Raw genomic sequence first — 53,844 nt, 5'->3', positions numbered from 1 at the left:
AATCATTGGTTAATCTGACAGGTTAACGTTTAATGAGTGAAACTTGAACTGTCAAAAATGGCGGTAAAAATGACAGTATTTCCTGACAATGATGCACCGAAAACAAGACACAGCTTTCACGCATCCTGATCTTGCAGGAACTCGCTCAGTTTTTGGTTATTTGTGAAAGCGTTGACTGTGAGCTGGTATTTTTCGACCAGTTCATCGTCAACTTGGTACAACTCACGCCAGACAGCCTCTTGGTCTCTTTCTAAACGCCAACCACACTTATCATTGAGTTCTTCAGCCAAAGCCAAGCCATCAGTATTTGGCTGGCCGTCTATCTCTTCTGGACATACAATTTTAAAAATAATTTCAATCCAGTCCATGTTTTCACTCCCGGTTTATTTCTTCCCGTATGGTTCCAGGTGATGCGCAAGAGCTGCGCATGCCAGAGCAGTACGCTTGTCGATTACGATAGCTTTGCCAGTCGTTCGACTAGTTCCCTTAAGCATGTCCTGATAAGTAGGCAAAGAGATACCTAGCGCCTCTGCCGCCTCTGCTTGGGTCTTGTAGCCAAGTTCCTTTTGCCATCGTTTTACATCACGCGGTGTCATTTGTTCTTTTTTTAATTGCTTCTTTTTTCGTCTGAGCGGTTTCTTCTTGGCCGGAGCCAGACGCACATTATACCGATACGTTTTTTTCATCAATGTCATTTTCCCCGTATGTAAACACATCAACTTGATGTATTATCTATTCGTAAATAGATCAATTTGATCTATTTAGAATAACATCAGATAGAGGCCAAATGGAAACAGCGCACTCTTTTTGATGCTCGCTGGAACCATTTTTTTATTTACATAAAGGAAAGAACCATGAAAAAACTTTTATTTTCAGCGCTGGCCCTGGGCATCGCTGCCCAAGCATTCGCAGCACTCCCGCTTAAAAGGTCTGACGCCTCGGCAGTAAAAGCTTGGCCTCAAATTGGAGATTGTTCGACATGCAGGCAGGTATTGATTGATATAGAGCCGCGCTACATCGAAAAGTGTGGACGTGAAATCAGTGATGCAGAAACACCAGGCTTACTGGCTCAGCCATGGGTCAGAAAAATGCAAGACATCCGCAATTTGGACAGGCTTTTGAAATTAAAAGACCTGACCTTAAACGACAACGAAAAACATAGGTACATGAGCTACCTATACCGATTTAATTGCGTAAGCAAGGAAGCAGAGGCTACTTCAGATACTCCTCCAAAGCCAGTTGAATGATGTCTGTTTCTGTTACATGCCGTCCCTGCTTGCGCGATTCCTCAATCGCTCTTGATTTGACATCAAGCAACAAGGGAACAGGCAAGTCAACAAACTTGCCTCGTCGTTGGATTTCCGGCTCTGTTTTGGAATCATTTTTTCTTATCATATTTTTCACTTTAAATATCTAAAGGTTACTAACTTTTTCACATATTTTTATATATTTATATGTCAATTAGATAATTGTCGATATTATCTTAATCACAATAATAAATATACATTTTGCAGTTAAATCAAAGGAAAAATCGTTATGAAAAGTAACAATTCTAAGTTCATCGAACACATACCAGTCGTTTATGACTGGCAAAAACTGATCACACCTGGTCATGTTTGGCTGGCACGTATCAACGCCTATATTCCCAAACGTGCCTGGATATGGGCATGCATTTTTTTGGCGCTGTTCAATCACGACATATTTTCATCATCAGCCATATTGCAGTCACGGCTACAGGAATATAAAAAGGAACCGGCTGGATGGTTCGCCAAGTTGATCATGTCGCCGTTCAATTATCTTCATAGTGCAGTGGTGGACAGCCCTGAAGATGTGGCACGCAAAAATCCCGCTCCTGAACTTGATTTGAGCCACTTGCAAGAGGTTTTTCAAGCGGCACTGAAACCTTACATAGACGCGCAACGCGGCGACCCTATGGCGCTGCAAACGACGATTGCCGGTATGCGTGCTGAAGGTGGCCGCAATGAGGTCAGCTGGCGGCAGTTGGTCATGGCCGAAATTAACGCCATGGACAAAGACGGCAAGGTTGACAGCAACATTCCTCTTGTCGCCCTGGGTAAAATTAATCAGCCCTGGTATACCGACCTAGCCACATCTGAAAAGTGATGGTGAGCATCAATGATCACCCTGCCATCAGGGAAGCGTTCAGTGGGTTGCACATGATGGGCCTGGACATCAAATACAGCGTGTCAAACACCCACGGCCAGCCGGAAACAAGCAAGGAACTAGTCATAATGAACTGGGAGCCGAGTATTTTGGACAGCTTGTTCTAAGGGAAACGTTAAAACTTTGCCAAATTGCATATTTAACGGTAGTGATTCAGAATACTGATTATTCATACAGTATTCTGACATCATGGAAATCTACCTCGTTAAAGTAATGCGGCTAGGCGTCGAATTAAAGAAAAGCATGTGGTTTGATCGGTATAACCGCCCACCATTTGGAAAGCTAGAAATAGGCGACTCTAGCGACCAAGGAATGCATCGGAACTCGATCCGCGCATATTTCATTCCCGACAAACAAATGGTCAGCAGTCAATACTTGCTTGATTGCCACATTCTGTGGATGCATCAGAAGCGCTTTATGCTGACAGGCTTCGAAATGGTGCAAACAATTGATGGGCCAGCCAGGTACGCTCAATCGTGGCTGTGTATGCAAGAGGAACCACCCCCTTTGCCAGAGGGGCGTTAGATTATCCCAACAGGTCAGGCTGGGGGTCTTCTACGTCTTTGGTTTTCTTAGGCCGAGGCGCTGGAGTCGAGCGCATCAATTCCGCAGGGAATAGGTTCAAAAATGTACGGGCGAACTCTGGATTTTTGCAAGATAGCCAGTCGTCCCAGTCTTCGGGCCGCAGGATCACAAGAGAGCGTTTTTCGTCAGGAGGCTTGTGGAACCGCTTCATGAGCGGGTGTTCGTCGGCGTTGATGGTGATCTGGGTGAATGAATAGCTGATCTGCCCATTGTCCTCAGGCCACTCCTTGTACAAGCCAGCGACGGCAAACTCAGCAACGTCTCGCAAGCCAATGCGCCAGTCAACGGCCTTGCCTGACTCATAACAAGGTTCAAAGAAGTCTTCCATTGGAACCAGGCAAAGCTTGCCTTCCTTCCATGGCTTTGAATAAGACCTGCGTTCGCCGATGGTTTCCGCTCTGGCGTTGACGGTCGAGTAATGTTTAACGCCTGGTGGGATTTTCGCTTTTGGCACCATGCCATAGTTTCCTAGGACAGCCTCTCTTGTGCCATTCACTCCATGCCGGATGATGGGAGCCTTATAGTCTGGCCATGCTTCGCGGTGCCATTCTTCGAGGTCTTTGCCTGTGGCTTCCAGGTAGGCAAGTTTGTCACTGCGGGTGGGGGTGTAATGTGTGCACATACATTCTCCGTCGAGCCAAGGGAGAATATATCTTAATACTTTTTGAGACGGTAGGAAGCGTTAAGGGCGACAATTAACGCGTGAGACAATGCCTACTTGCAAGGACAAACAAAACGCAAACGGGGGACAAAATCGCCGCGCCCTTACACTTTTGCGATCTATACGAGATTGATTCGAACAGATTTACGTTGATGATATTGGGTTACACAGCGGTTACTGTGGGGGAGTGATAGTTTTGTCCCTGGGCGAGCCAGTCCAGAAAATAAAGGAAACCCAGTAACGGCGGGGCTTTCAGCCGAAAACAGCGACAAAAAAACCGCTTACATAGTTTGACCAAAAATAGCCATAAACGGTACATTTTTGCGGGTTTATTGTCGCCAGACTGATCAGGAATAGTCGGGCTTTGATCAGCTAATGCATACGTGGGGTCGTTGGCTGCATCAGGCTGGTTGGGGGCAATGATTCCGACATGAATAGTCATTACTGGAGGTGGGCCTGTCTTGCGCGCAGCCTTTGCCAGCAAGCCTTTCAAGGCATTTACATCATTATCATCCCCATCAAACAGCATGCACCCTCAAGTAGATCAGAGGTCTGCAATATTATCCTAATAACTATTATTTCACTTGAATTTCCGCAACAATTAGTTACAAAGTGCCTTTTTGTTACTTCACAGTTCGCTTATCTAAAGTGAGACGTAACTGTGAAATATGAAAAAAATAAAATACTCTTATAAATCAATGAGTTGAAAAAATTAACGCATTCCAAGTGCGAACCTAAGTGATACGGCATAAGGAACCACTTAGCCAGTCACTAAATGAAGTAATTCCTTCACATCACCTTCGCTAGCCTTTTTCTCTAGGTACTTATAGAGGAAAGTCACAATCTCAGCTTTGCGATCAGGATCATCAATCACCAGGTTGTTCTCAGTCAGGTATTCATCCAGTGCGCGAATGGCCGAGGCCAGACGTGCAGTATTGACCTGTTCGCCGTCTGCTATAGCACCAACTACATTATGTGGTTCTTGCCTAGAGGGCGCTCCTGAGGCTTGATCCGCCTTCTTCTCGGTCAAATAGTGTCCAGGTACTTCATACAGTTTCCTAGTTCCACCAAGGCCCACTTTCGTTGTGTAAGGCCATCCTTCCGACTTTGCTCTTGCATGAATGTTCGCAATCGTAGTTGGCAGGCCTGGCAAATGCATTGCCAATATTTCAGAGGCTGAATAGGCATTTGCCTTGTCAATAGACTTATTCATGATTAAGTCTATTGAAAATAAGAAAATCAATAGAGTTTATTTTCACGGCAAATAACCTTATAAATCAATAACTTAAAAAAACTCTTCCAATGAAAGAGAAAAATTAAAGCATATCGTTAAAAAGTCTATTGACAATAGACTTCGATATACTTAACATGCATCCATTGACCCAACCCAAAGAGGAAAACAATGGATGCATCAAACGCCCCAAAAAAATCCGCGCAAGCCGATTGGCATCGTGCGGATATCGTCGCCGCGCTTCATAAAAAAGGTTGGTCGCTGCGCCAACTCTCAGTGCAAAGCGGCCTGGCTGAAAGAACTATCAACTCAGCCTTAGACCGCCCCTACCCAAAAGCAGAAAGCATTATTGCTGCTGCCATCGGAGTCGCTCCAGAGGAAATCTGGCCTTTGCGCTACGAGAGGCGGAATTTTACGCCAGTTTTAACGCTTCCTACCAAGTCACTTCGCACTTTGCAGTGCGCTGTTGCTTGAAATGAATCATAGGCCGTCACTGGACTTAACACCATCTTTACGTTTCGCGGAGTTGTGAAAATGTCGTTGCGAAAAAGACGCTGGAAATCAGTTAGAGCTACAAGCCTGAGCGAGGCTATGGACTTGTGCGTGGAATATGCCGGTTCTGAACAGCGCCGACCCATCAAAGTCCTGGCCGACCTCATGGGTGTTGAGGTCAAGACCCTATATCGCTGGCTGGGTGAAACCTCCATGCCACTGAACCGCATACGCCAGTTTGAAGCCTTCTGCGGCACAACCTTTGTGAGTGATTACCTGTGCCTTGCGCATGGCGACAAAGTTGTCGTAGCCATCGCCGCCGGAAAAACAGCCAAGGTTACCGACCTGGTCGAAGTTCAAGCCTGCTTTTCTGAAGCCATGGCCCTGCTATCCCGCTTTTATCAAAACGGCGAAGCCATAGAGCAAACCTTGGCCGCGCTGACTACAACTCTGGGGCAACTGGCCTACCAGCGCAGCAATGTTACCAAAGCTGCCGAGCCAGAACTTGAACTGTTTAACTATTGCGATTGAAAGTAGAACATGAAAACTTTACAAGTCACCTTGACCGAAACACGCCTTAACAAACCGCTGGTAGTCATTGACGAAATGCCAGGGCCACACGTTGAAATGAGTCCTGAAGCAGTACGCGCCTTTGCCAAAGCTTTGCTGCAAGCAGCAAAGGACTGCGAAGCCCGCGACCTGACCAAGAAACATCTCAATTCTGTCAAAAAAGCATATGCAATTGGTGTGCCTGCATGAATCAGGTCACTGTAAAAGCTAAGTATACGGCAGCAGAATTGGCTGGAATGAAGCTTCCGGGACTGCCTGGGACAGTTGCTAACGTCATATTGTTGGCAGCCAGAGACTCTTGGAAGTTTGTTGAGTTATCTGGCCGTGGCGGCATCCGTCGCGAATACACTCCTCCTGCAGATGTCATGGAAACCATCCGTCAGGTGGCAACAAAACAGCTAGCAGCGACAATTCCAGCGCAAACACTGCCAGCGGTCAAGCCACAGACGACCATCGCGCACACCGAAGCTCAAAGTTTAACGGGTGACGCACGTAAAGGTGTTCTGGATGCGTTAAACGCAATTATGCAGCGCACTGGGTACCCGTTAAAACGCGCTGCCAAGCACTTGATCAGTCTGGCGCAAAAAGAAGAGGCAAGCCCGCAACTGATTGCCATGCTCAAATTGGCCAGGGATGGTCGTGGACGTTCCAGCCCAGATGGCATGCCATCTGACCGGAGCCTGACCCGCTTTGTCGCTTATCAAAAAAGCGGCGAGCTAGTCCCAAAGAAACGTGAAAAAGACATGAATGTCCCCGCTTGGGCAGAATCATTCCTGGGCCACTACCAAAAACCAGAAAAACCAACGGTGGAACACGCCTACCGCCAATTTGCAAAAATGTACCAGGACGACCTGCCAAGCGTTCACCAGGTGCGCCGATTTCTGGACAAGGTAGGCAACGTTTCCCGGCAAATCGGACGCATGGGTGACCGCGAACTCAAGACAATCAAGAAATTCGTGCGCCGTGACTTCAGCAAGTTATTGCCCTCAGACATTTACAGCGCCGACGGCCACACCTTTGACGCGGAGGTGCAGCATCCGATGCATGGCCGACCATTCAGGCCAGAGATTACATCCGTTATCGATATCGGGACGCGTCGCCTGATTGGTTGGTCTGTTGACTTAGCCGAGAGTGCGCTAGCCGTGCTGGATGCCCTGCGCGTAGCGGCGTTAACGGGTGCCCGTGGCAACCCTGCAGTAATCGATTACGACCATCAAACCCTATGGAAAGAAAAGAACGGCCAGCCAGCGCCCGCTGCAGGATGGTTCAAGACGCTTGAGTGGCGCGAGGGAGTCGGCCTGTTTGCCATAGACGTGGAATGGACGCCTGCAGCGGCCCTGGCCATCGAGACCAGCGAGTACAGGTTTATCAGTCCCGTAATTAATTTTGATGCAAATACGGGTCGCATTACCAAGCTGACGATGGCAGCGCTGACCAATTATGCAGGTATAGACGGGATGCAACAGGCCAGGCTGGCTGCTCTGTCACCCAGCTCTGGGCAGTGATTCTGGCAGTCTATGACGCCGACCCCGTTAACACAGGTGAAGGTGCCAGGCGATTAGCTGGGCCATTGATTGCATCGCTGTTAAGGGCTGTCAGCGGTTGGAAGCCAGACGACACCGTTAAACCGCTGGTGCGCGGCAGGCCGGTTCCACCACATTACGCAAATGGGTACGGTTACTACCCTTTTGTTTTTAAAGCAGAGTTTGTTTTTAATTCCTAACGGAGGATTTATGAGTAATCAAAACGTCGTGGTTCGTCTCAAAAAGCCGCACACACATGCAGGCGTTAAATATGAGGCAGGTGCAGAAATCACAGTGTCGCCCATGGACGCTGAATGGCTGGCTGCAGTCGGCGTGGGTGAGCTGGTCAACCCGGAAAAGGAACCAGACGGCAAGAGCAACAAAGACGCCAAGAAGTAAAACGATTTGACCACAATACAAAGGAGTCCATAACATGACTTACCAACCACAATACTATCTGGGCCAGGGTAAAACATTCTTTGGCTTGCGTGACGCCAACGGCAATCCAAAGTCATTGCGCTGGCTCGGCGACGTTGACGAAGCAAAAATCACTTTTAAAACAACCAAGGTCGAACGTAAAGAGTCCTGGTCTGGCGAGCGTGGCAAATCCATGAGCCTGGTGCTTGATAAGGAAGCCAATCTGGATTTGACACTGATGGACTTCAGCCCTGAAAACGTCAGCCAGGTGATCTTCGGTAAGAACAGCCTGATTGCGAACGGGACAGTAACAGGCGAGGTTTTACCAAGCGGTTTGCTCAGCGGTGACCGAATAGCGCTGAAATACCCTCAAGTTTCAGCCGTGACAATCACCGATTCTTCTGCTACACCCGTGACACTGAATTCAAGCAAGTATGATGTAGAAGCAGTCTATGGAGCGATAACAATCAAGGATGCCACAGGCTTAACCGAGCCGCTTAAAGTAGCCTATACACATGGCGGAGTGAACTCAATATCGATATTCAGCAAGATTCCTGATGATGTTTACTTCCGCTATGAAGGCATTAATCTGGCACAGGGCGGCACACCCATCATAGTAGAGCTGTACAGGTTGAAAACTGAACCATTGAAAGAACTGGCTCTGATCACTGAGAAGCAAGGCGATATGAAAATCAGCGCTGAAGTCCTGATTGACAGCACCAAGCCCGCCGATGGTGAAATGGGCCGATTCGGACGAATACTCCAGGTATCGACCGCTTAAAAAAAGCCGTCACTAGACGGCATGCATCCTACTGAAGCCCATCAACTGATGGGCTTTTTGTTTGCTCTCTACACTGGTTGCACTTACCCAAACAACCAGGAGCGAACATGTCAACAGCAGAAAACACACCACCACAAGATGACCTGAGCAAGGTCATTCCTACCGTTAAAACAATCATCATTGCGGGTGAATCATTGCCGATTCAGCCGTTTAAAGTTGGTCGCCTTCCTTTGGTCTTAACCGCCGTCCAGCCAATTGCTTACGTATTGATGGGAAATGCTCAAGGCTCAAAGCTTGACATGCTCAATCTGGTTATTGCGCACACTGACGACAGCTTAAACCTGCTATCTGTCCTGGCAAACAAGCCGCGTGACTGGGTCGATGGGCTGGACATTGACGACGCCGTGACTTTGCTAACAGCTTTGCTGGAGGTCAATATCGATTTTTTTATCCAGCGCGTTCTGCCACGCCTGTTGCAAACAATCGGAACGCTCAGTACAGCGGTAAAAGACAACGCACAGGCACTGAAAGCCATTGGGCAGACAGCATCCAATCCCTCATCGCCGCAGGCCACAGCCTGACAGACATCCTGGAATACACCTGGCCGCAGTTCAAGGCATTCGTCAGCAGCGTGGCCCGGTTCAAGAACCAGCGGGACAGTGAGCTATTCCACTTGATGCTGGTTGCGACCAGAGGTGACGAGGATAGCGTTAAAGCAGTGGTAAAGCATTTTGGAGAGCTGAAGTAATGTCAACAGTCCTGGAACTGAAAATTAAAGCCCTGGTCGAGGGACTGAATGGAGTCTCGGCCTTAGCCAAGGAAATCACCGGGTTGGGCGAGTCTGCCAAGACGGCGGGTGCAAATGCGTCTGCAGGAAAACAAGGTTTTACTGAACTCAGCAGCCAGGCAGAAGCGTACAAGGCCATAGCCAAACCATTGTTTGCGCGTGGCCAGGTCAAACTGGCGCATACCTTGATAGGGAACCGAGCCAGTACAACGGCCAGCCATGCAGAAGCGATACATGTCGAGATCGGCAGGCTGACCAGCTTCGCATCGATGTCACCAGTGGCAAGGACGACGACCAGGACAAGCTGGCAAGAGGCACGGTCTGTGAAGACGGAAAGGCTGTCCGCATTCCAGTCTATGCAACCTGTTGCAAGGGCCAGCCGCTTATCGGGATGGGGAGATGCAAGGCGCAACCTGGTGCAGGCGCGGGACGGCTTCCAGGACGCTGACGCATTGCAGGTGACAGGTAGGTCAGGTTTTCAGAAGGCCAGGAAGCCGCCGCCAGGCAAAGCGGCAGAGGTACTGCCACCCGTTAAACCCCCTTGCTACGTGCCGCCACCTGGCAACGCTGTTGAGTTGCTGTTTGCTGCAGCCTGGTCGAATTCCACAAGCCTGGTGTTTTCTTGTGAGCGCACAGCGCCGCCAGTGAATACCATCGTCATACCCGTTAAAAGGACTTACATCATGCTTAACGACGTACAGTTAAGACGTGTCGAAGGCAATTACATCCTGCCCGCCACGACCCTGCAAATGCAGATTGATATGGATAGCTGGACATGGTCGTTTTCGACATCGATGCCAGCATCTGCATTGGCGCTGGTCGAGCCTGGCCACGCTGGCGATAAGGTGATCCTGGAGGCATCAGTCAACGGGCAAAAGTTTTCTTTGTTGGCAGAGGATATCCAGCGCGAAAAGGTGTTTGGCAAATCCACCATATCCATCAGTGGCCGTGGCCTGTCAGCCATGCTTGCAGACCCGTATAGCCCTATCCTGACGTTTAAGAACGACATCGAGCGCACAGCACAGCAATTGACGAATGACGCCCTGATGATTAATGGTGTGCCTATAGGCTGGTCTGTAGATTGGCGTATCGATGACTGGTTAGTCCCTGCAGGCGTCTGGAGTCACCAGGGCAGCTATATGTCTGCATTGACGACTATCGCCAATGCAGCAGGCGCATTTATACAGCCTGACCCTACAGCCTTGACACTGCGGATTTTGCCGCGTTACCCGGTTAAGCCCTGGGAGTGGGCCAGCGCCACGCCGGATATTGAATTACCGTCCGCAGCAGTCACAAGGGAGTCTATAAGCTGGACGGACAAGCCAGACTATAACGCCGTGTATGTGAGTGGCGCGACAGCAGGCGGCATCCTTGGTTACGTTAAACGCGCTGGTTCCGCTGGAGACAAGCTGGCTCCTATGGTTACCGATGCCCTGATCACCGATAGCGCACCCGCCCGGCAGCGTGGCATTTCTATCTTGGCTGATACAGGCCGCAATGCAAGCTACTCGTTGAGTCTGCCTGTATTGCAAGAGTCGGGAATTATCATGCCTGGCAAAATGACACGCTATGTGGACAGCGCCGAGGTGATGGGCATCGTCAAAGGTGTTTCAATCAGCGCTGAGCAGTCAAAGCTTCGCCAGACTATCGAGGTGCAAACCCATGGCTAATATTTATAAAGTTTTCAAAGACCTGATACCAGCGCCGCCACTACTCGTAGGTAAGGTGATTGCAATCCGGCCAGGTCACAACATCATAGAACTACCTGGAGGCGCGCAAGTAACGGCCAGAGGCCCGGCAACATTGAATACGAAAGTGTTTTTTAAGGATGGCGTGATAGAGGGGGAAGCCCCAGATTTAACGGTAGTGAATATCGACGTTTAGAACAGAGCGACCTGACCAGTGCGCGAACACTGATCAAGTCATCTGATTGCAGCATGCACTGCGCTCAAACCACGGCCCTGCCACCTGTACAGGTGGGGCGCATGTTATCACGGAGCGTTAAATGCAGGAAATACGATGTGGAAAGTGTAGTAAAAAACTAGGGGCTGGCGAATACACCAGGCTCAGTATTAAGTGTCCTAGATGTAAAGCATTAAATGAATTGAGCGCCACGAGTGCCATACCTGAACGCCCAGGAGCGTCACCAGGAGTAGCAGAGAATGACGAATCCAATCATCCCTTGGCTGGGTGGCAAACGTAGGCTGGCGGATAAATTGATACCGCTTTTCCCGAAACATGAGTGTTATGTCGAGGTGTTTTGTGGTGGCGCTGCATTGTATTTCTTGCGGCCAGTGCCAGCGCCGACCGAGGTCATCAACGACATCAATGGCGAACTGGTGAACCTGTATAGGGTCGTCCAGCACCACATGGAAGAGTTTGTAAGGCAGTTTAAGTGGGCAATTAGCAGCCGCCAAATATTCAAATGGCAAAAGGCAGCTATCCCGGAAACTTTAACGGATATCCAGCGTGCTGCCAGGTTTTACTACCTGCAGCAGCACGCATTTGGCGGTAAGGTGACTGGCCAGAACTTTGGCACGGCCACGACAGGATCACCGATTAACCTGTGCCGCATCGAGGAGGCCCTGAGCGCAGCCCATTTGCGCCTGGCTGGCACGTATGTGGAAAACCTGTCCTGGTTGGACTGCATGAAGCGATATGACCGGGCGCATACGTTTTTCTACTGCGACCCGCCATATTGGGAAACAGAGGGTTACGGCGTTGAATTTGGCTATGAAAACTATGTGCAAATGGCCGAATTCATGCGGACTTGCAAGGGTAAGGTAATGGTCAGTATCAACGATCATCCAGCCATCAGGGAAGCGTTTAACGGGTTGCACATGATGGGTCTGGATATTAAGTACAGCGTGTCAAACACCCATGGCCAGCCAGAGACAAGCAAGGAATTGGTGATAATGAACTGGCAAGAGGAACTACTTGGACAGTTGTTTTAATATTTTGTTGGTTACACGCGAATTCAGGTACTTGTACCTTGCAAAAAAAAAATTTGGACTTAGTATTTATCAAGCGTTAAATTCAAAAGGGAGGGCGCATGCGTGAATTAGTAAGATTTGCAGTTACATCCATATTTTTTTTCAATTTCCTACTTGTCTATTTGTTTGCTACTTTGTCAATCGCTAACGGTTATAGTGCATCAGTTGTGTATATTTCTAGCGCTTGCGTGATTGTTTGTAGTTGTTTAGTCCTGTCTGTCGCGTATTTGCAGCCAGAGTATCTACCATTAGCAGCATGGGGATTTGGCTTACTTTGGTGGACGGCAGTATGCCGGGTAATTGAGAGTCCAGAGCCATCTAGCGTGGCCGCCTTGGTTTTCGAGGACAATGCATTGATGCGTCTTGCAATAGAATTAGGAGGTTTTGTTTTTCTTGTGTTTTTGGCCTTGGCTTATTTTACCAAGGTGCGTAGGTCATAACCCACTTCAAGGCGCTTGAGGTGTGGGGGAGTACTTAATATTGAATATCCTGCATAGACCTGAAAACCCCGAAAAAGCCCGTGAATACTACGTTTCCACGTATTCCGGGCTTTTTCACGGTTTGCACATTTCCAATTAAAAATAGCAAACTAATGCTCATAGTTTGCAAATAACTTTGCACTTATTGGCTAAATAAGATCAGTAATTGCAAGGTCATACATTTTTTCCAGATCAGAGAATGGCGTGCCATCCAGTAAACCAAGCATGCTGGATGCCCCGATAGGTTGAACTTTCCTGTGAGTTTCCGTAATCACTTGGATCATGTAACGGCGCAATTCCTCCTTTTTCCTATGAAAATCCAGCCTCTCGGTGAATACGCTTTTCATAGTAGTTAAATACGCTTTAGCTATTGGAAACTCACTTGCAACTATCTGATCATACTTGCGCACGCCCATTGTCGTGTTTAACGCGCTCATGATTGCGGCTGGATGTTTCGGAAATCCACAGTCGCTCGATAATTTAACTATTTCGTCTCGTAACTTACGCAATTGCACCTTTTGCGCCGCATTGATTGCGTCTGTGTATGTCTCAGACTGAGCGTGTTTTAACGCATTGGTGGCCTGCGATTCGGTCATGCTGACAGCCAAATGACCAGGCGCGAGTTGGTTATTACCTCCGTGAATATTGATGTTGTTGATCACAGTCGCCGGAGGAGCAACTGCTGTAATTTCATTTGTACCTGTTGGCTTCAATTCGCCGATTTTTTCCTGTGTGGCCTTGAGAATCGCTAATAGTTTGTTCTCTTCGTTAGGAATGATTTTCTGTGGGAATTTCAGTACGTTTTTACTTTGTTTGTCGGGCATCTTCTAAATCTACCGTTAAATCGTCATGCCGCAAGCTTAGCGATCATGATTGCCGTTGTCTTATCAATTTCACCTGTTTGTTTCGATGCCTGGTACAGAGCATCCACTAAGGCCCTTCGTTGCTGATATGTAGCAACCTTCTTGCCTTCTTGCAGTAGGTAATCAATAGCTTCCATAGCGTCTGCATATAGCTTGACGTCGCCTTGCTCCGTCTCAGCTAACGAATTGGATAAAAGCATCTGGCCCTCGCCAGAAAGCAGCCAATTCACATTCAATCCCTGATGATAAAGCGCGACCAATAATTTGCTATTTGGCAATGATCTGTTTGATTCATTGCTCTGTAGGCCAGTAGTAGACATCTCCATAGCACTAGCGAACTGGGATTGAGTGAGTTTCTTGAACTCCCTAAAAATCCGCAGTCTGTCTCCAATACTTTGTTTCGCACTTTCAATCATGCCGACTCCAAGAAAGTGCGAAATGAATTTCGCACTTTTGTTTCAGTTTCGCACTTAATTTATTGTGTTTAAAATCAAATACATACAATAAATTGTGTATAAAAGATGATAAAACGAAGTGCGAAACACAAAAAATAGATTGCACACACAATAATGTGTGTTTAGAATGTGTCACATGCAACAGTTAAACAACTCAAAAAAACCAGCCATGAACACTTCACTCGTCAAAGAAAAGCAGCAAGACTGGCATCGCGCAGACATAAAAGCTGCGCTTGAAAAAGCTGGCTGGACACTCCGCCAATTAGCCATAGCGAACGGCTACGTAGCTGGCGTCATGTGCCACCCGTTAAATCAGCAGTATCCAAAAGCTGAAGCAATCATTGCAAAAGCCATCGGCGTACAACCGCAAAAAATTTGGCCATCAAGGTACAACGCAGACGGCACGCCAAAGAAACAGGGAGCGCCACGTCAACGCGCTATCTATATCAAACCGTCTAGCCAGAAGTTTAACACTCCCATTGCGCAATGCAATGTTGAAGTTTCTTCAAGGAATTGACCATGGCGCGCCGTCGTTCACTTCCACAGCCAGGTCAAATGCCTATCAATTTTTTTGCAGTCCCAGCCACGCCAACGAATGAAGCCGGTTCGCTGGACAAAGCGCACGCAGTACGTGACGTACTGGTGGACATGCTGGCCGCTGCAAAAGTCGCAGGCAAAGACCGTTTTGACGTAGCCACCATGATCTCACGTTTGAGCAATCGCTCTTTGACAAAAGACATGCTGGATCAATACTGCGCCAACTCCGCAGAGGGCAAACGCTTCCCCCTCGAAGCACTGCCAGCCCTGACTGTAGCAACAGGCGATTACTCATTGCTTGAATACATCGCAGAGGCATGCGGCTGCCGCATCCTGCGCGGCGAAGAAGCCATGGTGGCAGAACTCGGAGCGCTGGCCATGCAAGAGAAAGCTATTAAGGAGCGTCAAAAACATCTCAATAACTACCTGCCTGCAGGCGTCGCAGAAAAACTGTCATCTGATGCGTTAAAACGCCTGGGTCAAAAATAAATGAGCATAGATTTAAACATCATTGCAGCAGCGTTAAAAGTGAGCAAGCGCGCAGCCGAAATCCGCGCTAACCGCGAAAACTGGACATTTTCCACAGTGCCTGGTCGCGGTGGTCAACGCAAAATATTTGTCTTGGCGAACCTGCCCAGGGACGTATCCAAGCGCGTGGAAATACACCAGCGCGGCGCATGTGCATCAAAAGAACTGGCTGTCGTCGCCCAGGTACGCGCCGAAGCTGCAGCCGAACTGCAAGCAACCAGGCAAAAGGCCGAGCTTAGCCTGCGCAAGGTCGCAGAAGTGCACGCACCAGGCCAGCAAGCCCGCTTTGACAGCCGTTACACCATCGTTAAAAGCTGGGAAGCATGGTACGCCGCGCACCCTATGGGTAAAAAGGTCAGCTACTGGGCGTATGCAAATGCATTTAACGCCAATGAAATAGACCTGGACGTGGCACTGCTTCAAAAGTACCAGCCCCTGCAGGGCCGTTCTGTAGAGCATTGGGTATTGAAGTACAACAAGGAAGGCATGTCCGGCCTGATAGACGGCTGGACAGGCAAGGCGCGCAAAGACGTGAATGTATTCACCACCCAGCCTGAACTGGAAAAGACCGCGATTGCCATTTTGATAGAGCGTCCCACTATCACAATGAAGACGCTAACTGACTTGCTTGGCGTAGCAGCTAAAGATCGTGAATCAGGCGGAATGCTGTTTAACGCTCCTTCGTACTTTGCCACAACACGATTCTGCAATGCCTGGAAACAGAAGAACGAAGAATTTTTTATGGCTTCGGTCAATCCAGACGAGTGGAAAAACAAACGTATGGTCGCGTTTGGCGATGCGTCCGAAGGCGTGGAACGCCTGAACCAACGCTGGGAAATGGATGCTACTCCCGCAGACTGGATGCTCAAGACCCCAGAGGGTGGCCTGCGCCGCTATTCCGTGTCCGTCATCATCGACGTCTACAGCCGCCGCGCAATCATGGTGTTGTCACCCACGCCCAGGGCCGAGACGCACAAGCTGGCCCTGCGCCTGGCGCTGTTGAGCTGGGGGGTGCCAGAAGAAATCGTGACAGATAACGGTAAGGACTACATCAGCCGCGACTTCGTCGGGACGCTGCGTTTAACAGACGACCTGGGCCAGATCGTGGTGTACCACGAAGGCAAGTTTGTCTGTATCGCCCGCTGTCCAGAACGTACTGGCATCAATCGCCAGGAGCTGGCCGCCAAAGCCCGCCAGGTGCAGCGTCACAACATTGCCGAGCAACGCAAGGCCGCAAAAACCAAGAAAGTCAACACGGACGAACTGGTGGACATGCTGCTGCGTGACAACGCCGAGGCTGCAGGCAAGCTGGCCACGTTGCCGAAAGCCAGCATTTCCCACAGTAGCACAGGTTTAACGGCTGCTGGCGAAGCTGCCCGCGTTCTGGACGGCGTAGTGGCAAAAACTGAAGTACCAGCAGAACTGAGACGCTTGATCGATAAGCGCAAAACGGAAGAAGCCACGCCCGTTAAACAGGCTGCTGTGAGCAATGTGTCGGTGATTCCTGAGACTCCCGAACATCGATTCAACAAGTGGCTAGGACTGGAAGAATTACTCAAGAACGGAGGAACTATAGACGACGCAAGACTGACGCGCTGGTACGGAAGCTATCAGCAAACACCTGAATTCGCGGCCAAAAAACGGCGCATGGATGAGGGCAAAGAAAAACGCAACACGGCTGCAACCGTGCTGCGTCTGAACGGAACGACTAACAAACAAGGATGATTATGAATAAACAATCAAATTTAAGCAAGGCCAGACCAGCAGGCGGCATCGCAGCAATCGCTACTTTGGATGTAGTACAAGCCACCCTGGAGCAGTTGGCGACCCGTCGCCAGGGTGTACCGGGTATTGGAGTGTTGTATGGCCCTAGCGGCTGGGGCAAGACCTTTGCCACCAACTCCCTGGCGAATGAAAGCCGGGCTTACTACGTGCAGATGCTATCGGCTTGGCGTAGCAAAGACCTACTTTCCAAAATCCTTTCTGAAATGAGTATTCCGCATAAAGCCACTACGGCAGCAAAACTGCTGGACATGGTCACGGAGCAGCTTTCGGCATCACGGCGCACTTTGATCATTGACGAGTTTGATCACGCCGCCAAGTCTGACACTTTGATAGAGCTGACCCGCGATATTTACGAGGGTTCGCAAGGTTCATTACTGCTGGTCGGTGAGGAAATGCTGCCACGCAAACTGGAAACCTGGGAACGCTTTCATAGTCGCGTATCTGCTTGGGCACCGGCCCAGCGCGTGAGCTACGACGATGCCGAAAAGCTGACGCCCATCTATTGCCCTGACGTTGAACTGACAGCAGATGTTCTGGACAAGCTGGTGACTCTCTCAAAAGGCAGTGTCCGCCGGGTCGTGACTTGTTTAACGGCCATCCACCAGCACAGCCAATTGTTTGGCCTGGATCAGGTCGGCATCGCAGAGCTTGCAAGCATTTCACTGCCTGCAGATCGTGCACCGGACAGGAGGGTTTAAGCATGTCTAGACAATCCAGCCAAATTGAAATGATCGGTGGAAAAAGCCCACGCCAACGTATTTGGGAAGCAATCCGGAAATTGAACGGAAAAGGTAAGACATTTACGCAATCGCTGATTGAAAAGCAGGCGAATGCAGATGTCTCAATAATCAAAGACTATTTTAGTGCCCTCTCAAAAGCGGGTTTTATAACAGTCCTTGATCAGGAGCATGTGAACGGCATTTGTATTCGCAATATTTACCAGCTTATCAAAGACAACGGTGTCGAAGCGCCGCGTGTTGATAAAAAGGGAAACCTGATAACAGAAGGCACCTATGCGGAACGCATGTGGGGAACCATGCGCAGACTGTTCATCGGCCAGGACTTCAACTACCGCGAGTTAGCAGCCAATGCATCAACTCCAACGAGTACGTGTAGTGAGATAGCAGCAAAGTCTTATGTATTGCTGTTGGCCAGAGCGGGATATTTGGAGATAACAAGCCGGGGTAAAGCTGGAGAAAAACCGGCTCTTACCAGATACAGACTCCTAAGGCAGATGAACACTGGTGTCCGCGCACCAATGATCCAGCGGACAAAACTGGTATTTGACCAAAATCTGGGAAAAGTGATCTGGCAAGAACCAGCAGGAGAGCAAGATGAATGAAGCCAAGAAAATGCCGGATTATTTAAGCACTGACTGGTTTAAGGCTCTCCACACCGAAACCAAGGCTACCAGCATTGCAGCGGTGGCGTTAAAAATGGGGGTTTCACGCCCGACACTTTCAGTATTCATTAACGCACTTGGTGCCTATGGCAGCGGTCGGGCCAGTCCGGCCAACATGGAAATACGCTATCGCAAAGCGTTCGAGCAACTGACTTGCCCACATACAGGGGCAATGGTGGGGGCTATCCATTGCCGCGAGACTGCATTACGTACCGCACCGTCACATAACCCGATACAGATGATGCAGTGGCAAGCATGCCAGTCCTGCCAGCACAAGCCAGCGCAGATTAAAGAACCCATCAATCCAAAGGTTAAAGCGAAGCGCTCAATAGTGCGCAAGGCTGAGCCAGAACCAGTGCAACAAGCAGGAATCATCGACAAGGTAACTCTGCCACTGCCAGAAGTCGGTGGCCCTCAAATCGCAGAAGCGGAGGCAGCATGAAGAACCTGATTATCAGCGTTAAACACGCAATGGTGGAATTCCAAATCAAGCGCTTGGATCGTCGCTACATCAAGTTGAGCCGTGACCTCGACTGGTACGACCAGCAACTGCAGGCAAATCGCAGGTTTGCCGAGCAAAACCGGGTCAAGACCATGATCAGCCGAAACAGGCTTCGCGCCGCGCTCATTACTTTAGAGGGGCGTTAAATGAAAGTCCTGGAACTCATGCAAAAACTGCGTCGATGCCCAGCGAATGCCAAGGTGTTGATTGTCCTGCATAACGAATGGGGCAACGACAAACTGGAGCAGATCAAGGACGTTGTGCGACCAACCAAAAACAAACCCGTGGGTAATACCGTTCCCACTGTCGAAATCACCGTAGGAGATGAAGAATGAACACACCATTGCAGGTAGTTGTAAAGAAACCAGAAATTAAGCAATACCCAGAGCTCAACGGCAAGGAATTGAACAACATGACAACCGACACAACAGAATACATGGAAGACGCACAGGGCCGCTTCTGGCCGCAATCTAAGGTCAAGCCCATCGACAAGGCCAGGGACAGCTTGGTGAAAGAAATGATGGTTAAAGCGGTGGCTCTCAATGCTGCTTTGAGCGAATTCAAGAAATCCGCTTTCGGTGACATTGCCGCCTTTGTTGCCTTGAGCGCCGAAGAGTACAAGGCAAAGCTTGGCGGCAAAAAAGGCAATGTCACGATGTTTTCTTTCGATGGCAAATACAAAATACAGTTTGCCGTATCAGAGAACATCCAGTTTGACGAACGCCTGCAGGCCGCCAAAGCGCTTATTGATGAATGCATTAAGGAATGGAGCCAAGGCTCAAGCCCTGAAATCCAGGTACTTGTTCAGGATGCCTTTAAGACTGACAAGGAAGGCAACCTTAATCATGGCCGCATCCTGGCATTGCGCCGACTTGATATCAAGGATGAGCGCTGGATCAATGCCATGACTGCCATCGGCGAGTCTGTCCAGGTCGTGGGTAGCAAGCAGTACATCCGGTTCTACGAGCGCCGGGACGACACAGACCAGTATGAGCCTAAGATGCACCACTTCCTACGCGATCGTCAATAAGACGTATGAAGCGTCCGTATCAGTAAAACGTACTGATATCGAAGATGATAACGTGGGCGTCTATACGCCTTTGTTCCAGGAAATGGGACTGAGCGCTGCACGTTATCCCGACAAGCATTCTTTCGGCATTCTCAAGACCGGGCAGTCCACGCTATGTTTTGATGGGCAAAATTTCTTTGACACCGATCATCCTGTCTACCCGAATACAGATGGCACAGGCACACCGCAGAACGTCTCTAACCTGCTCACGCCTGCCTCTGGTGCTGTGGCCGCATGGTATCTGCTCGACACGTCGAGGGCGGTAAAGCCGATCATCTTCCAGAAGCGCTCGGCAGCTGAGCTGACTGCGATGCAATCGAACGAAGATGAAAGCGTATTCATGAGGGACACCTACCGTTACGGTGTTCGTGCCCGCTCCAATGTTGGTTTCGGCTTCTGGCAAATGGCAGTGTGCAGCACTAAGCCACTGACCAAGGCCAGCTTTGAAGAAGCATATGACCTGATGCGCGGATTCAAAGGCGACGGCGGCAACCCTCTGAACATCACGCCAACACTCCTGGTTTGCCCAACTGTTCATCGTTCTGCCGCCAACGAAGTGATCAAAGTAGCGCGCATGGCCAACGGCTCCGACAACCCCAACTATAACTTGGTCGAAGTACTGGACTCTGCCTGGGTGAACGCATAACCCACTAGCCAGGAGTTGCCCCTCCCCCAGATGTGGGGGAGGTTTAGGCCAGGATCAACAATTACGTACAGGAGCAACCATGAGCAAGAAACAAGACAAAGCTGGTGATGATGCTGGAAAACAGCCAGACCAGTCAACGTTACAAGGGCAACAGGAGTTGCAGACTCAGCCAGTCCAGGACAAGCAGCCAGACCCGTCTGGCCAGGGCCAGTCTGCAGGTGATGTAGGCAAGCAGGCTGAACAAGCCGAATCGCAAGCCCTGCAAGAGCAGGCCGTAAATCAAGAAGTAGCATTGACGGATCAGCCACCAGTAAACGACAAAATCGAGTCACTCGTCCAGGCTCTTATGCAAGTTACTGAAGAAGACATAAACGCAAATGCTGTGGACGTACGCCGCGTCGTCAATATTCGCACAGTCAATGTGCCTAACAATCGCCGTTACAGGGGCGGTATTTGCTTTACCGATCAGGGGCGACCAGTCAATCTGGACGACCTGACCGAAGAGCAATTTATGGCCATCGCGAGCGACCCATACCTGCGGAGAGAGTGATATGTACTGCAGTGTCCAGGACTTGATTGATGCCTTTGGGGAAAAAGAGCTTGTCTCTCTGAGTAACCGCGACGTGCCAGGCTCAGCGGTAAATGTGGACGTGGTTGACAAGGCTATCAGTCAAGCCCAGGCAGAAATCGATGTGTACCTGGAAGGACGCTACCCGCTGCCTCTGGCATCGACGCCCATCATTCTGCAGCAGATCAGTCAAGACCTGACACGTTATTTCCTGCATACCAGGATTGATGATGATCACCCTGTATCGAAGCGATACCACCAGAGGATCAGGCTGCTGTCAGAGATATCCAAGGGCAAGTGTTCACTTGGCCTGGATGTCGAAAACAAGGTGGCGCAGACAGCCGATACCGTCCAAATTGCACCAGGCCGCAGTGTGTTTGGCGGGAGGGACTGGTAATGGCAATTGAAGATTACCTGTTCATAGAGCAGCCACTGATTGCCAGGATCAAGGAAAAAATGCCTGGCTTACAAGGGGTTTATGCCTGCGCCAACCTGGCCGACCTGGCGACCCAGCAGCAGATAACACCTGCAGCACATGTCATCTATGTCGGCGATGAAACAGGCACGACATCCAAAGACCAGGGCAATCTGGGCAAGGTGCAAGTAGTTACCCAGCTCTGGGCAGTGATTCTGGCTGTCTATGACGCCGACCCAATTAACACAGGTGAAGGTGCCAGGCGATTAGCTGGGCCATTGATTGCGTCACTCCTACGGGCAGTCAGCGGCTGGAAACCAGACGACACCGTTAAACCACTAGTACGCGGCAGGCCGGTTCCACCACATTACGCAAACGGGTACGGCTACTACCCGTTTGTTTTCAAAGCAGAGTTTGTTTTTAATACCTAACGGAGGATTTATGAGTAACCAAAACGTCGCGGTACGTCTGAAAAAGCCGCACACGCATGCAGGCGTTGAATATGAGGTAGGTACAGAAATTTCTGTGCCGCCAATGGATGCTGAATGGTTGACCGCTGTCGGTGTGGGCGACCTTGTCATCAACGACAAGGAGCCAGATGGCAAAAGCGGCAAAGAAGCCAAGAAGTAAAACGAATTGACCACAATACAAAGGAGTCCATAACATGCCTTATCAACCTGAATATTATTATGGCCAGGGCAAAGTGTTTCTTGCAAAACGCGACGCTGCTGGCAATCCATTGGTGTTACGTTGGCTGGGTGACGTTGATGACTTGAAGGTCAGCCTCAAGACAACACCAATCAAACGCAAAGAGGCATGGAGCGGTGAGAAAACCACTTCAATGAGTCTCATTGTCGATAAAGACGCAAGCGTGGACATGACGCTGATGGACTTTAGTAATGAAAACCTGAATCTGGCTCTCTACGGTAAATCTATCACGTCTGCTTCGGGTTCTGTTACGGGGGAAAGATTGCCAACTGGTCTGTTGGTCGGCGATCGCGTTCGCCTGGAAAATCCACTCGTTAGCTCAGTAGTCATCACGGATTCCGCAACCACTCCTGCAACGGTGAATCCTTCCAAGTACGAGATCGACCCCAAGTATGGCGCACTCACTGTCAAGGATGCCACTGGCTTGACACAGCCCCTGGTTGCCGCCTACAGTCACGGCGCAATAGATACTGTTGCCATGTTTGCCGTCATACCTGACAACGTGTTCCTGCGGTACGAAGGCATCAACCTGGCACAGGGTGGCGCACCTGTCATAGTTGAACTGTACTGTGTCAAAACGGAGCCCCTGAAAGAATTGTCATTGATTACTGACAAGCAAGGTGACATGAAGATCAGTGCAGAAGTGCTGGGTGATACCACCAAACCCGCCGATGCCGAGATGGGACGATTTGGGCGAATACTCCAGGTATCAAGCGCTTAAAACACGCCGTCACTGACGGCATGCATCTCACTGAAGCCCATCCTCTGATGGGCTTTTTGTTTGCTCTTTAGACTGGCTGTACTTATCCAGTCAACCAGGAGCGAACATGACGACAGCAGCAAATCCTGCAGTACAAGATGATCTGAACAAGGTCATTCCTACCGTTAAAACCATTCCCGTAGCAGGTGAAGAATTTCCTATCCGGCATTTCAAGATCGGAAAACTGCCAGAAGTCCTGGTCGCCATACAGCCCATCGCCTATATCTTGCTGGGCCGCGCCAAGTCAGAAAAACTGGACATCCTGAATCTGGTCATCGTGCATACAAATGACAGCCTGTCTTTGCTGTCTGTCTTGGCAGATCGTCCCCGCGACTGGGTAAATAACCTTGATCCAGATGAAGCCGTATTGCTGCTCAGCGCACTGCTGGAGGTCAATCTCGATTTTTTTATCCAGAAAGTGCTGCCACAACTGTTGGCAGCAATGGACAGCCTCGGCCAAACCGCAAACAGCAGCACAGAAGCGTTAAACGCACTTGGGCAGATGGCTTCCAAGACCTCATTGCCAACGGCCACAGTTACACCGACATCCTAAATTACACCTGGCCACAGTTCCAGGCGTTTGTAGCCAGTGTCGAAAAGCAGAGAAAGCGACATCAAGCCGACTTGTTTGGCTTGATGCTGATTGCAGTCAAAGGGAACGAAGACAGCGTTAAAGAAATGATTAAGCAAATGGAGAGCTGAGGGAATGTCAACAGTCCTGGAACTGAAAATTAAAAGCCTGGTTGAGGGACTGGATAACGTCACCAAACTGGCTAAGGAAATTACAGGCTTGGGTGAATCTGCCAAGACCGCAGGTGCAAATGCATCCGCAGGCAAGCAAGGCTTCACCGAATTAAGCGGCCAGGCTGAGGCATACAAAGCCATCGGTGTACGTTCATTTGCAGACATCCGCGCTGAGATAACCAAAGTTACCCAGGCACAGCAGCAGCTTGCTAGCAGCGGCCAGCTATCTGGCAAGGAACTGCAGTCTGTCGCCAACGCCACCAAGGCAAAGCTGGCAGAACTGAATCAAGAGCTTAAGGGAGCTTCGGACGGCGGTGGAACGTTAAATAAAACCCTAGGCATGATGAACCCGGAAATGGCGGCAGTCACCGCTGGTGCCGGGTTCTTGAAAGACAACGTCGGCGCATTGATCGGGGCATTTACTGCTCTTGCCGTGGCTTATGGTCTTAAAGAATCTGCAGACTATGCGGCCAGAACAGAGACGCTTGGCATTACCATGAACGTGGTCGCCAAAAACGCTGGCTACGGTGCGCAAGAAATCGGAAAGTATGAAAAGGAGGTTAAAGGCTTAGGCATCACGACCCAGGGAACACGCGAGGCCATCACTCAAATGATCCAGGCCGGGTTGGAGATAGGCCCGAAGGCCGAGGGCCAAGTGTCCCAGGTGGCGAAGCTTGCCAGGGCTGCCCAGGATCTGGCAGTGGTCACAGGTGAAAACTCATCGGCTACGCTGACCAAGCTAATCACCAATATTTCCCAACTGGATACAGTCGGCCTGCGTTACATGGGTTTAACGGTCAACGTTGAAGCTGCAGAGAGACAGTTTGCACTTTCCATAGGCAAGACCGTTGAACAACTGACCCAGAAGCAAAAAGCCCAGGCAGTGATGGATGAATCACTGAAGCAGGCTGAAAAACTCCAGGGCGCTTATGAGGCGTCCATGGATACCGTGGGCAAGAAAATCCAGTCCTTGAAGCGATACCAGGAAGAGCTGGCCAATGACATTGGTAGCAAGCTGCTGCCTGCGTATGGCGCACTGGTGGACGCTGCAACCCGGTTTTTGAAGGATGCCGACAGAATCGCCCAGGGCATCGACAAATCGGGGGCAGCATCGCGCTTGCTGGCGGATGGAGTGTCATCCTTTGGCAATGCCATGGGTGCCGCCTTAAATACAGTCCTGGGCATGCTGGGTGAGATTTATCCTTCACTTGCTGCAGTGGGGAAAGGCTTCATGGACTTGCTGGGCTTTGTGATCCGTGTCGCTACCGAGATTTTAACGCTTGGTCACTACACAGACGCGACGGGTGCAAAGATCACCGTACTGGGACAGACCATCAAGACCGTACTGGAAGCTGTCGCTCTGGTACTAGCAGGACTCAAAGATGGTATCGATATAGTCACAGCTACCATATTTGGAATGGGTGGTGCAGCACTGGACGTGATCGGCAAGATCATTTCAGGATTTGGCAGGCTGGTTTCGTATGTCAATCAGGATTGGGGCAAGGCCATCCAGGGTGTTGGTGACAACCTGCAAGCGACGGGCAAAGATATGATGGGCTTTGCCGATCAGACCGTTAGTCAGTTTGCCCGTGGTGAAAGTGCTGTCGGCAAGTACCGCCAGTCGCTGGTCGACGCAGCTACCTATCAGCAGAAACTTACTGAGGTCACTGACTTCAGTAAAGCCGAGGCTCAGGTGTTGAGTTTAACGGAAGCCGTAAGGAAAAACGGAACGTACACCAGCGAACTAGCCACGCAGTCTGGTGTGCTGAGTGACAAACTCAAGGAAATGCAGGCCAGCGGGCTATTGACAACTGATCAACTGGGGCAGTTGCAGAAGCGTCTGCAGTCGCTGGCCAGTGACGATGTGAAGAACTTTTCAAAAGCGATTGATGAAGCTGCATTGAAACTGGCTCAGCTTGACGGGAAAGATCGCCTCATTTCGTTAAACAAAGAGTTCTCCACAGTCATTGGCACTATCCAGACACTTGGCAGCAGCACTAAAACGACTGCAGAAATCATGAACGACGCCTTTTCAAAAGGAGTTGATTCTGCAAAAACTCTCGCAGAGCTTAATCAGATTGGCGCGTCACTGGGTGACGTTAAAAGAATCTCTGGAGACATTAAGCCAGCGCTGGCAGACGTAAGTATTAAGTTTGATGAGTTGTTTGAGAAAGCGCTGAAGGCAGCAAAGACAGACCGAGAATTTGCCGACCTGCGTGCAGAAGTGCAGCGACTGGGTAAGGAAGGAACCATTGCAGGTGACGCCCTTGTGCGCGCACTGAAAGAGATTGAGGAAAAAAGTAACGGCGCAGAGGCTGCATTCTCACGCATGGCAAAACGGGCGTCAGATTTTGCCAAGTCTGAAGTGGACATTGCGAAAGCGCATCTGGACATGATCAAGGCGCAGGCCGATCTAGGCCGGGCCAGCCTGGATGTGCTGGTAAAGCAAAATGAGTACGCGAAGTCCGGTAACGCATTGGCGAAGGAAGAACTTAACCTTGCAAAACTAAACAAGCAACTGGCTGCTGAAAAGGCCAACGAAGCAAAATTTTCTTATGACTTGGCTATACAGTCGCACAAATTATTAGTGAACCTGCAGCAAAAACTGAACGCGGAAAAAGAATTAGAACTTCACATTGGTAAAGATGACGTGGAGACGTACAGGGCGAAGGCTAAAGCGTTGGGCGACGCTGCGCGTATTGCAGAAGACGGCGTGAACTTTGCAAGAAAGGCGCTTTACGATCAACAGCAAATAACACTGAGCGTTGAGGAACAGGTAGTTCAACAGAAATTAGTCGCGGACTCTGTAAAGATCGCTACCGAGCAAGCGAATGCACTTAATAAGCAAGTTTCAGACGTCGGTAGTAGCACTACCAGGGTTGCAGATGCCGCCAGTCCAATACCTAAGATATTCACTGATGCAGGTGTTTCAGTAGATGCTCTCGCAAGTAAATTGGCAGGTGTTACAGAAGAAGCCAAGAAGGCTGCTCTCGCATCCGCTGAAGTCGCTTCTGCTGCGGCAAGGTCTGAGAAAGCGCTTGCCGGGCAACGTTCTGCACAAAGACGCATCGATGCAGCAGAAGGTCACAGCCCCGGAGTGACCGAGCTTGGCGGTGGTCGACGTGAGACTGGGGGTGTTGACGGTGTGCGAGATGTCGAGCCTTACGAAAACGCAAATGCGCGCAATCAGCGTATTACTGAGGAAAACCAGGCAACACAGCGCCAGGCCAATGACGTGAACCACACTGCTGGTGCGATGGATGCCGACATTGCAAACATGCTGTTTGATGCCGAACACGGGAAAAAGATAGAGCCGACAGACGAGAACAAACAACGTGCGCAAGCAGCCTGGGACTCTGCCAAGGCAAACAAGGCTATGTATGACAACAACCGTGGCTCATTCTCTCAGAACGGTGCTGACTCCATCATGCGCAGTTACAACCGCGCTAAAACACTGGCTGAATCCATGGGTCTGAGTACAAGCGAGGAAGGCAGCGCTGGAATAAACGATGGAAGTGGAGGCACTGGCGGCTTTGCCGCGCCTGGAGGCTCCAGTGGCGGTTTCTATCGCCGTGTGGACGGTTCTCATAAGGGCGGGCTGGATCGCGTACCCAGAAACGGCTATGTGGCCGAGTTGCACGAAGATGAAAAGGTCTTGACCGCACCAGAGGCAGCAAATTACCGCAACGCGCCGACCGTAGCCGACCTGTCACGCCAGTTGCTGAGCCAGATCACATTTCCCAGGATGTCAGATGATCCAGCCATTAAGGAGCTGGTCAAGCAGTCAGCCAAGCCAGCCGACAACCAGCGGCCAGAGAAAGTCATCCAATTAGATTTAACGGTCGGTGGCAAGACCATTCCGGTCACGACAGACGCAAGTAACGAACGCGATTTACTTCAGATGTTGAAACGCGCAAAAGGAACAGCATCATGATGTTACGCAATTTAACGCTGGGCCAAGACCTGGAGCTATCGCACGACCTGATGTGGGTCGACGAACACGAATGGACGCCAGTTACTGCGTCTGCTGAATACAGCTTGACAGGTGCGCTGCTGCTTGAATACGCCACGCGCCAGGCTGGTCGACCGATCAGCCTGCAGCCGCCTGAGAACAGCATGGCCTGGCACACCAGGGCCGTCGCTGACCTTTTGCGCACCTGGTCAACTGCACCTGGTCAGCAATTCCGCCTGACCCTTGACGATGGCCGGGGCTTTAACGTGGTCTTTCGCCACCATGAACCGCCAGCGCTGGAAGCTGAGCCGGTTCGCCAGATGGCGACCTATGACGCAGATGATTATTGGTTAGTAAAACTTAAGTTTATGGAGATTTAACGATGCCTATTCTAGGAGGCGATGTCGCGCTGCAGACATCAAGAGTAATGGACGATGTTCCCGAAGGCGGCGGTGGCCCAACCGCCACGCTCATTATTGACGGCACAAGCAATAGCATATTCCCGGACATCTCGGAGCTTGACCGCGCTGGTGGCCGTGTGAATTTGCGCAAGGTGTTTGCATCTGTTCTGACAAACAGCGTGGACACGTACTTTGGCGCAAATGTGATCGTAGCCGAACCGCCAGCAGACCCAAAGGTATCTGTTACCTTGTTCTCTACTGGGCAAGTGTTTGACACCAGGGCGTCCGCGAAGGGCAGGATTGAATCTTATCTGTCCCTGGGCGCAAGGTATCCCGGAATCCTGTTTGGTGACCACATCGCGGGTCAGCGTATCGTCACAGTCCTGCAGCGCGAAAGTATCCCAGCGCCTGCAGTCGGTGACACGCTGGTCATGCGCAAGAATGACGGCTTGCCCACGCAGCTAGAGCAATACATCAAGATCATTGCCGCGTCGTCGCGTGTCCGCACCATCACAGATACAAGCGGCGACTTTACCCGTCTGGAAGTATCTTTAACGCTGAGTGATGCACTGACAGCAGACTTTGCGGGCCTCGATGCCACGCGCACAGAGCCAGCCGCCAGCGACTATATTGGCAGGACACGCATGTTTTCCACCATCGTGGCAGACGCGGCCAGGTATTACGGTGTCGTGCCTCTTACCCAGTCTGCTTCCCTGGGTGACCTGGTCGTCAAAGGCTCCAGCATATTCACTCAGCTTGTACCCAGCACAAAAGTCGAAGTACCGATTGCTGATGCACGTATGAGCCAGCGTTCATTGCCATTGCTCAAAGCTGGGGAGCCATACAGCAACACCGTCAACGCTGCGCTGAACAAAACGCAATCCCTGTACATAGGCGGCAAGATACTGCCTGGCTCTTTCACCCTGGCCGTAGGGAGCGTATCGGTCACTGACAAGGGCGGTGTCTTGTTTAACGCTGACACGGCAGTAGGTGCAATCGATTATGAAAACGGCGTGGTATCTGTCTCTACAAACATTTTCGGGACGGGCGTTAATTCCACAACCTACACCTATACGCCTGCAGATACGCCCATATCTGTCACTTCGTCAGTGGGTGTTCCTGTCACTGCCCAGGGCCAGCGCGCAAACTGGGTGTTTTCTATCGCATCCATCCCAGCGCGTGGAACCCTGCAAGTCAGCTACCGCGCATTGTCTCGCTGGTACGTTCTTTCCGACGATGGTTCAGGCGCTATCCGTGGTTCAGAAAGTGTCATAGGCGCAGGGTCGGTTAATTTCACAACCGGGACAGTTTCAGTGACCCTGGGAACATTGCCGGACGTAGGTAGCCAGATCATCCTGCAATGGGTCGACACGTCCACCTCGCGTCCTATGGCCCTGATTCCAGGCCAGCCTGGTGACCAGGCCAGAGCCTTTGGCAAGGTCGTGACCATCAATGACGCAATTAAGCCAGGCTCTCTGATGCTGACCTGGAACGATGGCACAGCCCGCACAGCCACAGATAACAACGGTGCTCTGACTGGGGACGCTACCGGAACAGTCAACTATGCGACAGGCAAAGTATTGTTCTGCCCTAAGACACTGCCAACAAAGAATGCAGGCGTGGTCATGTCCACAATCAACGCTGCTGCAGCCATCGGCGCTATTGCCTTGTTCACTGACAGCGGTGCAAATTGGGCGTTCTCAGTTGTTGGCCCAGTGCGCCCCAGAACGTTCCTGATGTCCGTCTATACCAATTACAGCGGCTTCACTTGGTATATGTCCACAATCTTTAAGCAGGAGCTTGTGCAAGTGGTGGACGATGGCGCAGGTCATCTGCAGATTGCGAATTACGATAGCAATTTAACGGTAGGAACAATCAACTACACCACAGGCGAATGCACACTGGTTAAGTCCATTGGCGGAGTCAAGAAAGAAGAAAACAACTATCAAAGCACTAGCCTGTTGCCAGATGGTTCTGTGCAGGTTGGCCAGGTCATCAGCAAGAGCATGTACACACGGACGCTGAATATTCAGAACGGTGCCACCACGCCGCCTGGGGAAATAACCGTGTCCTGGGCCTGGTGGGTGGGCCTGCAGCACAACGCTGCTGAACTGATGTATGTTGGATCAGACGGCACTGGCCAGACCTACAATTTCACGCTGGACAGTTTGTTTATGCCCAGCACTCCTGCGCCGTCTGCCTTCACCCTGAGTGGTAAAAGGCATTTCGTTACCACAGATAACCGCCTGGTCAAGGATGTATCCGTGACGACTGGCACAGGCACGCTGTGCGGTTCCATTGGCGCGGTGTCAAGCATGAATGGTGTCGTGCTGACTGACTGGGCTGCAGGAGCGATCAACGCGCCAAGCAATATCGCAGGTATAGATTCTGAAGGCACAACGGCGCTGACAGATGCAATCACGTTCAGGACTGCTGTTGCGCCATTGTTTAACGGCGGTTTCTCGCTGGATGGAACAAAGCAAGACGGCGACAATTTCACAGTGACGCCAGACATAAACGGCGTCATCAACAATCCGGCATCCGGTGTTTTTGGATCAGTTGATTTTAATAACGGCATCTGCTCCTTGCGCTTTGGCACGGCGGTAGACGACACACACGCCAATGACCCTGGCGTAATGAACTTGTCTTACTTGGGCATCACTGGCGTTAAATACGTCAAGACCAGCGCCGTTAAAACTGATTCCTTGCGCTATAACGCGGTGGGTTATTCGTACTTGCCATTAGACCAGAACATCCTGGGCCTTGATCCAGTGCGCCTGCCAACGGATGGCAAAGTGCCTATCTTCCGTCAGGGTAGCTTTGTGGTGGTCGGCCACACGGCCACGGTCAGCCCTGGTGCAGTTGTGAACGGTCAGACCATCAACTGTGCCAGGGTTCGCCTGTCCCGTATCCGCGTCATTGATGGCAATGGCCAGGTGATCAGCACCGGCTACACGCAAGACCTGGAAGCCGGGACAGTGACTTTTGTGGACGTGTCCAGCTACGTTATGCCTGTGACCGTTGAGCACCGTATCGAAGACATGGCCATGGTCACAGACGCGCAGATCAACGGGCAATTAACACTGTCCAGGGCATTGACGCATAACTTCCCCATGGGTTCGTATGTGTCCAGCGCCATGATTATTGGTGATACACATGCCCGCGTCTCTGTGCTGTTTGACCAGACCACATTCAATAACACCTGGCAGGACACAGTGAACGGTGCTGACGCACAAGGCACATACAACGACACGCTTGCACCTATCGTGGTCACGAACAAAGGCGCATTGACTGAGCGCTGGGCAATCAGATTTACCAATACGACCACCTTTGACATTATCGGTGAGCATGTGGGCGTGATCGGCACAGGCACGACCACGGCGGACTGCTCGCCAATCAACCCAGCCGCAAGCGTGCCTTATTTCACGCTGAAGGCTGTCGGCTGGGGTTCTGGCTGGGCCGTAGGCAATGTACTGCGCTTTAACACTATCGGTGCGACTAACCCGGTGTGGGTAGCGCGCACGATCCTGCAGGGGCCACCAACATCGATCAACGACAAATTCACGCTGCTTGTGCGTGGTGATATTGACCAACCTTAAGAAAGTGAACCATGGCTGACACAACAGTAAAATATTTTCATTCAGAGATGCAAGGTGCGCCAACGCTGACTGGTACACCTGGTAGCCAGATCGCTGTCCTGGACGCTTGCCTGATTAATGGCTTTGGCCTGGTCTCTGTGACCTCTGCAGTCGTCGCGGGCAACGTGGCCACCTTAAACGTCGGCGCTGGCCACAGCTTCACGGTCGGTACTGTGGCACTCGTGGCGGGTGTAACGTCTCCTGCAGAACTCAATGGCGAGGCCAGGGTTACTGCCATCACTGCCAATTCTATTTCGTTTGCAACCGCTGGAATATCTAACCAGACTGCTACAGGTACGATCACGGCCAAGCTGGCGGGAGCAGGCTGGCTCAAGCCTTTTAACGCGACGAACACTGCAGCGTACAAATCTGCAGATGGCGCATCCAGTGGATGTTATTGCCGCGTAGATGACACAAACGCGACCATGACCCGCGTAGTCGGCTATGAGTCCATGTCCGACATCAACACGGGGACAGGACAGTTTCCGACTAATAATCAAGTGGCTGGCGGTTACTATTGGCAAAAAAGTAGTTCTGCAGATACTACACAAGTTAAATGGTTGGTCTTTGCCGACGCCAGGGCATTCTACCTGGTGCGTTACCCTGCTATGTCCTCTTACCCTGGAGTGGCAGAGATAACGTACTTTGGCGATATTGTGCCTACTAAGAGCGGCGACGCTTATGCCTGCGGTATCACTGGCAATGCATATAACCACCCTGGTCAGTTTCAAGCAACTGCCGCGCAACTTATGTATTCAGCCGTAGCTGCGGCTGAATTCTACTGCGCCAGGTCTTATTCAGGATTGGGAAGCGCCGTACAGATGGGCCGCACTTTCCCGCTGATGTACTCGGATACTAACGTGTATTCCGGGGCAGTCCCTAGCGCAATGTCCTTTCCTAATCCAGCAGATGGCGGCGTGTATGCAGTTAATTTTAACCTGGTTGAATTTGGTAGCAAAGTGTATAGGGGCGTCCTGCCTGGAGCGCTGGCTATTCCGCAAGCAAACGCCTACACCATCCTGGCGAACAAGGATGTGATCATAGGCCAGGGTGATCTGGCTGGCCGTTCTTTGCGTGCGGTCACCTCCACTGGGTACCTCAGCGCAGCGATGTTCTTTGATGTTACCGGGCCTTGGAGATAACAATGGCCGATCAGTATTTTTATAACACGCCAGTACTGTTGCCGTTCGACGGCACGAATAACAGCACCTCGATTGAGAACGCTGGAGCAAAATCATTTACGCCTGTGATCCACGGCAACGCGAAACTGAGTACTGTGCAGAGTGTGTACGGAGGTTCAAGCATGAAGTTGAACGGGGATGCAGATTTTCTGACGTTCCCGAACGTCAGCCTGGGTAGCAGCGACTGGACAATAGAATGCTGGGTATATCTACGTAGTGCGCCTAGCACTTACGCGGCCCTTATGATCAGAACAGGAAGTGGCGGCCTATATGTGTATGGAACAAGTCTGATTTTTTATCCCTACATCACCAGCACTACTACAGCATTGAGTCTGAACACTTGGCACCACGTTTGCGCGGTACGCTCATCAAATCAATTGACCTTGTACCTCGATGGCGTGGCGTTGCCGAATACTGCAACGTATCCTGGCGAAACGATAATGAACACGATTGGGGCTGACGGTTCTGGCGTGCAAGGTTCTCAGTGTTATATCGATGACTTAAGAATGACCGCAGGTGTAGCCAGGTATGTTGGGAACTTCACGCCGCCCGGAGAATTCGACACGACCAAGCCAGAAATCTTGGCAACTGGCGTGCATGTCGCCAAAAGAGTGGTTTCAGTGGGTATTCCTTCGACCAATTTTAAACACCCGCACCTGGCAACGCCGAGCCGGAAAGAGGCTGATTTACTCTATGGCGGCAACGGGAGAATTTCTGGCGTGACGAAGAAAAAAGGCCCGCCAGACGTGGCGGTGTCCACCCGCGTCAGGTTATTCAAAGACCGTGATGGAATGATGATACGCGAGACCTGGAGTGACCCAGTGACAGGGGCGTATGTATTCGACCATATTTCTATGGACGTTAAATACACGGTGTTGACCTATGACCATACGCACAATTTCCGCGCAGTCGTGGCAGACAATTTAACGCCGGAGCTGATGCCATGATTTTGAGCATATCGCCACAACACCTGGAAGCCAGGCAAGCAGGCTCCCTGGCTCATTTAGACGCTGGTGCAGGTCGCGCCAGGGTACGCATTTATAACGGCGTACAGCCCGCTTTTGGTGGCCCTGAGACGCAAATGCTGGTAGAGGTCGCACTGACCAAGCCCGCTGGCATTGTTGCGGGTGGTGTCCTTAGTCTGACGACCAGCACTTTTGGGCTGATAGCTGTTACTGGCCAGGCTACCTGGGCGCGTGTTGTGAATGGTAACGGCGAGATCGCGTTTGATTGCGACGTGACCGATTCAACAGGCAACGGCGTGATTCAGCTTGAAAGTACGCAACTGTACGCGGGTGGCAAAGCATTTTTGACAGCCTTGAATCTGGGATAACACTTGACTGAGTCCAGCCTGCTCCTGTTTTCTGATGCGCCGTCTGGCAACCCGTCGCTGATGCTGTTCGGCGGCGAGGCCGCGCCGTATGTACCTGTTGACCTGGTGTTTTCAGAAAGTCCTGCAGAGAACCCTGCCGACCTGGTATTTGGTGGCGTGGATGTTTCCTTGCCACCCGTGCCTGACCTGCATGGAACGTTGGCAGGTACGTATCCAGCGATGGTTTGCCATGGCGTAGTCAGCTATCTGTCTGACACGGCCAGGCCAGTGGTGGGCAGGATCAGCAACGCATGGCAAAAGGCAGAGCAAACAGAATCAAGCGTTAAAACCAGCTACCAGGTGATGCTGGCCAGCCATGCAAAGAGCCAGGATAAATGGGAGGTAGCCAAGCCATTGTTTGCGCGTGGCCAGGTCAAACTGGCGCATAGCTTGATAGGTAATCGCTCAAGTACAACGGCCAGCCATGCGGAGGCAGTACAGATTGAGATCGGCAGGCTAAGCAGCTTTGCATCGATGTCGCCAGTAGCAAGGACAACGACCAGGACGAGCTGGCAAGAGGCGCGGCCTGTGAAGACTGAAAGGCTATCCGCGTTCCAGTCTATGCAGCCTGTTGCAAGGGCCAGCCGTTTATCTGGCTGGGGCGATGCAAGGCGCAACCTGGTGCAGGCGCGTGACGGCTTCCAGGACGCCGACGCACTCCAGGTGATGGGGAGGTCAGGTTTTCAGAAGGCCAGGAAGCCGCCGCCAGGGAAAGCGGCAGAAATACTGCCACCCGTTAAACCGCCTTGCTATGTACCGCCACCTGGCAATGCTGTTGATTTGCTGTTTGCTGCAGCCCGGTCGAATTCCACAAGCCTGGTGTTTTCTTGTGAGCGCACAACGCCGCCAGTGAATACCATCGTCATACCCGTTAAAAGGACTTACATCATGCTTAACGACGTACAGTTAAGACGTGTCGAAGGCAATTACATTTTGCCAGCCACGACCCTGCAAATGCAGATTGATATGGATAGCTGGACATGGTCGTTTTCGACATCGATGCCAGCGTGCGCGCTGCCCTTGGTCGAGCCTGGCCAGGCCGGTGACCGGGTGATCCTGGAAGCGTCGGTCAACGGTCAAAAGTTTTCTTTGTTGGCAGAGGATATCCAGCGTGAAAAGGTGTTTGGCAAATCTACCATATCCATCAGTGGCCGTGGCCTGTCAGCCTTGCTTGCAGACCCGTACAGCCCTATCCTGACGTTTAAGAACGACATCGAGCGCACAGCACAGCAGTTGATGAATGACGCGCTGATGATTAACGGTGTCCCGATTGGCTGGTCTGTAGATTGGCGTATCGATGATTGGCTAGTCCCTGCAGGCGTTTGGAGTCATCAGGGCAGCTACATGTCTGCATTGACGACTATTGCCAATGCGGCAGGCGCTTTCATTCAGCCAGACCCTACGGCCCTGATACTGCGGATATTGCCGCGCTACCCAGTTAAGCCCTGGGAATGGGCAAGCGCCACGCCTGATATTGAATTGCCATCTGCAGCAGTCACAAGGGAGTCAATAAGCTGGACGGACAAGCCAGACTATAACGCCGTGTATGTATCCGGCACGACCGCAGGCGGCATTCTTGGATACGTTAAACGGGCTGGTTCCGCTGGTGAGAAGCTGGCCCCTATGATCACAGATGCCCTGATCACTGATAGCGCACCCGCCAGGCAGCGCGGCATCTCTATCCTGGCAGAGACAGGCCGCAATGCAAGCTACTCGCTGAGCCTGCCTGTATTGCAAGAGGCGGGAATTATCATGCCGGGGAAAATGACACGCTATGTGGACAGCGCCGAGGTGATGGGCATCGTCAAAGGTGTTTCAATCAGCGCTGAGCAGTCAAAGCTTCGCCAGACTATTGAGGTGCAAACCCATGGCTAATATTTATAAGGTCTTCAAAGACCTGATACCAGACCCGCCACTCTTAGTAGGCAAGGTGATCGCAGTCCGGCCAGGTCACAACATCATTGAATTACCAGGAGGTGCGCAGGTGACGGCCAGAGGCCCGGCAACATTGAATAAGAAGGTGTTTTTTAAGGATGGTGTGATAGAGGGGGAAGCCCCAGATTTAACGGTAGTGAATATCGATGTTTAGAACAGAGCGACCTGACCAGTGCGCTAACACTGATCAAGTCATCTGATTGCAGCATGCACTGCGCTCAAACCACGGCCCTGCCACCTGTACAGGTGGGGCGAATGTTAGCACGGAGCGTTAAATGCAGGAAATACGATGTGGAAAGTGTAGTAAAAAACTAGGGGCTGGCGAATACACCAGGCTCAGTATTAAGTGTCCCAGATGTAAAGCGTTAAATGAATTGAGCACCAGGAGTGCCATACCTGAACGCCCAGGAGCGTCACCAGGAGTAGCGAATGACGAATCCAATCATCCCTTGGCTGGGTGGCAAACGAAGGCTGGCGGATAAGCTGATGCCGCTTTTTCCGAAACATGAGTGTTATGTAGAGGTGTTTTGTGGTGGCGCTGCCCTGTATTTCTTGCGGCCAGTGCCAGCGCCAACAGAGGTAATAAACGATATCAATGGCGAGCTGGTGAACCTGTATAGGGTCGTCCAGCATCACATGGAAGAGTTTGTAAGGCAGTTCAAGTGGGCAATTAGTAGCCGCCAGATATTCAAATGGCAGAAGGCTGCTATCCCTGAGACATTAACTGATATCCAGCGTGCGGCCAGGTTTTACTACCTACAGCAGCATGCCTTTGGTGGCAAGGTAAGTGGTCAGAACTTTGGCACGGCCACGACAGGATCACCGATTAACCTGTGCCGCATAGAGGAAAGCCTGAGTGCCGCCCATTTGCGCCTGGCTGGCACGTATGTGGAGAACCTGCCCTGGTTAGACTGCATGAAGCGATACGACCGGGCGCACACCTTCTTTTACTGTGATCCGCCGTATTGGGAGACGGAGGGATACGGGGTTGAATTTGGTTATGAAAACTATGTGCAGATGGCTGAATTTATGCGGACTTGCAAGGGCAAAGTAATGGTCAGCATCAATGATCACCCGGCTATAAGGGAGGCGTTTAACGGTTTGCACATCATGGAACTTACCATTAAGTACAGTGTATCCAATACCCATGGCCAGCCTGAAACAAGTAAGGAATTGGTGATAATGAATTGGGAGCCTGGAATAATGGAAAGTTTATTTTAACGCAATCAGAATTACGCTGATTTCATATTAAAATAACTAGTCAGACTGATAAAGTTTTATTCAGCCCGACACTCCTACTCTTCAAAAAAAAGGAAATTATATGAATTTCGCTCAGGTTAAGAAAAAATTGATCGCTGGTTGTATATCGGCTTTCGTCCTTTCACTCGCTGGATGTGCTACTGGTGATGCAGTAAAGAAAGAGAAGCAAGCAAGATATGTTGGCTACTCTAATATCGTTACCCTGAATGGAAAGCATCAGTTTGGCGGTAGTTCGTTGGTAGAGTACGAGCGTTTTAAGAATACTGCTTCCCAACTTCAAGTCGCGAATGGCATTAAGTCTCAAATGCAATTTGTTGGCCCTACAAATATTTTGTACACAATAGCCTACGCAGATGGCTCGTTTGAGACCAAATTCGGAACACAAGTTGACCTGATTTTTAGCTATCAACAATGTAACTCGGTAGCCTATGTGGATGTGTTCTATATGAAGTGCATGGATAGCAATCCAGCTCCACTCACGTCGGCTCGTAAAACAGTCATGTTAAAAGGTGGGGAGTCGACAAAGATAGAGTTTCCTAGCGGCGTCCAATGGAATTACAGAGTCTTTGATCAAGGCGATATAAATATGCCGGAATAGAAAGTTCCAATTGAAAACACCGCCTTATTGGCGGTGTTTTCAATTGGACTATTTCGACGACAGTGACAAACGTATTGCAAATATTTGATTTTTTACAGCGCCAAAATATCTGCGAATGAGGGACAAATCTGGCGCGCCCTTACAACAAACTCGCCCTTACACAATATTGGATCATCGCTACACTATAATCATTCTGCCATTATAAATTCTAAGGAAAGCGCATGCCCCACATAGACACAATTATTCTGGATATAACTAAAACGATGCTAGGCTCATTTTTAGGCGCTGGATTAGCTTTTTTTTCTAATTACGTGTTTCGTCAGAGCCAAAAAGAAGAGGAGCAGGTTGCTGCAGGGAACGTTGCAATGGCCATGTTAGCCGAAATGACAATCGCTTTCCTAGTATATAAAAGAGGGGTGATAGACAGTCGCAATAAAACTAGAGGTGTTACTGCCGATCTTCCAGATTGGGGGCAATTGCTACCCATAGTTTACGAATTTGATGAGTCGCTGGAAGTAAACATTCAATCTTTGGCTTTTCTTTTTAAAAATCAGAATACAAGTGCCATGGGTCGAGTCTTTGGTGCGCAATCAAATTACAAATCTTTAGTCTACTTTCAAAAGGAGCACTATGAAGTGATGACGGAAATTCAGGCGAAACTGTCGTTATTGACCTACGATCCAAACGCTCAAACAGATTTGGACTATTCTACGCGGGAAATACCAAAGTATTTGCTTGGGAGAATTGAAGCTATTAATGCATTAATTTTACGCGCATTAAAAGAAGACGAACCCCACTACATTAATGCTATAGCGTCGCTGCGCGCTGACTTATCGTCCCACTTAGGAAGCAATCGCATCATAGAAATCAGCATTCCAGATGAATGGAAAGACTTAAAAATATAGAGTAAACGAAAGAAGAGTGAGCTTAGAGAAAATTCAAAGTCATATGCAAACAAGTGCAAAGTTTTTCGCGCCCTTACATGAGGGACAAATAACCCGCAAGCGCCTTGTTTATTGCGGTGACAAATAAAGCGCGAACGGGGGACAAAATCGCCGCGAGCTTACAGTTACATAGAAAAGAAAAGTGAAAGACAAAACAAAAACGGTTACATGCATAAACATGTAACCGTTTGATTTTATTGCTTATTCTTGGTGGCCCGGGGCGGAATCGAACCACCGACACAAGGATTTTCAATCCTCTGCTCTACCGACTGAGCTACCAGGCCAAGACCAAGAATTATAGACATGTTGGGAGTGGTTTGCAAGCTTTTTCTGAAAAAAGCCGTTCTCCTCTCTATGATGGGGCTTTGATCTGGCGCATCGGGCAGGTGGGTGGGCTTCCCGTATAATGGGGCATTATCTGGTTTTTGATGGGGGACTGATGTCTGCTCAGGTGCGGGATTGCGATATTTGTATTGTTGGTAATGGGGCGGTTGGCAAGGCGGCGGCTTTGGGCTTTGCCCAGGCGGGGTTACGTGTGAACTTGTTGTGCGCTCCTGGTTCTGGAGTGCCTGCAGTTGTTCCCAATTTGGCTCCCGGTTCAACTGCTGACTGGGATGTGCGGGTATATGCGCTTAACCATGTGGCGCATGATTTGCTATCTTCATTAAAGGTCTGGGATGCACTGGATCAGGCGCGGGTGGCACCAGTATCGGCCATGCAGGTACAGGGCGGCGGCATTGATGCGGGCAGGCTGGGCTTTGATGCTTATGGCGCGCATGTGAATGAACTGGCCTGGATCATCGAAGACAAGAATCTGAACCAGGCGCTGGATACGGCTTTGCGGTTTGCGCAGAATCTGACGTTGGTGCAGGGGCGGGCGCAGGCTTTGGTGGTACAGCCTGATGCTGCGCAAATAGTGCTGGACGATGGCAGCAGCATACGTGCGTCTCTGATCATCGGCGCAGATGGTGCACAGTCCTGGGTACGAGGTGCTTGCGATATTGGACTGGATTACCGTTCTTATCATCAGCAGGGTGTGGTGAGCAATTTTGAATGTACCAAACCGCATCATGGTGTTGCTCATCAGTGGTTTGTACAAGAGCATGGCATTATCGCCTTGCTGCCTTTGCCGGGTAACCGTGTATCACTGGTATGGTCGGCACCTGATGCACTGGCCGAGACTTTATTGCGCGAGCCTTTGTCTGCGCTGGTTGAGCGTTTGATGCCATATTGTGGTGAAGTGCTTGGTGCCTTGCAGCCAGTGCTGCCAGAGGCAATCAAGGCTTTTCCTTTGCGTCTGATGCGGCCACACAGCATGATCGCGCCACGAGTAGCCCTGGTGGGGGATGCCGCGCACGCTGTGCATCCGCTGGCGGGGCATGGCATGAACCTGGGTTTTGCGGATGTGGTTGATTTGCTGAAAGTGATTAAAGAAAAAGAAGCGCATCGTGATTGCGGTGATGCCCGTTTGCTGGGCCGTTACCAGCGTGCGCGCAAGGAGGAGGTGATGCTGATGCTGGCAACCACAGATGGCCTGGCACGCCTGTTTGCATCTGATTTGACGCCTTTGCGTACAATACGTGATCTGGGATTGAACTTGCTGGACCGCTTGCCAGTCATAAAGAACAAATTAATCGCTCACGCCATGGGGAAATAAGTCTGGCGTGGTGTAGTGGTGTGTTTGTAAGTTTGCTGCAATGAATACGACCAAGAACCAGACTGCGGTCTTTTATGGTTTTGATGTTCGTGCGCAAGTATGAAGAAAATGAAAGAAGATTGAAAATGAAAAAAACTCTACAAGGCCTGATGGTCATTGCGCTGGCTTTGGCTGGCAGTGTCTTTGCTGCCGAGACGGCGCAAGAAGCCAATGTGCGCAAGCTGGTACAGCCCACATTTCGCGAAGGTGTGAAGATTGATTCTGTGACCAAGACGCCATATTCAGGTCTGTTCGAGGTACGCATAGGTTCAGATATCATGTACACCGATGAGAAGGCACAATTCCTGTTCACGGGTGAAGTCATAGACGCAAAGAATGGCACCAATTACACCAAGGCCAGGATAGATGACCTGACCAAGGTGAAGTTTTCTGAGCTGCCGCTGGAATCTGCATTGAAGATGGTCAAGGGCGATGGCAAGCGTGTCATCGCGGTATTTGAAGATCCGAATTGTGGCTATTGCAAACAGTTCCGTAAGACGCTGGCGACGATGGACAACATCACTGTTTACACGTTCATGTATAACATTCTGGCAGAGGATTCCAAAACCAAATCCAAAAACATCTGGTGTTCGGCTGATCGCAATAAGGCCTGGGACGAATGGATGTTGCACGGCAAGGTCGCACCTGAGGCTGCTGCCAACTGCAATACACCCAACGATAAAATTTTTGCCCTTGGACAAAAGTTGCGTGTAACGGGAACGCCCTCTGTTTTCTTTGCAGATGGCACGCGTGCACCTGGCATGCTGGATGTGAAAACGCTGGAAAGCAGGATCGCTGCAGCGGCCGGCAATAGCAAAGCCAACTAATCCATTTAAAGTAATAATTCACGATGACTTCGTCGCCACGCTGGACAGGCATTTTGCTGGCAGCTGGGCGCGGACGTCGCTTTGATGCCAGTGGTCGGCAAGACAAACTCTTGCAAATACTGGCGGATGGCAAATCGGTAGCACAGCATAGCGCACAGAATTTGCTGGCGGTCATGCCGCATGTTATTGCTGTGCTGAGGCCAGATAATTCGGAGTTGGCAGGCCAATTGCAGGCAATGGGTATTGAGTGCCTGGTCTGTCATGAAGCTGATGCGGGCATGGCGAATTCTCTCAAACATGCCTTGCGTACTACGGCTGACAGTGCTGGATGGGTCATCGCCCTGGCCGATATGCCCTCAGTAAAAACTTCTACCATGTCACTGTTGTTTGAAGCCTTGCAGGCAGGGGCTGGAATAGTCGCGCCGGTGTATCAGGGACGGCGCGGTAACCCGGTTGGGTTTGCCAATCAATACTTGCCACAATTGCTGGATTTGCAGGGCGACATTGGTGCCCGCAGTGTTTTACAAAGCAATCCGCTCACGCAAATAGAAGTGGATGACCCTGGCATTCATGAGGATATTGATACTCGCGATGCCTTGCTCAGTCATTTGGATAAAGGAGGGAAAGCAAATGCTTGAAATACAGGATTCAATGATTTTGTGATTAAAATACTGCAAATAAGACATGGTTTCACAGACGATACGCACGACGGCTAAGGATTTTCCACAATTTTTGACCTTCACCGCCAGTTTTGTTGCTTCTAAATAGCTTGTGGATATATCTATACAACTAAAATAACCATAGAATAGCGGTTTTCTTCCACCTGATTTAGAAGTGGGCGGTATTGGTGCTGCCAAAATGTATGGATAATCTCAATCGAAAACTGGCAATACGGATAGGCATTGCCGGGCTTGCACCATTTATCTTTTTGACGCTGGCTTGCTGGATCGTGCATCCAGACTGGTTGGGGGCTCTGATCAAGGCACAACTGCATTATGGCATTGTGATTTTGTCTTTTCTTGGCGGCCTGCATTGGGGCGTCGCTCTCATGGCAGGTGGCGGGCATGAGAATGAAAACAAAAAAGTCCTGATCTGGGGCGTGGTTCCCATTATTATTGCCTGGCTGTTTTTGAACCATATGCTGATAGGTTTTATCGTGCAGGTTGCCGGTTTTATCGCGACCTACAAGATAGACAAGCGTCTCTATCAATCTTATGGTGTGCCAGCATGGTTTATCAATTTGCGTTTGCAATTGACACGTGCAGTTGTAGGGGCGCAGTTATTTACTTTTATTGCGGCCAATGTACGTAATTACACCGCGTCATGAAATTCTGTTCCGACTTCCCACTCCTCACTTCAGTACTCATTATTTAAGAAACAGAAAGATCGTTCAGAATGAAAAAAACGATAACAACAAAGAGACAAGTGACGAACGTGTCTGCATCAGCCCATGCACTGGCATATACCATCGTCCCCAAGGACCTGGCCGGACATATGTACCTGGTCACGCTGGATATCGCAGCACCTGATACCGATGGTCAGATCGTCAGCTTGCCGGCATGGATACCCGGCAGTTATATGGTGCGTGAATTTGCCCGCAACATCGTGCAGATCAAGGCCAGCTCTGACGGCAAAAAAGTCGCACTGAAAAAGCTCGACAAACACACCTGGCAAGCTGCGCCTTGCAAAGGCGCTCTGCGCATCACTTATGAAGTATATGCCTGGGATTTGTCGGTTCGTGCAGCGCACCTCGATCAAAGCCATGGTTTCTTCAATGGCACCAGCGTATTTTTGAGCGTGCATGGCCAGGAAATGAATGCGCATGTGGTTGATATCCGGCGTTCTGACGATGTCACCTGCAAGACCTGGCGCGTTGCCACGTCACTACCTGAGCTGAAAGCCAAGCGCTACGGCTTTGGTACTTATATAGCCGCCAATTATGATGAACTGATAGATCACCCGGTTGAAATGGGTGATTTTGCGCTGGCGACATTTGATGCGCACGGCATCTCGCATGACTTTGTCGTGACCGGCAAAGTACCGAATATGGATATGGAGCGCATCGTCGCAGATGTACAAAAAATCTGTGAAACGCAAATCGCTTTCTTCGAACCGCGCACCAAAAAAGCACCAATGGACCGCTATGTCTTCATGACCATGGTGGTGGGCGAAGGTTATGGCGGTCTGGAGCATCGTGCTTCTACTGCGTTGATTTGCAACCGCACTGATTTGCCAGTCAAACACCAGGCGGAAATGAGCGATGGCTATCGCGGCTTTTTGGGCCTGTGCAGCCATGAATATTTCCACACCTGGAACGTCAAGCGCATCAAGCCTGCGGCCTTTGCCAGCTATGATTTGCGTCACGAAAACTACACCAGCCTGCTGTGGGTATTTGAAGGCTTCACCAGCTACTATGATGACTTGATGCTGGTACGTGCAGGCGTGATTGATGAAGCTGCTTACTTCAAATTGCTGGCCAAAACCATCAATATGGTGACACGTGGTAGCGGTCGTACAAAGCAAAGCGTGGCTGAATCCAGCTTCGATGCCTGGACCAAGTATTATCGCCAGGATGAAAATTCACCGAATGCGATAGTCAGTTATTACACCAAGGGTTCTCTGGTGGCACTGGGCCTGGATTTGATGATACGCGCAGAAACCGCCGGTAAAAAGTCTCTCGATGACGTCATGCGCGCCATGTGGCAAAAATTTGGCCGCGACTTTTATGAGCGTAGCCTGTCAGGCAAACAACAAGGCCTGGGCGAGACTGAATTTGAAAGTCTGGTGGAACAAGTCACAGGCGTGAATGTACGTCGCTTCCTCGACAAGCATGTGCGTGGCACTGAAGACGTACCGCTGGCAAGTCTGTATGCGGACTTCGCCTTGCAGGTAAACGATGGCAGTGCAAGCAAAAAAACCAGCCTTGGCGTGCGTGTTGTGCGCGACGGTAATGACTGCAAGATCGCCAATGCACATGAAGGCCGTGCAGCACATGTCGCTGGTTTGTCGCCAAACGATGTCATCATCGCCATCAATGGTTTGCGTGTCACTGCTGCAGATGCTGCTGATAGTCTGGCTACGGCGCTGGGACGGTATCGTGTAGGTGAGACTGTGCAGATTCATGCCTTCCGCCGTGATGAATTGTTGACAGTGCAGGCTAAATTGCAGGCGGATGATGTACCAGCCGTGAGCCTGACAGTGCAGGCAGCAGGCAAGGTTGCCAGTTTGGTGAGACCAAGCTTTCAAAAGTCTGGCAAGAAGTAAGTTGTAAACTGCATCTAATCTGATATCTGATAACGCGCCGTACAGTGATTTGCTGTACGGCGTTTTTTTATGTCTGCTATTTCTGCTGCGCAGGCGCTGAACTTTCTATAGTATGATTTTGTCATATTAAATTATCACCTCAGCCTGGGCTTGCATGACAGTGTCACCTTCTTACCCGCAGCAAGCGTTATGGCAAAAGTCTGCGAACTGGGCAGGGATTATTCTATTACACCTGTTCCTGTTGCTGGGTTTGCGGCAGATACACGGACGATATGTAGCAAAGCAAGACGGGCTGGCGTATCTGGATGTCAGTATGGTGCAAGCTGTGCCAAAGTCTCTTCCCAAAACCAGGCCTGAAACGCAGCCTGAAGTTGTCCGGGCACCTAGGACAGTCACGTCCGGATTGCCCTCTGTCCGTGAAAAGAACAGGCCAGTTTCTATAGACGTATCGCCTGAAACCCAAACCTTGCCTGTCACTGATGTACCCGCTACTCAAGCTGCGGCAGAGAGTAAATCAGCCTCACTTGATCTTGATACCTTGCGGCGCGGTGCTGTTGCGAATGACAAGACGCAGCGTTTGAAAGAGCCCGCACGAGCTTTTAGTCAGCCTGTCACTGAATTGAGAATGGAAGAAAAATTTGGCAGGGACGTCGCGGATGCCAAACGCAAAAACTGCATGAATGCGTATTCGGAAGGGGCGAGGGTAGGCAATGTTGCCATATCCGGTTTGCTTGTCGCTGGGGTGATCGTGGCGGATACGGTAAGTGGGAAGGGGTGTAAGTGGTGAGTTTGATTTCCGCCCGATGCAATTTCCTCGTTTGCATTGAAGGGCGAGAGTATTTTTTACGCGGACTTTACAAGTACCTTCGATAACCAACGAAAGTCGCTGTGCTCCTGCCTGCGCAGGAGCGACGACATTGGGAGTAAAGGTGATATTTTTTTTCGGGGGCTGGGCTAAACTTGCGCTTCTGTCGCAAGTTACCCAAACACTTTGGCTAATTCCTCTCCCGGGTTCTCAGCCCGCATAAAAGCCTCGCCCACCAAAAAGCCATGCACATTCGCTTCACGCATGCGGGTGACATCCGCTGCTGACATGATGCCTGATTCAGTAATTACCAGCTTGTCTGGTGTAATCCTTGGCAGCAAACCTATGGTCGTATCCAGAGACACTTCAAAAGTACGCAGGTTACGGTTATTGATACCCAGCATGGCAGTCTTGAGTTTTAGCGCGGCTTCCAGTTCTTCAGCATCATGTACTTCAACCAGGACACCCATGCCCAATTCATGTGCGCAAGCTTCCAGGTCAGCCATCAGGCCGTGATCAAGTGCAGAGACGATGAGCAAAATGCAATCTGCACCCCAATGCCTGGCCTGATAGATCTGGTAAGGATCGATCATGAAATCCTTGCGCAATGCAGGCAAAATACAAGCAGCACGAGCCTGTAGCAGATATTCAGGCGCGCCCTGGAAAAACTGCACGTCTGTCAGCACAGATAAACAGGCCGCACCATGTTCAGCATAGCTTTGCGCGATCGCTGCTGGATGAAAGTCGGGACGCAACACTCCTTTTGAAGGCGAGGCTTTTTTAATCTCCGCAATTACCGCTGCCTTGCCCGCCGCAATCTTGCCACGCAAACTACCTTCAAAACTGCGCAGATCTGCTTGCGCTTCCTTGTTGCTCTCTACTTCTGCACGCAGGCTGGCAAAGGACTGATATTTCTTGGCTGCCGCCACTTCATCGGCTTTGACTGCCAGGATTTTATTTAAAATATCAGACATAAGCTTACTTCCCTAATTGCTGGGTGACTGCTATGAACTGTTCCAGCTTGGCCTTGGCTGCGCCGGATGCGATAGCTGCTTGGGCTAGCTTGACGCCATCTGCAATCGATGTGGCTATGCCCGCACCGTACAGGGCTGTACCTGCATTCAGGGCGACGATGTCAGTTGCTGCGCCTTCAACATTGTTCATCACTTCCAATATCTTGGCTTTCGATTCGTCTGCACCATTTACACGCAGATTGCGGTTGGATACCATTTGCAAACCAAAGTCTTCCGGGTGGATATCGTATTCGCGGATTTCACCATTCACCAGTTCACCCACCATGGTCGGTGCACCGAGTGAGACTTCATCCATATTGTCACGCCCCCACACCACCAGTGCATGTTGCGCCCCCAGTCTTTGCAAGACGCGGATTTGTATACCCACCAGATCAGGGTGGAATACACCCATCAAGATATTCGGTGCACCTGCCGGATTGGTCAATGGCCCCAGGATATTGAAGATAGTACGCACGCCCAGTTCACGTCTTACTGGTGCAGCATGCTTCATCGCTGCGTGGTGGTTAGGTGCAAACATGAAACCTATACCGGTTTGTGCTATCGACTGGGCGATTTGCTCAGGTTTGAGATTGATGTTCGCGCCCAAAGATTCGAGTACATCAGCACTGCCGGAGGATGAGGACACACTGCGACCGCCATGTTTGGCGACGCGTGCGCCAGCAGCGGAAGTAACGAACATCGATGCAGTAGAGATATTGAAAGTATGCGCACCGTCACCACCAGTACCGACGATGTCGATCATGTTGTCCGTATTTGCCAGTGGTACCTTTGTTGAGAATTCGCGCATGACCTGGGCGGCGGCAGTGATCTCGCCTATGCTTTCTTTTTTGACGCGCAGGCCCATGGTCAGTGCGGTAATCATGACTGGCGACATTTCGCCACCCATCAGTTTGCGGAACAGGAACAGCATTTCATCGTGAAAAATTTCACGGTGTTCTATCAGGCGTGTCAGTGCTTCTTGTTGAGAGATGGTCATGATGCTGTTCCAGTCAAAAAGTTTTTCAGCAGGGCGTGGCCATGCTCGGACAATATGGATTCGGGGTGGAATTGCACGCCTTCGAGATTGAATTCCTTATGGCGTACACCCATGATTTCGCCGTCATCTGTCCATGCAGTCACTTCCAGGCAATCCGGCAGGCTGGCGCGTTCTATCGCCAGGGAGTGATAACGGGTAATCGTGTAAGGGCTAGGTAAATTTCTGAAGACGCCAACACCAGTGTGCGCAATGGCAGAAGTCTTGCCATGCATGACTTGCTTGGCGCGGATGACTTTGCCGCCAAAGGCTGCACCTATGGCCTGGTGACCAAGGCAGACACCGAGGATAGGCGTCTTGCCAGCAAAGCGTTCTATGACGGCGATGGAAACACCTGCTTCTGCTGGTGTACAAGGACCGGGCGAAATGCAGATATGATCAGGCTTCAATGCTTCAATCTCTTCTATCGTAATTTCATCATTTCGGTAGGTACGCACATCCTCACCCAGCTCGGCAAAATACTGCACCAGGTTGTAGGTGAAGGAATCGTAGTTGTCTATCATCAGTAACATAAGTAAGGCCTCTCAACACAGAGTCACGGAGACACAGAGTTTCACAGAGAAACCCTTTTGATCCCGCTTTTTAATACGGGCACCATGAAATTAATAAGTAATCCAGTTTTATAACCAGTCAGGCGTAAGTAGGTAAGCAGTTGTGCCGTATGGACAGGGAGCAGTGATTCTATTGCCTTCAATTCCAGTACCAAGCTATCTTCAACTACCAGGTCAAGCCGATAAGCAGACTCTACCTCCACACCTTTATAGGCAATATCCAGTGAGACCTGACGTTTGAAGCTGAGTTTGCGCAAATACAGTTCATGACAAAGACAGCTTTCATACGCACTCTCCAAAAGACCTGGACCCAGATGCTTGTGCACTTCTATTGCTGCACCGATGACTTGTTCACTCAATAAGTCATTCTCTGTTTTTCTCTGTGTCTCGGTGTCTCTGTGGTGAGCTTTTTGGTCTGGCATTTGATCAAATCTCTCCATCCAGGCCATCTTGCACTTGTTCTGCCGCACGCAATACTGCGCGTGCCTTGTTTTCAGTTTCCTGCCATTCCATTTCCGGCACTGAATCAGCCACCACGCCAGCGGCTGCCTGTACATACAGCATGCCATCCTTCAAGACACCGGTGCGTATGGCAATCGCCAAATCCATTTCACCGCCGAAGGACAGGTAACCGCAGGCACCTCCATAGATGCCGCGTTTGACGGGTTCGAGTTCATCAATGAGTTCCATCGCCCTGACCTTGGGAGCGCCAGACAAAGTGCCTGCCGGGAAGGTGGCTTTCAATACATCAAGGTTGGACAAATCGGCTTGCAAGACACCTTCTACATTCGAGACGATGTGTTGCACGTGCGAATATTTTTCGATGACCATCTGGTCGGTGACCTTGACGCTGCCAGTCTGGGCGATGCGGCCTATGTCATTGCGGGCCAGGTCGATGAGCATCACGTGTTCGGCGATTTCTTTCGGGTCGGCCAGCAATTCTTTTGCCAGTTCTGCATCGCGTTCTGGTGTTGCGCCGCGCGGGCGGGTGCCAGCCAGTGGGCGTATGGTGACTTTCTTGCTGCCATCGTTCAGGCTTTCATTGCGCACCAGGATTTCTGGGGATGCGCCTATGATTTGCATGTCGCCAAAATTATAGAAATACATATACGGCGATGGGTTCAGCGAACGCAGGGCGCGGTACAGTGACAGCGGTGAATCGACATAGGGTTTCTTGATGCGCTGACCCACCTGCACTTGCATGAGGTCGCCTGCCATGATGTATTCCTTGGCTTTTTCTACCGCCTTCAGGTAATCATCCTTGGCGAAGTCGCGTATGGACTCTGTGCGAACGGATGCCGATGTGACCGGAGCATCCACACTACGGCGCAACATGGCGCGCAAGTCTTTCAGGCGCTGGCGGGCTTTGGACCAGGCTTCTGGCTGGGTAGGGTCGGCATACACGATGAGGTAGAGTTTGCCAGATACATTGTCGATGACGGCCAGTTCTTCAGTCAGCAATAACTGGATTTCTGGCAAGCCTAGATCATCTTTTGGTGCCTTGCCAGCCAGGCGTTTTTCTACATGGCGCACGGCGTCATAGCCGAAGTAACCAGCCAGGCCACCGCAAAAACGTGGTAGGCCAGGGCGCAATGCCACCTTGAAACGCGCCTGGAATTCGGCAATGAAATCCAGCGGGTTCATGTCGCGGCTTTCGATGATCTGGCCATTTTTCAGGACTTCGACTTTGTCGCCAAAGCTGCGCACCAGGGTATTGGCAGGCAAGCCTATGAAGGAATAGCGGCCAAAACGCTCGCCACCCATGACGGATTCAAGCAAGAAAGTATTCTTGCCGGCATTCTGGGTTTGCGCGAGTTTCAGATACAGGGTGAGCGGGGTTTCCAGATCGGCGAAAGCTTCCGCAATCATGGGGATACGGTTGTAGCCTTGCGCGGCCAACGATTTGAATTCGAGTTCGGTCATGGTTTTCTTTCAACCGCCTGCCTGTTCCTGAAGCTTATGCACGCGTCTACAGCAGCAGCTAGCAGCGCACGCAAATTCGCTCAAGAGAGTATGGACGGGTAAAACAGATTGATATAACAAGCAAGAAGATGTGCTTGGGATGTGCACAGCCACTCGCGGCATTCGTGGTTTAACAGAATTGCCAGCGTCGCCATAGCCAGGCCTCAAAAGTGCCTGGAGTGATCATGGAACGTTTGTTATCGATGAACATTCGTTATGTGAATGGTTTGAAAGTCAATGAGAGTTTTTCGCTGACAGCAGTTGTGCTGCTACCAACAGGGTTTCGACTATACCATCACTTTGAATATTTTGTACAGCTTCGCCGTGGTTGTATCCATACGGCACTGTCAAGACTGGGCAACCTGCTGCGCGGGCAGCAATTGCATCATTGCTGGAATCGCCTATGGCCAGCACTTGTGATGGTGGCAAGCCCAGAGCCTTGCAGGTTTCGAGCATGGGCAGGGGATCAGGTTTCTTTTTTGCAAAGCTGTCGCCGCCATAGACTCGTTCAAAATAAGAGCTGATTTCTTTCTTTTGCATCAGCGGCAGGGCGAAGACCAGTGGCTTATTGGTGACGCAGATCAAGCGCAGCCCCAGATCACGCATAGCTTGCAGGCCTTCATGCACCTCAGGGTAAAGCTGGCTGTGATCACCATTGATAGCCAGGTAATGACGCTGGTAAGCAGCCAGAGCGTCGTCAAAGCGTGCTGCTACACCAGCGGCATCAAAATCCAGCGACAAGACTTGCTGGATAAGATTTTCAGAGCCCTTGCCCACCATGGTCTTGATGACATCCAGCGTCAGCGGTGCCAGCGCAAATTCTAAGCGCATGCGGTTGATGGCAACCAGGAAATCTGGTGCGGTATCTATCATGGTGCCATCGAGATCGATGATGGCGGCTTTGATGTAGCTGAACATGGTGGGGGCGATCAGATGTAGGCCTTTCGCCTGGTGTGGCGAAAAGCCTGAAGTGAAATGGGGGTTAAACCTTGGATAACTCTACGCGCATGGCATCAATGATGGCCTTGTAGTCGGGTTTGCCAAATATGGCAGAACCGGCAACAAAGGTATCGGCACCAGCACGAGCTATTTCTGCGATGTTCTCGATTTTGACGCCGCCATCGACTTCCAGCATGATGTCGCGGCCAGATTCATCAATGATCTTGCGGGCTTGCGCAATTTTCTTCAGCGTGTGTGGGATAAATGTCTGACCACCAAATCCAGGGTTGATCGACATGATCAAAACGATATCGACTTTGTCGATGACATTTTCCAGTACATGCAGTGGTGTCGCCGGGTTGAATACCAGGCCAGCCTTGCAACCATGGTCACGTATGGTTTGCAGGCTGCGGTCTATATGTTCTGAGGCTTCCGGGTGGAAGGTGATGATATTCGCACCCGCCTTGGCAAAGTCCGGGATGATGCGGTCCACCGGCTTGACCATCAGATGCACATCGATAGGTACTTGCACATGTGGGCGTATCGCTTCGCACACCATGGGGCCTATGGTCAGGTTGGGAACGTAATGATTGTCCATGACATCAAAATGGATCATGTCTGCGCCAGCGGCGACGACATGGCGGACTTCTTCTCCCAGGCGGGCGAAATCGGCGGACAATATACTGGGAGCAATGCGGAAAGTAGTCATGATGGAATCGTGCTTGAAAAAGATATGCTATTTTACCTTGTGAGGGCAAGCGGCTGTTGTCTTCGTCTGGCACAATGAACATAGTTCATCATGAGAGAAAATTATGGCAGCGTATGAAATAAGTGTATCGGTGGCGACACAATACCTCAAAGACCAGTCCGATCCTGAGCAAAACAATTTCGTTTTTGCCTACACCATCACCATAAAGAATACCGGCACCGTGGCGGCGCAAGTCATTTCACGCCACTGGATCATTACCGACAGTACCAACCATGTAGAAGAAGTCAAGGGCTTGGGTGTAGTCGGCCATCAACCTTTCCTGGCGCCAGGGCAAAGCTTTGAATACACCAGTGGCAGTTCATTAAGGACGCCACAGGGCAGCATGAAGGGCACTTATTTCTGCGTGGCAGAAGATGCCCATCGCTTTGAGGCAGAGATACCTGAGTTTGTTTTGTCTTTGCCGCGTACCCTGCATTGATACTGGCACAGTCCAGGCTTATTGCGGATTTTCATTATCCTGGCTTTGCTTGCTTTGTTCTATAGGCTTTTTATCTTCCTTGGGTGGTGTTTCTGGTCTTTCTGGTGCGCGACCATGAAACATCGTCCACCAGACGATAAAAATCAGCATGAACATCGCTACGCCTGCTTCCAGCGCTAGTAACCACATCGCACTCACCTCGCTCAATAAATTAAGCGCATTGTACCTGCTAATTTGCGTGCTTATTTGCGTGCTTATTTGCGTACCTCATTACAGGTGCTGGTCCGGCGCATTACAATAGATATACCGGCATTCATGCTGCATATCACTACTTAATAAAATCAGGAGCATCTATGACATACGAATGTATTTTGACTGAAACCCGCGACAAAGTCGGTTTGATCACCCTGAACCGCCCCAAGGCCATGAATGCGCTGAATGATCAGCTCATGGATGAACTGGGCCTGGCACTGAAAGCTTTCGACAAGGATGAAAACATCCATTGCATCATTCTGACAGGCAGTGAAAAAGCCTTTGCCGCCGGTGCTGACATCGCCGCCATGGTCGGCTATAGCTTCATGGATGCCTATAAAGATGACTACATCACCCGCAACTGGGAGACCATGCGCCAGATCCGCAAGCCCGTGATTGCTGCTGTTGCAGGCTATGCTCTCGGTGGTGGCTGCGAAGTCGCCATGATGTGTGACTTCATCATTGCTGCAGAAAATGCCAAGTTCGGCCAGCCAGAAATCAAGCTGGGCACTTTACCTGGCGCTGGTGGCACACAGCGCCTGCCACGCGCGATATCCAAATCCAAAGCCATGGACATGTGCCTGACCGCACGCATGATGGATGTAGTCGAAGCAGAACGCGCAGGCCTGGTATCCCGTGTAGTGCCACTGGACAAGTTGATGGAAGAGGCTTTCGCTGCAGCGAATGTGATCGCTTCCATGTCTTTGCCTATCATCATGATGGCGAAGGAGTCTGTGAACCGCGCTTATGAAACGACGCTGTCAGAAGGCATACAGTATGAGCGTCGTTTGTTCCAGGCGAGTTTTGGTACGGAAGATCAGAAAGAAGGTATGCAAGCCTTCCTGGAGAAACGTCCGGCGGTATTTAAGAATAAGTAATTTTGTCTCTACTTATATAGAGACTATATAGAGGCGTGTTATATATGGCCGCGCCTCTATAAATATAAGTCGCATCTAGCGTCTATATAGTTTGAAAAATTTCATCCCATTCATGCAGCAATTCCAGCATCCCGCAAAGCCATGAACCCCCTGCCTTTCAAGGAGAGGCTTAGGGCGGGAATGGTTTTCGGTCGATCAGCGAAATCAGCACTATATAGATAGCCACCGACTCGTCGCCCCTGCGCAGGCAGGAGCTCAGCGTCGTCCGAGGATGAGGCGTGATGCCCGTTCACAGACATATCCATAAATAATAAGAAAGCAGCAGGGTGCGCGCAGCGCACCCTTTTGCTTTTCTACAAACGCCCTAAATAATTTACGCCAGGGTATTGCAAAGGGGTGAGGAAGTTTGCTATAGTTCGCCTCCCGCTGAAGAGCGGGCGAGAAGAGAAG

At 50.6% G+C, this 53,844-nt stretch carries 68 protein-coding genes and 1 tRNA gene; 52 read left to right on the top strand and 17 right to left on the bottom strand.

The features are described from left to right. Window positions 1–116: 116 nt before the first annotated feature. Together ACO0LN_RS28225 and ACO0LN_RS28220 are read right to left on the bottom strand one after the other, a co-directional pair. Window positions 117–368: a hypothetical protein gene (locus tag ACO0LN_RS28225; RefSeq protein WP_422979718.1), complete on the bottom strand. Its 252-nt coding sequence runs from the start codon at window positions 366–368 to the stop codon at window positions 117–119. A gap of 15 nt (window positions 369–383) precedes the next feature. Continuing rightward, the gene (locus ACO0LN_RS28220) at window positions 384–695 is read right to left on the bottom strand and encodes a hypothetical protein (protein WP_422979716.1); all 312 of its coding nucleotides are present in this window, start codon (window positions 693–695) and stop codon (window positions 384–386) included. Between the two features lie 159 nt (window positions 696–854). On the opposite strand from ACO0LN_RS28220, the gene ACO0LN_RS28215 reads away from it, so the two are divergent. The 3 genes from ACO0LN_RS28215 to ACO0LN_RS28205 all read left to right on the top strand — a co-directional run bounded on the left by ACO0LN_RS28215 (window position 855) and on the right by ACO0LN_RS28205 (window position 2,709). Beyond that, window positions 855–1,247 (top strand): hypothetical protein, encoded by a 393-nt coding sequence (locus ACO0LN_RS28215; protein WP_422979714.1) that lies wholly within the window; start codon window positions 855–857, stop codon window positions 1,245–1,247. A 289-nt stretch (window positions 1,248–1,536) separates the two neighbouring features. Next, window positions 1,537–2,124 (top strand): hypothetical protein, encoded by a 588-nt coding sequence (locus tag ACO0LN_RS28210; protein ID WP_422979712.1) that lies wholly within the window; start codon window positions 1,537–1,539, stop codon window positions 2,122–2,124. A 249-nt stretch (window positions 2,125–2,373) separates the two neighbouring features. Then, window positions 2,374–2,709 carry a hypothetical protein gene (locus tag ACO0LN_RS28205; RefSeq protein ID WP_422979710.1) on the top strand — a complete coding sequence of 112 codons (336 nt, stop codon included), beginning with the start codon at window positions 2,374–2,376 and terminating at the stop codon, window positions 2,707–2,709. A gap of 1 nt (window position 2,710) precedes the next feature. Here ACO0LN_RS28205 and ACO0LN_RS28200 read toward each other — a convergent pair whose 3' ends face one another. From ACO0LN_RS28200 to ACO0LN_RS28190, 3 genes are all read right to left on the bottom strand, one after another. Next, window positions 2,711–3,391 (bottom strand): SOS response-associated peptidase, encoded by a 681-nt coding sequence (locus tag ACO0LN_RS28200; RefSeq protein ID WP_422979708.1) that lies wholly within the window; start codon window positions 3,389–3,391, stop codon window positions 2,711–2,713. 202 nt (window positions 3,392–3,593) lie between these two features. Beyond that, on the bottom strand, window positions 3,594–3,959 hold the full coding sequence (locus ACO0LN_RS28195) for a hypothetical protein (protein ID WP_422979706.1): 366 nt from the start codon (window positions 3,957–3,959) through the stop codon (window positions 3,594–3,596). A 231-nt stretch (window positions 3,960–4,190) separates the two neighbouring features. Next, entirely contained in the window at window positions 4,191–4,643 is a 453-nt protein-coding gene (locus ACO0LN_RS28190; protein WP_422979704.1) for a DNA-binding protein, read from the bottom strand. Between the two features lie 189 nt (window positions 4,644–4,832). Between ACO0LN_RS28190 and ACO0LN_RS28185 the strand changes: the two genes are divergently transcribed. The 13 genes from ACO0LN_RS28185 to ACO0LN_RS28125 all read left to right on the top strand — a co-directional run bounded on the left by ACO0LN_RS28185 (window position 4,833) and on the right by ACO0LN_RS28125 (window position 12,664). After that, window positions 4,833–5,135 (top strand): helix-turn-helix domain-containing protein, encoded by a 303-nt coding sequence (locus ACO0LN_RS28185; RefSeq protein WP_422979702.1) that lies wholly within the window; start codon window positions 4,833–4,835, stop codon window positions 5,133–5,135. 117 nt (window positions 5,136–5,252) lie between these two features. Further along, window positions 5,253–5,684 (top strand): hypothetical protein, encoded by a 432-nt coding sequence (locus ACO0LN_RS28180; protein WP_422979700.1) that lies wholly within the window; start codon window positions 5,253–5,255, stop codon window positions 5,682–5,684. A 9-nt stretch (window positions 5,685–5,693) separates the two neighbouring features. Continuing rightward, complete coding sequence (locus tag ACO0LN_RS28175; protein ID WP_422979698.1) at window positions 5,694–5,912, top strand: hypothetical protein; 219 nt, start codon at window positions 5,694–5,696, stop codon at window positions 5,910–5,912. 47 nt (window positions 5,913–5,959) lie between these two features. Beyond that, window positions 5,960–7,228 carry a phage protease gene (locus ACO0LN_RS28170; RefSeq protein WP_422979696.1) on the top strand — a complete coding sequence of 423 codons (1,269 nt, stop codon included), beginning with the start codon at window positions 5,960–5,962 and terminating at the stop codon, window positions 7,226–7,228. Beyond that, window positions 7,225–7,446, top strand: coding sequence for a phage tail terminator protein (locus ACO0LN_RS28165; RefSeq protein WP_422979694.1), 222 nt, complete (start codon window positions 7,225–7,227; stop codon window positions 7,444–7,446). The genes ACO0LN_RS28170 and ACO0LN_RS28165 overlap by 4 nt, the downstream gene beginning before the upstream one ends. Before the next feature lie 10 nt (window positions 7,447–7,456). Next, window positions 7,457–7,645 carry a DUF7210 family protein gene (locus ACO0LN_RS28160; RefSeq protein WP_422979692.1) on the top strand — a complete coding sequence of 63 codons (189 nt, stop codon included), beginning with the start codon at window positions 7,457–7,459 and terminating at the stop codon, window positions 7,643–7,645. Window positions 7,646–7,679: 34 nt separating this feature from the next. Next, a complete protein-coding gene (locus tag ACO0LN_RS28155) occupies window positions 7,680–8,444 on the top strand; it encodes a hypothetical protein (protein ID WP_422979690.1) in 765 nt (254 codons plus the stop codon). Between the two features lie 107 nt (window positions 8,445–8,551). Then, on the top strand, window positions 8,552–9,025 hold the full coding sequence (locus ACO0LN_RS28150; RefSeq protein WP_422979688.1) for a hypothetical protein: 474 nt from the start codon (window positions 8,552–8,554) through the stop codon (window positions 9,023–9,025). A 166-nt stretch (window positions 9,026–9,191) separates the two neighbouring features. Beyond that, a complete protein-coding gene (locus tag ACO0LN_RS28145; protein ID WP_422979686.1) occupies window positions 9,192–10,901 on the top strand; it encodes a hypothetical protein in 1,710 nt (569 codons plus the stop codon). Further along, window positions 10,894–11,115, top strand: coding sequence for a hypothetical protein (locus tag ACO0LN_RS28140; RefSeq protein WP_422979684.1), 222 nt, complete (start codon window positions 10,894–10,896; stop codon window positions 11,113–11,115). The genes ACO0LN_RS28145 and ACO0LN_RS28140 overlap by 8 nt, the downstream gene beginning before the upstream one ends. 121 nt (window positions 11,116–11,236) lie before the next feature. Further along, window positions 11,237–11,434 (top strand): Com family DNA-binding transcriptional regulator, encoded by a 198-nt coding sequence (locus ACO0LN_RS28135; protein ID WP_422979682.1) that lies wholly within the window; start codon window positions 11,237–11,239, stop codon window positions 11,432–11,434. After that, window positions 11,394–12,185 carry a DNA adenine methylase gene (locus ACO0LN_RS28130; RefSeq protein WP_422979680.1) on the top strand — a complete coding sequence of 264 codons (792 nt, stop codon included), beginning with the start codon at window positions 11,394–11,396 and terminating at the stop codon, window positions 12,183–12,185. The genes ACO0LN_RS28135 and ACO0LN_RS28130 overlap by 41 nt, the downstream gene beginning before the upstream one ends. A gap of 98 nt (window positions 12,186–12,283) precedes the next feature. Continuing rightward, window positions 12,284–12,664, top strand: coding sequence for a hypothetical protein (locus ACO0LN_RS28125; RefSeq protein ID WP_422979678.1), 381 nt, complete (start codon window positions 12,284–12,286; stop codon window positions 12,662–12,664). A gap of 188 nt (window positions 12,665–12,852) precedes the next feature. Here ACO0LN_RS28125 and ACO0LN_RS28120 read toward each other — a convergent pair whose 3' ends face one another. Then, on the bottom strand, window positions 12,853–13,527 hold the full coding sequence (locus tag ACO0LN_RS28120; protein WP_422979676.1) for a hypothetical protein: 675 nt from the start codon (window positions 13,525–13,527) through the stop codon (window positions 12,853–12,855). A gap of 23 nt (window positions 13,528–13,550) precedes the next feature. Continuing rightward, window positions 13,551–13,982 (bottom strand): helix-turn-helix domain-containing protein, encoded by a 432-nt coding sequence (locus ACO0LN_RS28115; protein WP_422979674.1) that lies wholly within the window; start codon window positions 13,980–13,982, stop codon window positions 13,551–13,553. A gap of 208 nt (window positions 13,983–14,190) precedes the next feature. Here ACO0LN_RS28115 and ACO0LN_RS28110 point away from each other — a divergent pair, with 208 nt between their 5' ends. The 28 genes from ACO0LN_RS28110 to ACO0LN_RS27975 all read left to right on the top strand — a co-directional run bounded on the left by ACO0LN_RS28110 (window position 14,191) and on the right by ACO0LN_RS27975 (window position 38,927). Next, a complete protein-coding gene (locus ACO0LN_RS28110) occupies window positions 14,191–14,538 on the top strand; it encodes a helix-turn-helix domain-containing protein (RefSeq protein WP_422979672.1) in 348 nt (115 codons plus the stop codon). Window positions 14,539–14,540: 2 nt separating this feature from the next. Next, window positions 14,541–15,047, top strand: a complete 507-nt coding sequence (locus ACO0LN_RS28105) for a hypothetical protein (RefSeq protein ID WP_422979670.1) — start codon at window positions 14,541–14,543, stop codon at window positions 15,045–15,047. Next, window positions 15,048–16,811 carry an integrase catalytic domain-containing protein gene (locus ACO0LN_RS28100; RefSeq protein ID WP_422979668.1) on the top strand — a complete coding sequence of 588 codons (1,764 nt, stop codon included), beginning with the start codon at window positions 15,048–15,050 and terminating at the stop codon, window positions 16,809–16,811. Window positions 16,812–16,813: 2 nt separating this feature from the next. Further along, window positions 16,814–17,569 carry an AAA family ATPase gene (locus tag ACO0LN_RS28095; RefSeq protein ID WP_422979666.1) on the top strand — a complete coding sequence of 252 codons (756 nt, stop codon included), beginning with the start codon at window positions 16,814–16,816 and terminating at the stop codon, window positions 17,567–17,569. A 2-nt stretch (window positions 17,570–17,571) separates the two neighbouring features. Continuing rightward, on the top strand, window positions 17,572–18,213 hold the full coding sequence (locus ACO0LN_RS28090; RefSeq protein ID WP_422979664.1) for a hypothetical protein: 642 nt from the start codon (window positions 17,572–17,574) through the stop codon (window positions 18,211–18,213). Then, window positions 18,206–18,715: a MarR family transcriptional regulator gene (locus tag ACO0LN_RS28085; RefSeq protein ID WP_422979662.1), complete on the top strand. Its 510-nt coding sequence runs from the start codon at window positions 18,206–18,208 to the stop codon at window positions 18,713–18,715. The genes ACO0LN_RS28090 and ACO0LN_RS28085 overlap by 8 nt, the downstream gene beginning before the upstream one ends. Beyond that, the gene (locus ACO0LN_RS28080) at window positions 18,712–18,921 is read left to right on the top strand and encodes a hypothetical protein (RefSeq protein ID WP_422979660.1); all 210 of its coding nucleotides are present in this window, start codon (window positions 18,712–18,714) and stop codon (window positions 18,919–18,921) included. Before ACO0LN_RS28085 ends, ACO0LN_RS28080 begins: the two co-directional genes overlap by 4 nt. Beyond that, window positions 18,922–19,110 carry a hypothetical protein gene (locus ACO0LN_RS28075; RefSeq protein WP_422979659.1) on the top strand — a complete coding sequence of 63 codons (189 nt, stop codon included), beginning with the start codon at window positions 18,922–18,924 and terminating at the stop codon, window positions 19,108–19,110. 77 nt (window positions 19,111–19,187) lie between these two features. Then, a complete protein-coding gene (locus ACO0LN_RS28070; RefSeq protein WP_422979770.1) occupies window positions 19,188–19,805 on the top strand; it encodes a DUF3164 family protein in 618 nt (205 codons plus the stop codon). Then, complete coding sequence (locus tag ACO0LN_RS28065; RefSeq protein WP_422979657.1) at window positions 19,765–20,490, top strand: Mu-like prophage major head subunit gpT family protein; 726 nt, start codon at window positions 19,765–19,767, stop codon at window positions 20,488–20,490. Before ACO0LN_RS28070 ends, ACO0LN_RS28065 begins: the two co-directional genes overlap by 41 nt. 79 nt (window positions 20,491–20,569) lie before the next feature. Then, entirely contained in the window at window positions 20,570–21,040 is a 471-nt protein-coding gene (locus tag ACO0LN_RS28060) for a hypothetical protein (RefSeq protein WP_422979655.1), read from the top strand. Window position 21,041: 1 nt separating this feature from the next. Further along, complete coding sequence (locus tag ACO0LN_RS28055) at window positions 21,042–21,455, top strand: gp436 family protein (RefSeq protein WP_422979653.1); 414 nt, start codon at window positions 21,042–21,044, stop codon at window positions 21,453–21,455. Continuing rightward, a complete protein-coding gene (locus ACO0LN_RS28050) occupies window positions 21,455–21,904 on the top strand; it encodes a phage tail terminator protein (RefSeq protein ID WP_422979651.1) in 450 nt (149 codons plus the stop codon). Before ACO0LN_RS28055 ends, ACO0LN_RS28050 begins: the two co-directional genes overlap by 1 nt. A 10-nt stretch (window positions 21,905–21,914) precedes the next feature. After that, on the top strand, window positions 21,915–22,103 hold the full coding sequence (locus ACO0LN_RS28045; protein ID WP_422979649.1) for a DUF7210 family protein: 189 nt from the start codon (window positions 21,915–21,917) through the stop codon (window positions 22,101–22,103). Between the two features lie 34 nt (window positions 22,104–22,137). After that, on the top strand, window positions 22,138–22,902 hold the full coding sequence (locus ACO0LN_RS28040) for a hypothetical protein (protein WP_422979647.1): 765 nt from the start codon (window positions 22,138–22,140) through the stop codon (window positions 22,900–22,902). Between the two features lie 106 nt (window positions 22,903–23,008). After that, entirely contained in the window at window positions 23,009–23,494 is a 486-nt protein-coding gene (locus tag ACO0LN_RS28035) for a hypothetical protein (protein WP_422979645.1), read from the top strand. A gap of 237 nt (window positions 23,495–23,731) precedes the next feature. Next, complete coding sequence (locus tag ACO0LN_RS28030; RefSeq protein WP_422979643.1) at window positions 23,732–27,619, top strand: hypothetical protein; 3,888 nt, start codon at window positions 23,732–23,734, stop codon at window positions 27,617–27,619. Beyond that, complete coding sequence (locus ACO0LN_RS28025; RefSeq protein ID WP_422979641.1) at window positions 27,616–28,017, top strand: hypothetical protein; 402 nt, start codon at window positions 27,616–27,618, stop codon at window positions 28,015–28,017. Before ACO0LN_RS28030 ends, ACO0LN_RS28025 begins: the two co-directional genes overlap by 4 nt. Before the next feature lie 2 nt (window positions 28,018–28,019). Then, window positions 28,020–31,637, top strand: coding sequence for a hypothetical protein (locus ACO0LN_RS28020; RefSeq protein WP_422979639.1), 3,618 nt, complete (start codon window positions 28,020–28,022; stop codon window positions 31,635–31,637). Between the two features lie 11 nt (window positions 31,638–31,648). Next, entirely contained in the window at window positions 31,649–32,818 is a 1,170-nt protein-coding gene (locus tag ACO0LN_RS28015; protein ID WP_422979637.1) for a hypothetical protein, read from the top strand. Window positions 32,819–32,820: 2 nt separating this feature from the next. Beyond that, window positions 32,821–33,804, top strand: a complete 984-nt coding sequence (locus tag ACO0LN_RS28010; protein WP_422979635.1) for a LamG domain-containing protein — start codon at window positions 32,821–32,823, stop codon at window positions 33,802–33,804. Continuing rightward, window positions 33,801–34,190, top strand: coding sequence for a hypothetical protein (locus ACO0LN_RS28005; protein WP_422979634.1), 390 nt, complete (start codon window positions 33,801–33,803; stop codon window positions 34,188–34,190). The genes ACO0LN_RS28010 and ACO0LN_RS28005 overlap by 4 nt, the downstream gene beginning before the upstream one ends. Window positions 34,191–34,193: 3 nt before the next feature. Further along, entirely contained in the window at window positions 34,194–36,104 is a 1,911-nt protein-coding gene (locus ACO0LN_RS28000) for a hypothetical protein (protein WP_422979632.1), read from the top strand. Next, window positions 36,097–36,318 (top strand): hypothetical protein, encoded by a 222-nt coding sequence (locus ACO0LN_RS27995; protein ID WP_422979630.1) that lies wholly within the window; start codon window positions 36,097–36,099, stop codon window positions 36,316–36,318. Before ACO0LN_RS28000 ends, ACO0LN_RS27995 begins: the two co-directional genes overlap by 8 nt. A 121-nt stretch (window positions 36,319–36,439) precedes the next feature. Continuing rightward, entirely contained in the window at window positions 36,440–36,646 is a 207-nt protein-coding gene (locus tag ACO0LN_RS27990; protein WP_422979628.1) for a Com family DNA-binding transcriptional regulator, read from the top strand. Beyond that, complete coding sequence (locus tag ACO0LN_RS27985) at window positions 36,594–37,385, top strand: DNA adenine methylase (RefSeq protein WP_422979626.1); 792 nt, start codon at window positions 36,594–36,596, stop codon at window positions 37,383–37,385. The genes ACO0LN_RS27990 and ACO0LN_RS27985 overlap by 53 nt, the downstream gene beginning before the upstream one ends. A gap of 100 nt (window positions 37,386–37,485) precedes the next feature. Next, complete coding sequence (locus tag ACO0LN_RS27980) at window positions 37,486–38,022, top strand: hypothetical protein (protein ID WP_422979624.1); 537 nt, start codon at window positions 37,486–37,488, stop codon at window positions 38,020–38,022. A gap of 221 nt (window positions 38,023–38,243) precedes the next feature. Continuing rightward, window positions 38,244–38,927 (top strand): hypothetical protein, encoded by a 684-nt coding sequence (locus ACO0LN_RS27975; protein ID WP_422979622.1) that lies wholly within the window; start codon window positions 38,244–38,246, stop codon window positions 38,925–38,927. Between the two features lie 247 nt (window positions 38,928–39,174). Here the strand turns inward: ACO0LN_RS27975 and ACO0LN_RS27970 are convergent. Continuing rightward, window positions 39,175–39,250, bottom strand: a tRNA-Phe gene (locus ACO0LN_RS27970). A 155-nt stretch (window positions 39,251–39,405) separates the two neighbouring features. Between ACO0LN_RS27970 and ACO0LN_RS27965 the strand changes: the two genes are divergently transcribed. From ACO0LN_RS27965 to ACO0LN_RS27940, 6 genes are all read left to right on the top strand, one after another. Next, window positions 39,406–40,623 carry a UbiH/UbiF family hydroxylase gene (locus ACO0LN_RS27965; protein ID WP_422979620.1) on the top strand — a complete coding sequence of 406 codons (1,218 nt, stop codon included), beginning with the start codon at window positions 39,406–39,408 and terminating at the stop codon, window positions 40,621–40,623. 125 nt (window positions 40,624–40,748) lie between these two features. Beyond that, window positions 40,749–41,489, top strand: coding sequence for a DsbC family protein (locus ACO0LN_RS27960; RefSeq protein ID WP_422979618.1), 741 nt, complete (start codon window positions 40,749–40,751; stop codon window positions 41,487–41,489). Between the two features lie 23 nt (window positions 41,490–41,512). After that, window positions 41,513–42,127, top strand: coding sequence for a nucleotidyltransferase family protein (locus ACO0LN_RS27955; RefSeq protein WP_422979616.1), 615 nt, complete (start codon window positions 41,513–41,515; stop codon window positions 42,125–42,127). A 224-nt stretch (window positions 42,128–42,351) separates the two neighbouring features. Beyond that, window positions 42,352–42,816 (top strand): DUF3429 domain-containing protein, encoded by a 465-nt coding sequence (locus tag ACO0LN_RS27950; RefSeq protein WP_162043392.1) that lies wholly within the window; start codon window positions 42,352–42,354, stop codon window positions 42,814–42,816. Window positions 42,817–42,884: 68 nt separating this feature from the next. Further along, window positions 42,885–44,753, top strand: a complete 1,869-nt coding sequence (locus ACO0LN_RS27945) for a M61 family metallopeptidase (RefSeq protein ID WP_422979614.1) — start codon at window positions 42,885–42,887, stop codon at window positions 44,751–44,753. Window positions 44,754–44,907: 154 nt separating this feature from the next. After that, window positions 44,908–45,540, top strand: coding sequence for a hypothetical protein (locus ACO0LN_RS27940; protein WP_422979612.1), 633 nt, complete (start codon window positions 44,908–44,910; stop codon window positions 45,538–45,540). Window positions 45,541–45,731: 191 nt separating this feature from the next. On the opposite strand, the gene trpC is transcribed toward ACO0LN_RS27940, so the two are convergent. From trpC to rpe, 7 genes are all read right to left on the bottom strand, one after another. Beyond that, window positions 45,732–46,532 carry an indole-3-glycerol phosphate synthase TrpC gene (gene trpC, locus ACO0LN_RS27935; RefSeq protein WP_422979610.1) on the bottom strand — a complete coding sequence of 267 codons (801 nt, stop codon included), beginning with the start codon at window positions 46,530–46,532 and terminating at the stop codon, window positions 45,732–45,734. Window positions 46,533–46,536: 4 nt separating this feature from the next. Next, entirely contained in the window at window positions 46,537–47,568 is a 1,032-nt protein-coding gene (gene trpD / locus ACO0LN_RS27930; protein ID WP_422979608.1) for an anthranilate phosphoribosyltransferase, read from the bottom strand. Next, complete coding sequence (locus ACO0LN_RS27925) at window positions 47,565–48,137, bottom strand: anthranilate synthase component II (RefSeq protein WP_110258194.1); 573 nt, start codon at window positions 48,135–48,137, stop codon at window positions 47,565–47,567. Before ACO0LN_RS27925 ends, trpD begins: the two co-directional genes overlap by 4 nt. 41 nt (window positions 48,138–48,178) lie before the next feature. Further along, window positions 48,179–48,598 (bottom strand): GxxExxY protein, encoded by a 420-nt coding sequence (locus ACO0LN_RS27920; protein WP_110258205.1) that lies wholly within the window; start codon window positions 48,596–48,598, stop codon window positions 48,179–48,181. Window positions 48,599–48,602: 4 nt separating this feature from the next. Further along, entirely contained in the window at window positions 48,603–50,099 is a 1,497-nt protein-coding gene (gene trpE / locus ACO0LN_RS27915; RefSeq protein ID WP_422979605.1) for an anthranilate synthase component I, read from the bottom strand. Between the two features lie 273 nt (window positions 50,100–50,372). Then, window positions 50,373–51,056 carry a phosphoglycolate phosphatase gene (locus ACO0LN_RS27910; protein ID WP_422979603.1) on the bottom strand — a complete coding sequence of 228 codons (684 nt, stop codon included), beginning with the start codon at window positions 51,054–51,056 and terminating at the stop codon, window positions 50,373–50,375. A gap of 64 nt (window positions 51,057–51,120) precedes the next feature. Then, a complete protein-coding gene (gene rpe / locus ACO0LN_RS27905; RefSeq protein ID WP_422979601.1) occupies window positions 51,121–51,786 on the bottom strand; it encodes a ribulose-phosphate 3-epimerase in 666 nt (221 codons plus the stop codon). Between the two features lie 103 nt (window positions 51,787–51,889). Between rpe and apaG the strand changes: the two genes are divergently transcribed. Continuing rightward, on the top strand, window positions 51,890–52,264 hold the full coding sequence (gene apaG, locus ACO0LN_RS27900) for a Co2+/Mg2+ efflux protein ApaG (protein WP_110258198.1): 375 nt from the start codon (window positions 51,890–51,892) through the stop codon (window positions 52,262–52,264). Window positions 52,265–52,282: 18 nt separating this feature from the next. Here the strand turns inward: apaG and ACO0LN_RS27895 are convergent, their stop codons facing one another. Continuing rightward, entirely contained in the window at window positions 52,283–52,453 is a 171-nt protein-coding gene (locus tag ACO0LN_RS27895) for a hypothetical protein (RefSeq protein WP_422979599.1), read from the bottom strand. 164 nt (window positions 52,454–52,617) lie between these two features. Here ACO0LN_RS27895 and ACO0LN_RS27890 point away from each other — a divergent pair, with 164 nt between their 5' ends. Continuing rightward, the gene (locus ACO0LN_RS27890; RefSeq protein ID WP_110258199.1) at window positions 52,618–53,394 is read left to right on the top strand and encodes an enoyl-CoA hydratase; all 777 of its coding nucleotides are present in this window, start codon (window positions 52,618–52,620) and stop codon (window positions 53,392–53,394) included. Between the two features lie 255 nt (window positions 53,395–53,649). Here the strand turns inward: ACO0LN_RS27890 and ACO0LN_RS27885 are convergent. Then, window positions 53,650–53,844: hypothetical protein (locus tag ACO0LN_RS27885; protein WP_422979597.1), on the bottom strand; the 195-nt coding region annotated here is incomplete at its 5' end.

Origin of the sequence: Undibacterium sp. TC9W, from assembly GCF_049339865.1 — a bacterium.
In the GTDB taxonomy this organism is placed as follows: Bacteria; Pseudomonadota; Gammaproteobacteria; order Burkholderiales; family Burkholderiaceae_D; genus Undibacterium.
Note: the sequence above shows the minus strand (reverse complement) of the source record. Positions and strands in the feature narration are given on the sequence as shown.

Coding starts and splice junctions, on each gene's coding strand:
- ACO0LN_RS28225 (WP_422979718.1), bottom strand. CDS start 368: ATGGACTGGATTGAAATTATTTTTAAAATTGTATGTCCAGAAGAGATA.
- ACO0LN_RS28220 (WP_422979716.1), bottom strand. CDS start 695: ATGACATTGATGAAAAAAACGTATCGGTATAATGTGCGTCTGGCTCCG.
- ACO0LN_RS28215 (WP_422979714.1), top strand. CDS start 855: ATGAAAAAACTTTTATTTTCAGCGCTGGCCCTGGGCATCGCTGCCCAA.
- ACO0LN_RS28210 (WP_422979712.1), top strand. CDS start 1,537: ATGAAAAGTAACAATTCTAAGTTCATCGAACACATACCAGTCGTTTAT.
- ACO0LN_RS28205 (WP_422979710.1), top strand. CDS start 2,374: ATGGAAATCTACCTCGTTAAAGTAATGCGGCTAGGCGTCGAATTAAAG.
- ACO0LN_RS28200 (WP_422979708.1), bottom strand. CDS start 3,391: ATGTGCACACATTACACCCCCACCCGCAGTGACAAACTTGCCTACCTG.
- ACO0LN_RS28195 (WP_422979706.1), bottom strand. CDS start 3,959: ATGCTGTTTGATGGGGATGATAATGATGTAAATGCCTTGAAAGGCTTG.
- ACO0LN_RS28190 (WP_422979704.1), bottom strand. CDS start 4,643: ATGAATAAGTCTATTGACAAGGCAAATGCCTATTCAGCCTCTGAAATA.
- ACO0LN_RS28185 (WP_422979702.1), top strand. CDS start 4,833: ATGGATGCATCAAACGCCCCAAAAAAATCCGCGCAAGCCGATTGGCAT.
- ACO0LN_RS28180 (WP_422979700.1), top strand. CDS start 5,253: ATGGACTTGTGCGTGGAATATGCCGGTTCTGAACAGCGCCGACCCATC.
- ACO0LN_RS28175 (WP_422979698.1), top strand. CDS start 5,694: ATGAAAACTTTACAAGTCACCTTGACCGAAACACGCCTTAACAAACCG.
- ACO0LN_RS28170 (WP_422979696.1), top strand. CDS start 5,960: ATGAAGCTTCCGGGACTGCCTGGGACAGTTGCTAACGTCATATTGTTG.
- ACO0LN_RS28160 (WP_422979692.1), top strand. CDS start 7,457: ATGAGTAATCAAAACGTCGTGGTTCGTCTCAAAAAGCCGCACACACAT.
- ACO0LN_RS28155 (WP_422979690.1), top strand. CDS start 7,680: ATGACTTACCAACCACAATACTATCTGGGCCAGGGTAAAACATTCTTT.
- ACO0LN_RS28150 (WP_422979688.1), top strand. CDS start 8,552: ATGTCAACAGCAGAAAACACACCACCACAAGATGACCTGAGCAAGGTC.
- ACO0LN_RS28145 (WP_422979686.1), top strand. CDS start 9,192: ATGTCAACAGTCCTGGAACTGAAAATTAAAGCCCTGGTCGAGGGACTG.
- ACO0LN_RS28140 (WP_422979684.1), top strand. CDS start 10,894: ATGGCTAATATTTATAAAGTTTTCAAAGACCTGATACCAGCGCCGCCA.
- ACO0LN_RS28135 (WP_422979682.1), top strand. CDS start 11,237: ATGCAGGAAATACGATGTGGAAAGTGTAGTAAAAAACTAGGGGCTGGC.
- ACO0LN_RS28130 (WP_422979680.1), top strand. CDS start 11,394: ATGACGAATCCAATCATCCCTTGGCTGGGTGGCAAACGTAGGCTGGCG.
- ACO0LN_RS28125 (WP_422979678.1), top strand. CDS start 12,284: ATGCGTGAATTAGTAAGATTTGCAGTTACATCCATATTTTTTTTCAAT.
- ACO0LN_RS28120 (WP_422979676.1), bottom strand. CDS start 13,527: ATGCCCGACAAACAAAGTAAAAACGTACTGAAATTCCCACAGAAAATC.
- ACO0LN_RS28115 (WP_422979674.1), bottom strand. CDS start 13,982: ATGATTGAAAGTGCGAAACAAAGTATTGGAGACAGACTGCGGATTTTT.
- ACO0LN_RS28110 (WP_422979672.1), top strand. CDS start 14,191: ATGAACACTTCACTCGTCAAAGAAAAGCAGCAAGACTGGCATCGCGCA.
- ACO0LN_RS28105 (WP_422979670.1), top strand. CDS start 14,541: ATGGCGCGCCGTCGTTCACTTCCACAGCCAGGTCAAATGCCTATCAAT.
- ACO0LN_RS28100 (WP_422979668.1), top strand. CDS start 15,048: ATGAGCATAGATTTAAACATCATTGCAGCAGCGTTAAAAGTGAGCAAG.
- ACO0LN_RS28095 (WP_422979666.1), top strand. CDS start 16,814: ATGAATAAACAATCAAATTTAAGCAAGGCCAGACCAGCAGGCGGCATC.
- ACO0LN_RS28090 (WP_422979664.1), top strand. CDS start 17,572: ATGTCTAGACAATCCAGCCAAATTGAAATGATCGGTGGAAAAAGCCCA.
- ACO0LN_RS28085 (WP_422979662.1), top strand. CDS start 18,206: ATGAATGAAGCCAAGAAAATGCCGGATTATTTAAGCACTGACTGGTTT.
- ACO0LN_RS28080 (WP_422979660.1), top strand. CDS start 18,712: ATGAAGAACCTGATTATCAGCGTTAAACACGCAATGGTGGAATTCCAA.
- ACO0LN_RS28075 (WP_422979659.1), top strand. CDS start 18,922: ATGAAAGTCCTGGAACTCATGCAAAAACTGCGTCGATGCCCAGCGAAT.
- ACO0LN_RS28070 (WP_422979770.1), top strand. CDS start 19,188: ATGACAACCGACACAACAGAATACATGGAAGACGCACAGGGCCGCTTC.
- ACO0LN_RS28065 (WP_422979657.1), top strand. CDS start 19,765: ATGAGCCTAAGATGCACCACTTCCTACGCGATCGTCAATAAGACGTAT.
- ACO0LN_RS28060 (WP_422979655.1), top strand. CDS start 20,570: ATGAGCAAGAAACAAGACAAAGCTGGTGATGATGCTGGAAAACAGCCA.
- ACO0LN_RS28055 (WP_422979653.1), top strand. CDS start 21,042: ATGTACTGCAGTGTCCAGGACTTGATTGATGCCTTTGGGGAAAAAGAG.
- ACO0LN_RS28050 (WP_422979651.1), top strand. CDS start 21,455: ATGGCAATTGAAGATTACCTGTTCATAGAGCAGCCACTGATTGCCAGG.
- ACO0LN_RS28045 (WP_422979649.1), top strand. CDS start 21,915: ATGAGTAACCAAAACGTCGCGGTACGTCTGAAAAAGCCGCACACGCAT.
- ACO0LN_RS28040 (WP_422979647.1), top strand. CDS start 22,138: ATGCCTTATCAACCTGAATATTATTATGGCCAGGGCAAAGTGTTTCTT.
- ACO0LN_RS28035 (WP_422979645.1), top strand. CDS start 23,009: ATGACGACAGCAGCAAATCCTGCAGTACAAGATGATCTGAACAAGGTC.
- ACO0LN_RS28025 (WP_422979641.1), top strand. CDS start 27,616: ATGATGTTACGCAATTTAACGCTGGGCCAAGACCTGGAGCTATCGCAC.
- ACO0LN_RS28020 (WP_422979639.1), top strand. CDS start 28,020: ATGCCTATTCTAGGAGGCGATGTCGCGCTGCAGACATCAAGAGTAATG.
- ACO0LN_RS28015 (WP_422979637.1), top strand. CDS start 31,649: ATGGCTGACACAACAGTAAAATATTTTCATTCAGAGATGCAAGGTGCG.
- ACO0LN_RS28010 (WP_422979635.1), top strand. CDS start 32,821: ATGGCCGATCAGTATTTTTATAACACGCCAGTACTGTTGCCGTTCGAC.
- ACO0LN_RS28005 (WP_422979634.1), top strand. CDS start 33,801: ATGATTTTGAGCATATCGCCACAACACCTGGAAGCCAGGCAAGCAGGC.
- ACO0LN_RS27995 (WP_422979630.1), top strand. CDS start 36,097: ATGGCTAATATTTATAAGGTCTTCAAAGACCTGATACCAGACCCGCCA.
- ACO0LN_RS27990 (WP_422979628.1), top strand. CDS start 36,440: ATGCAGGAAATACGATGTGGAAAGTGTAGTAAAAAACTAGGGGCTGGC.
- ACO0LN_RS27985 (WP_422979626.1), top strand. CDS start 36,594: ATGACGAATCCAATCATCCCTTGGCTGGGTGGCAAACGAAGGCTGGCG.
- ACO0LN_RS27980 (WP_422979624.1), top strand. CDS start 37,486: ATGAATTTCGCTCAGGTTAAGAAAAAATTGATCGCTGGTTGTATATCG.
- ACO0LN_RS27975 (WP_422979622.1), top strand. CDS start 38,244: ATGCCCCACATAGACACAATTATTCTGGATATAACTAAAACGATGCTA.
- ACO0LN_RS27965 (WP_422979620.1), top strand. CDS start 39,406: ATGTCTGCTCAGGTGCGGGATTGCGATATTTGTATTGTTGGTAATGGG.
- ACO0LN_RS27960 (WP_422979618.1), top strand. CDS start 40,749: ATGAAAAAAACTCTACAAGGCCTGATGGTCATTGCGCTGGCTTTGGCT.
- ACO0LN_RS27955 (WP_422979616.1), top strand. CDS start 41,513: ATGACTTCGTCGCCACGCTGGACAGGCATTTTGCTGGCAGCTGGGCGC.
- ACO0LN_RS27950 (WP_162043392.1), top strand. CDS start 42,352: ATGGATAATCTCAATCGAAAACTGGCAATACGGATAGGCATTGCCGGG.
- ACO0LN_RS27945 (WP_422979614.1), top strand. CDS start 42,885: ATGAAAAAAACGATAACAACAAAGAGACAAGTGACGAACGTGTCTGCA.
- ACO0LN_RS27940 (WP_422979612.1), top strand. CDS start 44,908: ATGACAGTGTCACCTTCTTACCCGCAGCAAGCGTTATGGCAAAAGTCT.
- trpC (WP_422979610.1), bottom strand. CDS start 46,532: ATGTCTGATATTTTAAATAAAATCCTGGCAGTCAAAGCCGATGAAGTG.
- trpD (WP_422979608.1), bottom strand. CDS start 47,568: ATGACCATCTCTCAACAAGAAGCACTGACACGCCTGATAGAACACCGT.
- ACO0LN_RS27925 (WP_110258194.1), bottom strand. CDS start 48,137: ATGTTACTGATGATAGACAACTACGATTCCTTCACCTACAACCTGGTG.
- ACO0LN_RS27920 (WP_110258205.1), bottom strand. CDS start 48,598: ATGCCAGACCAAAAAGCTCACCACAGAGACACCGAGACACAGAGAAAA.
- trpE (WP_422979605.1), bottom strand. CDS start 50,099: ATGACCGAACTCGAATTCAAATCGTTGGCCGCGCAAGGCTACAACCGT.
- ACO0LN_RS27910 (WP_422979603.1), bottom strand. CDS start 51,056: ATGTTCAGCTACATCAAAGCCGCCATCATCGATCTCGATGGCACCATG.
- rpe (WP_422979601.1), bottom strand. CDS start 51,786: ATGACTACTTTCCGCATTGCTCCCAGTATATTGTCCGCCGATTTCGCC.
- apaG (WP_110258198.1), top strand. CDS start 51,890: ATGGCAGCGTATGAAATAAGTGTATCGGTGGCGACACAATACCTCAAA.
- ACO0LN_RS27895 (WP_422979599.1), bottom strand. CDS start 52,453: ATGTGGTTACTAGCGCTGGAAGCAGGCGTAGCGATGTTCATGCTGATT.
- ACO0LN_RS27890 (WP_110258199.1), top strand. CDS start 52,618: ATGACATACGAATGTATTTTGACTGAAACCCGCGACAAAGTCGGTTTG.